The organism is Janthinobacterium sp. HH104 (assembly GCF_001758715.1).
Taxonomy (GTDB): Bacteria; Pseudomonadota; Gammaproteobacteria; order Burkholderiales; family Burkholderiaceae_D; genus Janthinobacterium; species Janthinobacterium aestuarii.
In genome coordinates this window covers 57,672-107,824 of the sequence record NZ_LRIB01000014.1, presented here as the reverse complement: position 1 = coordinate 107,824, position 50,153 = coordinate 57,672, and the positions used below count along the sequence as shown (strand labels likewise).

General features: G+C 62.6%; 45 protein-coding genes (1 of these 45 only partly in view). 29 read left to right on the top strand and 16 right to left on the bottom strand.

Annotated features, from left to right (window positions below):
- Positions 1–129 precede the first annotated feature (129 nt).
- The 6 genes from JAB6_RS04575 to JAB6_RS04550 all read right to left on the bottom strand — a co-directional run bounded on the left by JAB6_RS04575 (position 130) and on the right by JAB6_RS04550 (position 6,401).
- A complete protein-coding gene (locus JAB6_RS04575; RefSeq protein ID WP_070301554.1) occupies positions 130–1,158 on the bottom strand; it encodes an acyl-CoA dehydrogenase in 1,029 nt (342 codons plus the stop codon).
- Between the two features lie 128 nt (positions 1,159–1,286).
- Positions 1,287–1,898 carry a hypothetical protein gene (locus JAB6_RS04570; RefSeq protein WP_070301553.1) on the bottom strand — a complete coding sequence of 204 codons (612 nt, stop codon included), beginning with the start codon at positions 1,896–1,898 and terminating at the stop codon, positions 1,287–1,289.
- 141 nt (positions 1,899–2,039) lie between these two features.
- Positions 2,040–4,103 (bottom strand): methyl-accepting chemotaxis protein, encoded by a 2,064-nt coding sequence (locus JAB6_RS04565; RefSeq protein WP_070301552.1) that lies wholly within the window; start codon positions 4,101–4,103, stop codon positions 2,040–2,042.
- A gap of 57 nt (positions 4,104–4,160) precedes the next feature.
- On the bottom strand, positions 4,161–4,952 hold the full coding sequence (locus JAB6_RS04560; protein ID WP_254671466.1) for a TorF family putative porin: 792 nt from the start codon (positions 4,950–4,952) through the stop codon (positions 4,161–4,163).
- 240 nt (positions 4,953–5,192) lie between these two features.
- Complete coding sequence (locus JAB6_RS04555) at positions 5,193–5,606, bottom strand: hypothetical protein (protein WP_070301551.1); 414 nt, start codon at positions 5,604–5,606, stop codon at positions 5,193–5,195.
- Between the two features lie 93 nt (positions 5,607–5,699).
- On the bottom strand, positions 5,700–6,401 hold the full coding sequence (locus tag JAB6_RS04550; protein ID WP_235194231.1) for a FadR/GntR family transcriptional regulator: 702 nt from the start codon (positions 6,399–6,401) through the stop codon (positions 5,700–5,702).
- Positions 6,402–6,552: 151 nt separating this feature from the next.
- Between JAB6_RS04550 and JAB6_RS04545 the strand changes: the two genes are divergently transcribed.
- From JAB6_RS04545 to JAB6_RS04530, 4 genes are all read left to right on the top strand, one after another.
- The gene (locus JAB6_RS04545; protein WP_070301550.1) at positions 6,553–7,344 is read left to right on the top strand and encodes a (Fe-S)-binding protein; all 792 of its coding nucleotides are present in this window, start codon (positions 6,553–6,555) and stop codon (positions 7,342–7,344) included.
- Positions 7,341–8,057: an LUD domain-containing protein gene (locus JAB6_RS04540; RefSeq protein ID WP_070301549.1), complete on the top strand. Its 717-nt coding sequence runs from the start codon at positions 7,341–7,343 to the stop codon at positions 8,055–8,057. Before JAB6_RS04545 ends, JAB6_RS04540 begins: the two co-directional genes overlap by 4 nt.
- The gene (locus JAB6_RS04535; RefSeq protein WP_070301548.1) at positions 8,054–9,499 is read left to right on the top strand and encodes a LutB/LldF family L-lactate oxidation iron-sulfur protein; all 1,446 of its coding nucleotides are present in this window, start codon (positions 8,054–8,056) and stop codon (positions 9,497–9,499) included. Before JAB6_RS04540 ends, JAB6_RS04535 begins: the two co-directional genes overlap by 4 nt.
- Positions 9,500–9,586: 87 nt before the next feature.
- A complete protein-coding gene (locus tag JAB6_RS04530) occupies positions 9,587–11,293 on the top strand; it encodes a lactate permease LctP family transporter (protein WP_070301547.1) in 1,707 nt (568 codons plus the stop codon).
- Positions 11,294–11,351: 58 nt separating this feature from the next.
- Here JAB6_RS04530 and JAB6_RS04525 read toward each other — a convergent pair whose 3' ends face one another.
- Positions 11,352–11,879, bottom strand: coding sequence for an NADPH-dependent FMN reductase (locus JAB6_RS04525; RefSeq protein WP_070301563.1), 528 nt, complete (start codon positions 11,877–11,879; stop codon positions 11,352–11,354).
- 98 nt (positions 11,880–11,977) lie between these two features.
- Positions 11,978–12,211 carry a DUF3563 family protein gene (locus JAB6_RS04520; RefSeq protein WP_080698581.1) on the bottom strand — a complete coding sequence of 78 codons (234 nt, stop codon included), beginning with the start codon at positions 12,209–12,211 and terminating at the stop codon, positions 11,978–11,980.
- Between the two features lie 436 nt (positions 12,212–12,647).
- Here JAB6_RS04520 and fucP point away from each other — a divergent pair, with 436 nt between their 5' ends.
- Positions 12,648–13,949: an L-fucose:H+ symporter permease gene (gene fucP / locus JAB6_RS04515; RefSeq protein ID WP_070301562.1), complete on the top strand. Its 1,302-nt coding sequence runs from the start codon at positions 12,648–12,650 to the stop codon at positions 13,947–13,949.
- Between the two features lie 51 nt (positions 13,950–14,000).
- On the opposite strand, the gene JAB6_RS04510 is transcribed toward fucP, so the two are convergent.
- The gene (locus JAB6_RS04510) at positions 14,001–14,894 is read right to left on the bottom strand and encodes a LysR substrate-binding domain-containing protein (protein ID WP_083292533.1); all 894 of its coding nucleotides are present in this window, start codon (positions 14,892–14,894) and stop codon (positions 14,001–14,003) included.
- A gap of 159 nt (positions 14,895–15,053) precedes the next feature.
- Between JAB6_RS04510 and JAB6_RS04505 the strand changes: the two genes are divergently transcribed.
- A complete protein-coding gene (locus JAB6_RS04505) occupies positions 15,054–16,550 on the top strand; it encodes a succinate CoA transferase (RefSeq protein ID WP_070301545.1) in 1,497 nt (498 codons plus the stop codon).
- A 60-nt stretch (positions 16,551–16,610) separates the two neighbouring features.
- On the opposite strand, the gene JAB6_RS04500 is transcribed toward JAB6_RS04505, so the two are convergent.
- Positions 16,611–16,982: a hypothetical protein gene (locus tag JAB6_RS04500; protein ID WP_034752097.1), complete on the bottom strand. Its 372-nt coding sequence runs from the start codon at positions 16,980–16,982 to the stop codon at positions 16,611–16,613.
- 96 nt (positions 16,983–17,078) lie between these two features.
- Positions 17,079–17,741 carry a TetR/AcrR family transcriptional regulator gene (locus JAB6_RS04495; protein WP_070301544.1) on the bottom strand — a complete coding sequence of 221 codons (663 nt, stop codon included), beginning with the start codon at positions 17,739–17,741 and terminating at the stop codon, positions 17,079–17,081.
- Positions 17,742–18,043: 302 nt separating this feature from the next.
- On the opposite strand from JAB6_RS04495, the gene JAB6_RS04490 reads away from it, so the two are divergent.
- Together JAB6_RS04490 and JAB6_RS04485 are read left to right on the top strand one after the other, a co-directional pair.
- Positions 18,044–19,165, top strand: coding sequence for a M14-type cytosolic carboxypeptidase (locus tag JAB6_RS04490; protein ID WP_070301543.1), 1,122 nt, complete (start codon positions 18,044–18,046; stop codon positions 19,163–19,165).
- Positions 19,166–19,177: 12 nt separating this feature from the next.
- Positions 19,178–19,642 (top strand): CYTH domain-containing protein, encoded by a 465-nt coding sequence (locus JAB6_RS04485; RefSeq protein ID WP_070301561.1) that lies wholly within the window; start codon positions 19,178–19,180, stop codon positions 19,640–19,642.
- A 171-nt stretch (positions 19,643–19,813) separates the two neighbouring features.
- On the opposite strand, the gene JAB6_RS04480 is transcribed toward JAB6_RS04485, so the two are convergent.
- From JAB6_RS04480 to JAB6_RS04460, 5 genes are all read right to left on the bottom strand, one after another.
- On the bottom strand, positions 19,814–21,067 hold the full coding sequence (locus JAB6_RS04480) for a DUF2863 family protein (RefSeq protein ID WP_070301542.1): 1,254 nt from the start codon (positions 21,065–21,067) through the stop codon (positions 19,814–19,816).
- Positions 21,068–21,280: 213 nt separating this feature from the next.
- Positions 21,281–24,001, bottom strand: coding sequence for an aconitate hydratase AcnA (gene acnA / locus JAB6_RS04475; protein WP_034752089.1), 2,721 nt, complete (start codon positions 23,999–24,001; stop codon positions 21,281–21,283).
- Positions 24,002–24,089: 88 nt separating this feature from the next.
- Positions 24,090–24,644 carry a hypothetical protein gene (locus tag JAB6_RS04470; RefSeq protein WP_070301541.1) on the bottom strand — a complete coding sequence of 185 codons (555 nt, stop codon included), beginning with the start codon at positions 24,642–24,644 and terminating at the stop codon, positions 24,090–24,092.
- A 13-nt stretch (positions 24,645–24,657) separates the two neighbouring features.
- Entirely contained in the window at positions 24,658–25,656 is a 999-nt protein-coding gene (locus JAB6_RS04465; protein ID WP_034752086.1) for a CoA ester lyase, read from the bottom strand.
- Between the two features lie 111 nt (positions 25,657–25,767).
- A complete protein-coding gene (locus JAB6_RS04460; protein ID WP_034752084.1) occupies positions 25,768–26,757 on the bottom strand; it encodes a malate dehydrogenase in 990 nt (329 codons plus the stop codon).
- A gap of 305 nt (positions 26,758–27,062) precedes the next feature.
- Between JAB6_RS04460 and JAB6_RS04455 the strand changes: the two genes are divergently transcribed.
- The 21 genes from JAB6_RS04455 to surE form a co-directional block, all read left to right on the top strand.
- Positions 27,063–27,953 (top strand): GntR family transcriptional regulator, encoded by an 891-nt coding sequence (locus tag JAB6_RS04455; protein ID WP_083292531.1) that lies wholly within the window; start codon positions 27,063–27,065, stop codon positions 27,951–27,953.
- Between the two features lie 306 nt (positions 27,954–28,259).
- Entirely contained in the window at positions 28,260–28,682 is a 423-nt protein-coding gene (gene sdhC / locus JAB6_RS04450) for a succinate dehydrogenase, cytochrome b556 subunit (RefSeq protein WP_070301540.1), read from the top strand.
- 2 nt (positions 28,683–28,684) lie between these two features.
- Positions 28,685–29,050 carry a succinate dehydrogenase, hydrophobic membrane anchor protein gene (gene sdhD / locus JAB6_RS04445; RefSeq protein WP_034752078.1) on the top strand — a complete coding sequence of 122 codons (366 nt, stop codon included), beginning with the start codon at positions 28,685–28,687 and terminating at the stop codon, positions 29,048–29,050.
- A 2-nt stretch (positions 29,051–29,052) separates the two neighbouring features.
- The gene (gene sdhA, locus JAB6_RS04440) at positions 29,053–30,834 is read left to right on the top strand and encodes a succinate dehydrogenase flavoprotein subunit (RefSeq protein ID WP_034752077.1); all 1,782 of its coding nucleotides are present in this window, start codon (positions 29,053–29,055) and stop codon (positions 30,832–30,834) included.
- 9 nt (positions 30,835–30,843) lie between these two features.
- Positions 30,844–31,554 carry a succinate dehydrogenase iron-sulfur subunit gene (locus JAB6_RS04435; RefSeq protein WP_034752075.1) on the top strand — a complete coding sequence of 237 codons (711 nt, stop codon included), beginning with the start codon at positions 30,844–30,846 and terminating at the stop codon, positions 31,552–31,554.
- 117 nt (positions 31,555–31,671) lie between these two features.
- On the top strand, positions 31,672–31,953 hold the full coding sequence (locus tag JAB6_RS04430; protein ID WP_034752073.1) for a succinate dehydrogenase assembly factor 2: 282 nt from the start codon (positions 31,672–31,674) through the stop codon (positions 31,951–31,953).
- Between the two features lie 122 nt (positions 31,954–32,075).
- Positions 32,076–33,377, top strand: coding sequence for a citrate synthase (gltA, locus tag JAB6_RS04425; RefSeq protein WP_034752071.1), 1,302 nt, complete (start codon positions 32,076–32,078; stop codon positions 33,375–33,377).
- Positions 33,378–33,476: 99 nt separating this feature from the next.
- Positions 33,477–33,818, top strand: a complete 342-nt coding sequence (locus JAB6_RS04420) for a helix-turn-helix domain-containing protein (RefSeq protein WP_070301539.1) — start codon at positions 33,477–33,479, stop codon at positions 33,816–33,818.
- Between the two features lie 216 nt (positions 33,819–34,034).
- Positions 34,035–34,577, top strand: coding sequence for an NAD(P)H-dependent oxidoreductase (locus tag JAB6_RS04415; protein ID WP_034752067.1), 543 nt, complete (start codon positions 34,035–34,037; stop codon positions 34,575–34,577).
- 229 nt (positions 34,578–34,806) lie between these two features.
- A complete protein-coding gene (locus tag JAB6_RS04410; RefSeq protein WP_070301538.1) occupies positions 34,807–35,781 on the top strand; it encodes a LysR family transcriptional regulator in 975 nt (324 codons plus the stop codon).
- 257 nt (positions 35,782–36,038) lie between these two features.
- Positions 36,039–38,891 carry a 2-oxoglutarate dehydrogenase E1 component gene (locus tag JAB6_RS04405; protein WP_034752063.1) on the top strand — a complete coding sequence of 951 codons (2,853 nt, stop codon included), beginning with the start codon at positions 36,039–36,041 and terminating at the stop codon, positions 38,889–38,891.
- A 117-nt stretch (positions 38,892–39,008) separates the two neighbouring features.
- The gene (gene odhB / locus JAB6_RS04400; protein ID WP_070301537.1) at positions 39,009–40,265 is read left to right on the top strand and encodes a 2-oxoglutarate dehydrogenase complex dihydrolipoyllysine-residue succinyltransferase; all 1,257 of its coding nucleotides are present in this window, start codon (positions 39,009–39,011) and stop codon (positions 40,263–40,265) included.
- Positions 40,266–40,359: 94 nt separating this feature from the next.
- Positions 40,360–40,749, top strand: coding sequence for a PspC domain-containing protein (locus tag JAB6_RS04395; RefSeq protein ID WP_034752060.1), 390 nt, complete (start codon positions 40,360–40,362; stop codon positions 40,747–40,749).
- Positions 40,739–42,169, top strand: a complete 1,431-nt coding sequence (lpdA, locus tag JAB6_RS04390) for a dihydrolipoyl dehydrogenase (protein ID WP_070301536.1) — start codon at positions 40,739–40,741, stop codon at positions 42,167–42,169. The genes JAB6_RS04395 and lpdA overlap by 11 nt, the downstream gene beginning before the upstream one ends.
- Before the next feature lie 70 nt (positions 42,170–42,239).
- A complete protein-coding gene (zapE, locus tag JAB6_RS04385; protein WP_034752052.1) occupies positions 42,240–43,337 on the top strand; it encodes a cell division protein ZapE in 1,098 nt (365 codons plus the stop codon).
- A 16-nt stretch (positions 43,338–43,353) separates the two neighbouring features.
- Complete coding sequence (locus tag JAB6_RS04380) at positions 43,354–44,073, top strand: hypothetical protein (protein WP_070301560.1); 720 nt, start codon at positions 43,354–43,356, stop codon at positions 44,071–44,073.
- Between the two features lie 128 nt (positions 44,074–44,201).
- Positions 44,202–44,402 (top strand): YdcH family protein, encoded by a 201-nt coding sequence (locus JAB6_RS04375; protein ID WP_034752051.1) that lies wholly within the window; start codon positions 44,202–44,204, stop codon positions 44,400–44,402.
- Between the two features lie 94 nt (positions 44,403–44,496).
- The gene (locus JAB6_RS04370; protein ID WP_139143282.1) at positions 44,497–46,500 is read left to right on the top strand and encodes an ATP-dependent DNA helicase; all 2,004 of its coding nucleotides are present in this window, start codon (positions 44,497–44,499) and stop codon (positions 46,498–46,500) included.
- Between the two features lie 270 nt (positions 46,501–46,770).
- The gene (locus JAB6_RS04365; protein WP_034752049.1) at positions 46,771–47,376 is read left to right on the top strand and encodes a toll/interleukin-1 receptor domain-containing protein; all 606 of its coding nucleotides are present in this window, start codon (positions 46,771–46,773) and stop codon (positions 47,374–47,376) included.
- Positions 47,377–47,395: 19 nt separating this feature from the next.
- Positions 47,396–49,861, top strand: coding sequence for a tetratricopeptide repeat protein (locus JAB6_RS04360; RefSeq protein ID WP_083292530.1), 2,466 nt, complete (start codon positions 47,396–47,398; stop codon positions 49,859–49,861).
- Positions 49,862–49,956: 95 nt separating this feature from the next.
- Positions 49,957–50,153: the start of a 5'/3'-nucleotidase SurE gene (surE, locus tag JAB6_RS04355; RefSeq protein WP_034752048.1), read on the top strand. The gene runs 541 nt beyond the window's last position; 197 of the gene's 738 nt are visible here — the first part of the coding sequence; it begins with the start codon at positions 49,957–49,959; its stop codon lies beyond the right edge, outside the window.

Sequence of the window (50,153 nt, the reverse complement as noted above, 5' to 3'; positions counted from 1 at the left end):
ACGATAGCGGACGTACCCAGTCCGTGATGTTCGGTATCGCGATGCCGCTCAAGTAATCATCCAGTCAGACTAGTCCTGATCGCCGGCCCGGAGTCCATCCGGTCCGGCGATTTTTTTGTCTGCGCGCCCTCACAGCGTCCACGGATGTTCTTGCGCGCCGGCGACGATGCCGCCCAGCACGGCCTGGTCGCGTTCCGCATGGCTCTGGCGCAGGAAGACTGGCAGGTCGGCCGCCAGGCGCGCGAAATGGGCATCGCGGCACAGGGGACCGGCACCCAGCGCGCGCGTGGCCAGGTGCAGCACCAGGGTGGCCGCGTCTTCCACGGCCAGGCGCAGGCGCAGCGCCAGGGCCATCGCATCGCGTTGCGGATGTCGGTCGATTTCCGCCGCGCCTTCGCGCAGCAGAGCGCCGGCCGCGCGCAGGGCGCAGTCGATCTGGCCCAATTGCGCCAGGCGTACGGGATCGGGGGCGGCGTGCTGCGCGCGTGCATGCAGATGGCTGGCGATGGCGCAGGCGGCGCCATACCAGGCGGCCGCGATGCCGGCGCTGCCATGCCAGTAGCCGGGACGCTCAAGATAGGCGCCTGGCGCACCGACAGGAAAGGCGCGCGCGGCGGAGAACGTCACGTCGACGCTGGCGCAGGTGCGCATGCCGATGGCTTGCCAGCCTTCGTCCGTGACGCGCACGCCGGGCTGCGACAGGTCTACGGTGGCCAGGCAAGCCTGGTGAGCGTCGTTCCAGCAGCTGATCAAGGCATGGCTGAGGCCATGTGCGCCTGCACACCAGGCCTTGCGTCCGTCGAGCACATGGCGGCCATCGGCCACCTGCCGCAAGCGCACGCGCGCGTCCGGCATGTCCGCGCTCCAGACGCCCCAGCTGCTGCCGGCCGGCGCGCCGGGGCCGCCGAGTTCCGCTAGGATGGCCAGCGCATCCGTATGGCCTTCGTACAGCTTGAGCAGGGAGAGGTCGATGGCGGCGATGGCGGCCAGCATTTGCCAGCGCCGCAGGGTGGCACCGTGGCCGGGCAGGGGCAGCTGGTCCAGGCCCGCGTCGCGCAGGCGCCGCAAGCCGTCGATGGAGGGGAAGGCGCTGTCCTGCGGCGGCAAGAGGGTGGCCAGTGCGGCGTCGGACGGCACGGAGAAAGCGTTGGTCGACATGGCAAGCTCCTTTTTTTACAGGATAGCTTTCTGCTGTTGCAATGTCTGTTCGATTCTACACCTACCCTCGCTGACGGGCTCGAGGCCATGAAGCAGCATGGCCGTGGGCCCCGCAGCCAGTCACGCGCTTATTTTTTCACGTACAGCATGTCGGGCTCATAACTGCTGCCGTTATGCGAGAAGGTGTAGAGCTTGTTGTCGCGCAAGAGAATGCCGCCTTTGATGGTTTGCGCCGGGCGCATGCCTTCGTCGAGCAGGCAAGTGGAGCCGCCTTCATATTCGATGCACCATTGCTGTTTGCCATCTTTCTTCACGTATTGCACGCCAGGTCCCGTGACGTTGAAGGTATAGGCGGGCATGGACAGATTCAGCTTGTCGATGCGCACATTGCTCGCTGCCCCGTTCTCCGTCAGTTTGACGAGAACGTCGGCCACGCCATCCGGTGTCGCGCTCATCTTTGCGGTCATGGTTTCCGTGCCCAGCAAGGTGCCGCTGCAGCCGGTCTTGAGATAGGTTTCGATGGTGGAGGTCAGTTCCATCGCGCCGCTGCCATCGGCCTTGGCTGCGACCACCATGGTCTGGCGTTCATGTTCGTCGCACGGCGCTTGCCAGGTGCCGACGTAGGGAGCCAGCGTCGAGCCGGCATCGGAATTGCTTGCATCACTGCTGCCGCCGCCACCGCCGCAGCCGGCCAGCAGTGCGGTGCTTGATGCCAGGAATACTGCCACGAATTTTTTCATGCCCCATCCTTTTATTCCGGCAAGCATGCGTGCCGTAGACGCGGCAACAGTATAAAAGGATGGATCAGGGGCAATTCTCACCGAATGTATTCGTGACTTGATATAGATCAAGGGCACTCGCAGCCGCCTGGCAAGACAGGCTTAAAACTCTTCCCAATCATCGCCGGCCGGCGCCTTGGCCTGCGCTCTTTCCGCGGGCGCCGGCTTGGCCTGGGCGAGGCGCTTGGCTGGCGGCGGCGCTGATTTTTTCACCGCCGGCATTGCCTGCGGCGTCGTTTGCTGCTGTGCACCCAGCTTGAAAACGCTGACCACCTCGGCCAGATGGCTGGCCTGGTCTTGCAGGCTTTCGGCGGCGGCTGCCGCTTCCTCGACCAGGGCCGCGTTCTGCTGCGTCACGCCATCCATCTGCGCCAGCGCCTGGTTGACCTGGGCGATGCCGTCGCTTTGCTCGGTGGTGGCGACGCTGATGTCGGCCATGATGGCGGTGACCTTGCGCACGCTGTCGACCACCTGTTCCATGGTGGCGCCCGCTTCGTCGACGAGCTTGCTACCGGCCGCCACCTTGCCGACGGAATCGTCGATCAGCAGCTTGATTTCCTTGGCGGCCGCCGCCGAGCGTTGCGCCAGGTTGCGCACTTCCGTGGCGACGACAGCGAAACCGCGGCCCTGTTCGCCCGCGCGCGCCGCTTCCACGGCCGCGTTCAAGGCCAGGATGTTCGTCTGGAAAGCGATTCCGTCGATGACGGAAATGATATCGACGATCTTGTTCGACGAGTCGTTAATCGAGGTCATCGTTTCAATCACCTTGCCGACCACTTCGCCGCTCTTTTGCGCCACGCTGGAGGCGGATGCGGCCAGTTGATTCGCCTGGCGCGCATGGTCGGCGTTTTCCTTGACCGTGCCCGTCAGCTCTTCCACCGAAGCGGCCGTTTCTTCCAGTGAACTGGCTTGCTGTTCCGTGCGGGCCGACAGGTCGTTATTGCCTTGCGCAATTTCCGCACTGGCGCGGGCCACGTTGTCGGCACTGGCCTGCACTTGCAGCAGCACGGCGTGGATCTTTTCCACGAAGGCGTTGAAACCCTTGCCGATCACGGCCAGCTCGTCCGTGCCCTTGACTTCCAGCTTGACGCGCAGGTCGGCGTCGCCGCTCGACAGGTCCGTCATGGTGCGGCCCAGGGTACGCAGGGGGCGCGTCAGCTGGTTGACGACGAGAATCAAAATACCGGCCGTGGCCGCCGCGCACAGCAGGGCGACGATCAGGGTGTAGATCATCAGGTCGCGCGCCGAGGCCGTGGCCACGCTTTTCGGGAAATTCAGCTCCACGCTCCAGGGCGCGATATCGGGGTGTATCTGCAGCGGCTGCAGCAAATGGATGTAACCCTTGTCGTCCTCATATTCATACGGCTGGCCCTGGCGTACCTTTTCCAGGCCGGCGGCCGGCACGTCGTCGGCCTTCTTGCCCAGCCGCTCGGGCACGGGGTGGCTCGCGTACAGGCCGCCGTTCGAGATCAGGGCCAGCTTGCCGCCCTCGATCACTTTCAGGTCGGCGAGGATTTTCGCCAGGCGCGTAAGCATGAAGTCGGCGCTGGCCACGCCCTTGAAGCTGCCGTCGATCATGATGGGCGCCACCAGCGAGGCCATCAGTACATTCTTGCCATCGACGGGGTAGATGTACGGTTCCGTAAAGTAAGTCTTGCCTGTGCGCTTGGGCACGTCATACCAGTCGTTGGCGCCCGGTTTCGGGTCGAAGACGATGGGTTCGACTTGCAGCTTGCCGCCGGCGCCCCGCGTCCAGTAGGGCATGAAGCGGCCGCTGGCGTCGTAGTACGGCTTCTGGTTGGCGAAATCCGCATCCTTGCCGTCGAGCGCGTTCGGCTCCCACGTCACGGCCGAGCCCAGCAAGTCTTCCGAACTGGTCAACGTCGCCTTGGTCAGTTCATTGATCTGCTCGCGCTGCAGGGGCAGGCTGGCGCTCTTGGTGCCGCGCATGGCGCCGGCCAGGCTGGACACGCTGGACAGGTTGCTGGCGATGCGCGCCTGCAAGGCGCCGGCCACTTCGCGCGCCGATGTGCGCGCCAGGTCCAGCGCGGCCGCTTCGGCGCTCGCGCTGCTCTTGTAGCCGATCACGGCCGCCGTGACGCCGAGGCTGAGGATGGCGAGCGCGGTGGCGGCGACGCAGATTTTACTGTTCAGTGAGAGTTGCATGATGCTGTTCCTTGATGGGGAGGGGTATTGGTGTCATGGGCGTCGCGGGTGGCGCGCCTAGAACGTCTTGCTGATGGCCACGACCAGGGTGGTCGCGGCGGGGTTCGACGTGTCGAACTGGCCGGCCGCATTCGGGATACCGAGGGTGTAATGGTCGTAGGCATCGGTGGCGCCCCAGGCCCGCGTGACGGCGGCGCTGGCGCTCCAGCCGCCGTCGAAGGTCCGGGTGACACCGATCTTGGCGTCGCGCCAGTTCCACATGGCGTTGCCTGTGCCCGCCACCCGGCCATTGCCGGCGTGCAGGTTCAAGGTCCAGGCATTGCCCAGGTCGACATTCGCGCCCACGTCCAGATAACCCGTGCCGCGCGCATTGGTGATGCCGAAGAAGTCCGGCGTGACCGTGCGGTTGTACTTGGCGTACAGCATCTTGTAGCTGAGGCCCAGCGACAGTTCGCCATAGTCGTACTTCACGCCCGTGGCGCGGTAGACGGCGCCCGGATACTTGTAATAGTAGGCCAGCACGCTGTAGCCGAGTTCACCGACCGTGCCGCTGTAGCCGCCGTACACGTCCCATTCGATGGTCGCATCCTCGATATAGCGGTCGCTGACGGTGGACGCCCACGTGCCCAGCGACCAGCCGCTCGGGTGCGCGTAGTCGGCCCCCGCCTGCAGCGCCGGCTTGCCCCAGGTCTGGCGAAAGCCGCGCGAAATGTATTGCGACGTGAGACTGGCATTGGCGGTAAAGGTGGCGGCCGGGATGTCCGTGGTTTGCGCCTGCACGGGCAGGGTGGCCAGCAGGAACAGACAGCCGAGCAAGGGTGTGGCAGGAAAATGGTGGTGCGATGGCATGGCAGTCAGCTCCGTATTTGCTGGCAGCGGCCGTTCAGGCGCGTTGCCCTGATGGTTGCAATAAAAATGCGGAATGGACTTTTTGGGAGGCAAGGCGATGCCGCCTGCATGCTCGCATGAACACGCACACATTCTCACCAAACGTAACTGAAAGGATAGGGGCTGGGGCTAGTGGAAGTCAATAAAGTTGCGTAGAGGAAAGCGTAAGTTGTTGTTTCCTGGCACTTTTTCATGCACCTGTCATCTTGCTGGTGCGCCCCGGCTGGCTGCCTGTTGCAAGCCGGCCAGCAAGCCGGGCAGGGCGGCATGCAGGGTTGGCAAGTCATCTGCCTGCAGTTCGGCCTGCATTTCCACCTGGCCCGATGGCTGGCCCCAAACGACCTGGGCGCTGAGCCGGGCGCCGGCATCGAGGCCCGTGACGCCGACCAGCAGGGCGACTTCTTCCGGGGCATCGTCGGGCACGTCTGCGAGCAGGCAGGAAATGCCGAAGTGATAATCCTGGAAGGCGCTGGCCGTGCCGCTGGAAAAGGCGAAGACAGAGGCGAGCGCCCGTGGCGCGGCGGCCGCTAGTGGTGGCAGGGCGGCGCGAAACAGGGGCAGCAAGTCGTTTTCCAGCTGGAGCACCAGCGGATGAGTGTGGACGAGGACGGTCATGGCAGGAGGGATCAGTGGGCGGCGCGCGATGTTAGCAGTTTTTGCGGCCGCTGTGCGCAGGTACTGGTCCTAGTACTGGTCCTACCAGTGGCCTCAATCGTCATCGCTGGTGACGCGCGTGCGCACGAAATCGATGTGGCTTTGCATGGCCGTGCGCGCTTCCTCGGGCTGGCTGGCGCAGATCGCTACGCACAGGGTGCGGTGCTGCGACAGCAGCTGCAGCGAGGTGGCGTCGTCCTGCTGGCGCAAGCCCGTGCCATTGATGGTGATGTGTTCGCGCAGCATGCCGATGATGCTGGTGTGCAAGTGTAAAAACATGGTGTTGTGCGACGCCTGGGCGATGACTTCATGCAGCCGCGCATCGGCCTGCGCCTCGCCGTGCTTGTCGTCGCTGGCGCGCGCCTGTTCCAGCTCGCCCAGCAGCGCCATGATCTGCGCGCGCTCGTCCCCGCTGGCCCGCTGCGCGGCAAAGTAGGCGGTCGCCCCTTCCAGCACGCGGCGAAATTCCAGGATGTCGTCGCGCAGGGCGGGGTGGTCGGCCACCAGCTGGCTCCACGGCGACGCCATGCCGGTGCGCAATTGATCTGTCACGAACACGCCGGCGCCGCGCCGGCTGCGCACGAGGCCCCGCGCCGCCAGCCGCTGCACGGCTTCGCGCACGGTGTTGCGCGAAACTGCATATTGCTGCGCCAGCAGGCGTTCGGCCGGCAACTGCGCCCCCGCCGGCAAGCTGCCGTCCAGCAGGGCCGTTTCCAGTCTGCGCATCACCATCTCGACCCTGCCCCGCGTTTGCATGCCTGTCGCCATCGATGTCTTCCGGTGTTGTTTTAAAGTGGTCCGAGCAATTTGAAGTGGCTTACGGAAGCTGGAATTATGCGTGAACCGGTCATTCTTAACAACACACAGCGGCGCCGCAGCAACACACAGAGCGCCGGGGAGACAACGCATGCAGCCAGACCCGCGCCAGCCACGCCACTATCCATCGCCACCGCCGCAGGTGTACCTGTTCGCCACCTGCCTGGTCGACCTGTTCGTGCCACAGGCGGGGCTCGATGCCGTACGCCTGCTGGAGCGGGAAGGCTTGCTCGTGCATTATCCGCGCGGCCAGAGCTGCTGCGGCCAGCCCGCTTACAGCAGCGGCAATCCGGAACAGGCGCGCGCCGTGGCCCGCGCCCAACTCGATCTGTTCGCGCAGCCGTGGCCCGTGATCGTGCCGTCCGGTTCCTGCGCCGGCATGATGCGCCACCATTGGCCGCAGCTGTTCCAGGACGACCCGGTGGCCGGCCCCAAGGCCCTGGAGCTGGCCGAGCGCGTGTATGAACTGAGCGAATTTCTCGTCTGCGTGCTGCAGCTCGACCTGGCCGGCATGGCTGCCGTAGAGCAGGCCGATGAAAACGTGGTGCTGCATACCTCGTGCGGCGCGCGCCGTGAAATGGGCACGCGTCTGCACGGCGTGGCCCTGGTCGACGCCTTGCCCGGCGTGACCCGCATCGAACACCAGCGCGAATCGGAATGCTGCGGCTTTGGCGGCACGTTTTCATTGAAGCACCCCGATATTTCCGGCGCCATGGTCAGCGACAAGATCGCCTCGGCCTGCGCCACGGGCTGCGACCGGCTCGTCTCGGCCGACTGCGGCTGCCTGCTCAATATCGGCCACGCCGCGCAGCACCAGGGCGCGCCGCTACCCGTCGAGCATATGGCCAGCTTTTTGTGGCGCCGCACGGGAGGCGCGGCATGAGCGCGATCCTGACCGCCCGCGAACGCATGCTGGGACGCCTGCGCGCCGCCGCGCCCTCCGCACCGGAAGCGGTGGATGCCATCGATACGGCCATCGACGAGCACTACCTGGCACGCCGGGCGCAAGCGCCGCTGCCGGCACGGAACAGGATCGCCGCCATGCAGGCCGCCTTGTGCGCTTCGCATGCGCAAGTCGACTGTGTGAGCATGGACACCTGGCCCGCCTTGCTGGCGCAGCGCCTCGGTGAACACGGCGTGCGCCGTTTGCTGCTCGATACCGGCAGCGCCGAAGGGCGGGCCTTGCGCGCCGCCTTGCCGGCCGAGGTGGAGACGCTGTCATTCACGCGTCCGCTGGCGCAGTGGAAAAGTGAACTGTTCGACACCGTCGATGCGGGTTTCACCATCGCGCGCTCCGGCATCGCCGCCACGGGCACCCTGGTCATCGCACCCGATGCGGCCACGCCGCGCACGGTGTCCCTGGCGCCCCCTTTGCATATCTGTCTTGTGTATGCGAGCACCCTGCATGTGGACTTGCACGCGGCGGCGCGCGCCGAGCGCTGGGCGGACGGCATGCCGGCCAACCTGGTGCTGGTGTCCGGCCCCTCGAAAACGTCCGATATCCAGCAGACGCTGGCCTATGGCGCGCACGGCCCACGCTGGCTGTGGGTGTTGATCATCGATGATTTGTCTGCCCATGAAGGAGGCCAGCCATGAACGCCAAGCCCCTGCAATTCGTCAAGCCGGCCGACTTCCATGCGCGCGCCCGCGCCGCGCTGGACGACCCGAAACTGCGCCAGAGCTTTCGCGGCGCCATGGATTTTTTACAGGACAAGCGCAAGACGCAATTCCCCGACGGCGACGAACTGGAACGCCTGCGCGACATCGGCGAAGCCGTGCGCCAGCACGCGCTGGCGCGCCTGCCCGATTTGCTGGTGCAGCTGGAAGACAAGCTGACGGCCGCCGGCGTGCAGGTGCACTGGGCCGAAGATGGCGAGCAGGCCAACGCCATCATCCACGCCATCGCGCAGCGTAATCAGGCGACGCGCTTCATCAAGGGCAAGTCGATGGCCAGCGAGGAAATCGAGCTCAATCACTATCTGGAAGCGCGCGGCATGACGTGCCTGGAATCGGACATGGGCGAGTACATCGTGCAGCTGGCCGGCGAAAAGCCGTCGCACATCGTCATGCCGGCCATTCACAAGACGAAGGCCGACATCGCCGGCCTGTTCGCCGAGCATATCCCCGGCGCGCCCTACACGGAAGACGTTGACAGCCTGATCCAGACGGGGCGGCGCGCCCTGCGCCAGGCCTTCGTCGACGCCGATATCGGCCTGTCGGGCGTGAACTTCGCGGCGGCCGACACAGGCACCTTGTGGCTGGTGGAAAACGAGGGCAATGGCCGCTTGACGACGTCTGTGCCGGACGTGCACATCGCCATCATGGGCATGGAAAAAGTGGTGGCCAAGCTCGAACATATCGTGCCGCTGGCCAGCCTCTTGACGCGCTCGGCCACGGGCCAGGCCATCACCACGTATTTCAACCTGATTTCCGGCCCGCGCCGCGCCGGTGAAAAAGATGGGCCGCGCGAAGTGCACCTGGTCTTGCTCGACAACGGCCGCAGCCAGGCTTATGCCGACGAGCAGCTGCGCGCCACCCTGCAATGCATACGCTGCGGCGCCTGCATGAACCACTGTCCTGTCTACACGCGCATCGGCGGCCACGCCTACGGCACCACGTATCCGGGGCCGATCGGCAAGATCATCTCGCCGCATTTGCTGGGACTCGACGCGACGGCGGATCTGGCCACCGCATCAAGCCTGTGCGGCGCCTGCGGCGAAGTGTGCCCCGTGCGTATTCCGATTCCGCAGCTGCTGGTGCGCCTGCGCACGGAAGCGAACCGCAATCCGAACGAGGAAGTCAGCCATCCGCTGCGCGGGCAGGGCGCCAAGTTCAGCCGCGGCGAAAGCCTGATCTGGCGCTTCTGGAGCGGCGCCTTCGCGCGCCCCGCCAGCTACCGGCTGTTCCGCTGGGCCGCCACGCGGCTGCGCATGCTGACGCCGCGCGCGCAGCTGGGCTGGACGCAACACCGCAAGCCCTTGACGCCGGCGCCGCGCAGCCTGGCCGACCTGCTGAACGCGCGGGGCCAGGAAGAGTAGCGCCGGCCCCCACAGAAAAATACGCCGCAAAAAAATACAGCAAAGCCGTTTTTTCACTTAACCCGCATCCACCGGAGGAGACCCGACATGCAAACCTGGACCCAACTTTATACACCGCTCGGCAGCTTGTGGCTGTCGTCGCTGGCGGCAGCCATTCCCATTATTTTCTTCTTCATCGCGCTGGCGGCGCTGCGCATCAAGGGACATGTGGCGGCCGCCGTCACCCTGGCGCTGGCGCTGGCCGTGGCGATTTTTGCGTATGGCATGCCCGTGCCGCAGGCGCTGGCGGCGGCCGGCTACGGTTTTGCGTACGGCTTGTGGCCGATCGCCTGGATCATCGTCACGGCCGTCTTCCTGTATAAAATCGTCGTCAAGACGGGGCAGATCGACATTATCCGCGCCTCCGTGCTGTCCGTCACGGACGACCAGCGCCTGCAGGTGCTGTTGATCGGCTTTGCCTTCGGCGCTTTTCTGGAAGGGGCGGCCGGTTTCGGCGCGCCCGTGGCGATCACCTCGGCGCTGCTGGTGGGCCTGGGCTTCAACCCGCTGTATGCGGCGGGCCTGTGCCTGATCGCCAACACGGCGCCCGTGGCCTTTGGCGCCATGGGCATCCCCATTATCGTGGCGGGGCAGGTGACGGGCATCGACCCCTTCCTGATCGGCGCCATGGCGGGCCGCCAGTTGCCGCTGCTGTCGCTGCTGGTGCCGTTCTGGCTGGTCTTCATGATGGATGGTTTCCGCGGCGTGCGCGAAGTGTGGCCGGCCGCGCTGGTGACGGGTTTGAGCTTTGCCGTCACCCAGTACTTCACATCGAATCATATCGGCCCTGAACTGCCGGACATCACCTCGGCCCTCGTCAGCCTGGTGTCGCTGACCCTGTTCCTGAAAGTGTGGCAGCCGAAGAATGCGAAAGTGGCGCATGCCGTCGGCGGCGGCACGGCTGCGCTGTCCGGCTTTGGTGGCGCAGGCGGTGCTGCGGCCGTGCGTGGCGGTGGCAACCGCGCCGCCTCGCCCTACACGATGGCGCAGACCATGCGCGCCTGGGCGCCGTTCGGCCTGTTGACGGCCATCGTCACCGTGTGGAGCTTGCCCGGCTTCAAGGCGCTGTTTGCCGCAGGCGGTGCCTTGTCCAGCCTGGTCATCAAGATCCACGTGCCTTACCTCGACAAGCTGGTGATGAAGACGATGCCCATCGTGGCCGAGCCGAAGGCGTATGACGCCGTGTTCAAGCTCGATCTGCTGTCGGCCGTGGGTACGGCGATCTTGCTGACGGCCGTGCTGTCGATGCTGATGCTGCGCATGAAGCCGCGCGATGGTCTGAAGGCGTTCGTGGAAACAGTCGTGGAATTGCGCCGTCCCGTGCTATCGATCGGGCTGGTGCTGGCGTTTGCCTTCGTTGCCAATTACTCGGGCATGTCGTCCACCCTGGCCCTGCTGCTGGCCGGCAGCGGCGCCGCCTTCCCGTTCTTCTCGCCGTTCCTGGGCTGGCTGGGCGTCTTCCTGACGGGGTCCGACACCTCGTCGAACGCCTTGTTCTGCTCCCTGCAAAACACGACGGCGCACCAGATCGGCGTGTCCGACACCTTGATGGTGGCGGCCAATACGACGGGCGGCGTGACGGCGAAGATGATCTCGCCCCAGTCGATCGCCGTCGCCTGCGCGGCGACCGGCCTGGTGGGCAAGGAATCGGACCTGTTCCGCTTTACCTTGAAGCACAGTCTGTTGTTTGCCGTCATCATCGGCATCATCACCATGCTGCAGGCGTACGTGTTCACGGGCATGATTCCGCATTGAGCGGTCCGTAGAAGTACGTAGTAAAACTAGATGAATTGATAGTAAAACGTGCAGAAGGTCATGAAAATGACCTGATGCACTGCAACATATCGAGGATAGCCCGGCGCAATGCCGGGTCCGCGGCGATGCCCTCGGCATTGAGACCCGACCCCAGCAGGGGCAAGCTGATGCAGGCGTCGTCGATCAGGCGCGCCGACATGGTGACTACCGTTTCGCGCAGGGCCGCCTGCGCATGCGTGGCGCGCGGCGAGGCGTTCAGCAGCACCAGCGGCTTGTCGATGAACGATTCATTTCCCACCATCCAGTCCAGCGCGTTTTTCATGGGGCCGCTCACGCCGTGCGCGTATTCGGGGCTGGCCAGCATCAGCACGTCGGCCGCCAGGATGGCGTCGCGCAGACCGGTCACGGCCGGCAGACTGTCGGCATCGAGGTCGGGATTGAACAGCGGTAACTCACCGAGTCCCGAATAGATGCGGATGTCGAATGGCGGTGGCGCAAGCCCGGCGATGGCGCGCAGCAAGGCGGTGTTCAGCGAGGCGGCGCGCAGGCTGCCGGCGATGGCGAGAATGGTAATGGGCGTGTGCATCCCGCCTGTATAGCCCATCCTGTGCTCAAGCGCAAGGCGAGCAGGATGGCGCTATCGATGTTGCAACAGCCGGTGAGCGACTGGGTACTGCGTCACTCTTAACGGCTCAGGCCGCTCATCCAGCTTGGCTGCGGGTTGGCACGGGCCAGTTCGCGCATGCGGTATTCCAGGTCGTAACGATCCGTCGATTCGGCCAGGTAGGCTTCTTCGTAAGCGCGTTCGCGGCGGTCGCTGCTTTGGTTCAGCCAGGCGCCAACACGTTTGGCGGCGTGGACCAGGGTGGCGACGATATTGCTGTTTTGCGTGGTGTGGTAAGTAAATGCGGTAGACATGGCAGACTCCTTATGTGGCGTGCCGCGTTGTGCTGCACTGCAATATAAGTATAGCGATTCCAAGTTATAAGGCTACTTTTGATTTCAAATGTCGGCTATTCATTTTTAGAATAACAGGCGGGAAAGCTGCGCAATACGGGGCTTTAAGGCATAATGCGGGCGCTGTATCGTAGTTTTACTACAAGACTGTTTTGTCCTGAATGTTGTTTTCTGACGCAGCCCGCAGGCGTGCCGCGCCCACAAGACATCATTTTGGCGAGAAACGGTCGGCCGTGCGCCTGCCGCGTGCAAGTAGCGCCATGCCTGCCCCTGTTTTGCTGATGGCAGTCATGGCCCACGCTGATATCTGCGTGGCGCTTGCGCGTCCTGGTGCTGCCCGGGTGGAAACGCTTCCATGCCTGGCAAGATCAACTTGGAATTGAAAAATGGAGAAGGTATGGAATACGTAAAGCAAGGCCAGGGCGTACCGTCCGCGCAGGCCGGCACGCAAAACAATACAGGCGCCCTGATCATTGTCACGGTGCTGTTTTTTATGTGGGGACTGCTGACATCGCTCAATGATGTGCTGATTCCCCATCTGCGCTCGATCTACACCCTGACGTATGTGCAGGCGATGCTGGTGCAGTTCTGCTTCTTTGGCGCCTACGCCATCGTTTCGCTGCCCGCCGGCATGCTGATCAAGAAGATCGGCTACCAGCGCGGCGTCGTCGCCGGCCTGCTGATCGCGGCCGCCGGCTGCGCCATGTTCTACCCGGCGTCGACCGGCAGCTATGCGCTGTTCCTGTTGTCCTTCTTCATCCTGGCGGCCGGCATCACCGTGCTGCAGGTGGCGGCCAACCCGTACGTGACGGAACTGGGCGACCCGCAGACGGCGTCGAGCCGTTTGACCCTGACGCAAGCGTTCAACGCGCTGGGCACCACGGTGGCGCCTGCGCTGGGCGGCATGCTGATCTTGTCGGGCACCGTGCTGACGGTGCAGCAGTTCGACCTGCTGCCGGCGGCCGAGCAACTGGCTTACCGCGCCAAGGAAGCGGCCTCCGTGCAAGGCCCGTACCTGGTGCTGGCCGCTACTCTGGTAATCCTGGCCGTGCTGTTCGCGCTGGCAAAATTGCCGAAGATTTCGCATGCCGACGATGCGGCCGCCCTGGCGCACGATGGCCACAAGGTCTCGATCTGGTCGCACCGCCACCTGGTGCTGGGCGCGCTGGCCATCTTCCTGTACGTGGGCGGTGAAGTCAGCATCGGCAGCTTCCTGATCAACTTCCTGGGCGAGAGCCATATCGCTGGCCTCAGCCACGCCGATGCCGCCTATTTCGTCAGCTATTACTGGGGTGGCGCCATGCTGGGCCGCTTCGTCGGCTTCGCCGTGATGCGCTATGTCAGCCCGGGCAAGACCCTGGCCTTCAACGCCGCCGTCGTCATCGCGCTGATCCTCGTTGCCGTGTTCTCCAGCGGTCACACAGCCATGTGGGCCTTGATCGCCGTCGGCCTGTTCAACTCCATCATGTTCCCGACCATCTTCAGCATGGCCCTGAACAAGCTGGGCGCGCAAACGGGACAAGGTTCGGGCATCCTCTGCATGGCTATCGTCGGCGGCGCCATCGTGCCGTTCATCCAGGGCTTCCTGGCCGACCACATCAACCTGCAACTGTCCTTCCTCGTGCCGGCCCTGTGCTACACCTTCATTCTGTACTTCGGCTGGAAGTACGCCAGCATGTACAACGACAGCGCCAAGTAAGCAAGGTGGCGTGATCAAGCAAAAGGGTGGCCTCGGCCACCCTTTTTTACGTCAATGCGCGAACGGCGTGCCCAGCACGTCCTGGCATACCTCGAGCCAGGCGCGCGCCGCGTGCGACAGATAGCGCCCGCTCCAGATATGCGCCACCTGCCACGCCACCTCCGGCTCGACGATGCGCACGGCCTCCAGCGGTTCGCCAGCCAGGCGGTGGATGAACGGCTCGGGCAGCAGGGCCACGCCCAGGCCCGCCGAGGCCATCGCCACCAGCCAGTCCCATTGCCCGCTCTGGGCCGCGATGGTCGGCGCGAAGCCCGCTTGCGCGAAATGCTGGCGCAGGCTGCGCGTGAGGGCGAAATCATCCTTTAACAGCACCAGCGGCAAATCGGCCAGCGCCTTGAAGGGCAGGGTCGTGCGGTTTTTCTGGAACGTGCCCGGCTCGGCCAGGGCCCAGATCGGATAGTTGGCCACTTCCACGGCCACGAGATCGAGTTCCGGGTCGGCCGGCAGCACCGTCATGCCGATTTCCAGCTCGCCGGCCGCCACCTGGCGTTCGATCTGCTGGCCCGTGTCTTCCTGCAGCGTCAGGCTGATGTGCGGGTGACGCGCACGGAAGGCCTTTAATACAGGTGTGAACAGCACATTGATCATGGGCGGGATACCGACCGTCAGGCTGCCGCGCTGCAAGGCCTGGGTGTCGCGCACTTCCAGGGTCAGCTGGCGCATGTTCGCCAGCATTTCCTGGCCATGCTGGTAGACGATGCGGCCCGTGTCCGTCAGGGTCAGCTTGCGCCCGTCGCGCACCAGCAGCTGGGCGCCCACTTCATCTTCCAGCTGGCGCACCATCTTGCTGATGGTCGACTGGGTCAGATGCAGCGATTCGGCCGCCTGCGTAAAGCTCGACAGACGCACGGTTTCGACGAAATAGCGCAGGGAACGGATATCCACGAGGGTGCTCGGCATTGGCAAGGCATGAAAATATCGACTGGATGTGGCGAAATTAATTCATGCCATGCATGTGACCGCGATTTTATACTGATTCCACTTATGGGGCTGGTGTATGACAGCCATCCAGTTTGAGAATAGTAAGAAGATCAGGAGCATCAGATGTACGAGGACCGTATCCGCCACCCAGGCTTGCTCGGCAAAATCATGAGCGCCGATGAGGCAGCCAAATTGTTCCACAACGGAATGCGTGTCGGCATGAGCGGTTTTACCCGTGCCGGCGACGCCAAAGCCCTGCCGCGCGCGCTGGCCGAGCGCGCCCTGCAAGATCCATTAAGCCTGACCCTGATCACGGGCGCTTCGCTGGGCAATGGCAGCGACGGCTTGATGGCCGAGGCGGGCGTGCTGGCGCGCCGCATGCCGTTCCAGGTCGACCCGGTCTTGCGCGGCAAGATCAACAACGGCGAAGTCATGTTCATCGACCAGCATCTGTCGGAAACGGCCGAGCAGTTGCGCTCCGGCAACCTGGCCGCCGTCGATATCGCCGTCATCGAAGCCACGGCCATCACGGCGGCCGGCGCCATCATTCCGACCATGTCGGTGGGTAACTCCGCCGCCTTTGCCCAGCAAGCCACGCAAGTGATCATCGAGATCAACCTGTCTACGCCGCTGGCGCTGGAAGGCTTGCACGACATCTATATACCGCACACCTTGCCGGGCCGCGAGCCGATTCCCCTCACGCGCGTGGACCAGCGCCTGGGCAGCACGGCCATCGCCATCGACCCGGCCCGCATTGCCGCCATCGTCATCACGGACAGCCCCGACAGCCCGTCGAACGCCTTGCCGCCCGATGCGGAAACGCAGGCGATCGCCGGCCACGTGATCGCCTTCCTGCAGGGCGAAGTGGCGGCCGGGCGCATGGGGCCGGAATTGCTGCCGCTGCAGGCGGGCATCGGCACCATCGCCAACGCCGTGCTGCATGGCCTGATCGGCTCGCCTTTCCGCAACATGACGATGTATTCGGAAGTGCTGCAGGACAGCGCCATCGAGCTGCTCGATTCGGGCCAGCTGGCGTTTGCCTCGGCCTCGTCGATCACCCTGTCGGCCGCCGTGCACCAAAAGCTGATGGACAATATCGACCATTACCGCTCGAAGATCGTGCTGCGCCCGCAAGAGATCAGCAACCATCCCGAGATCGTGCGCCGCCTGGGCATCATCGCGCTGAACACGGCGCTCGAGTTCGATATCTACGGCAACGTCAATTCCACGCACGTGTGCGGCACGCACATGATGAACGGCATCGGCGGCTCGGGCGACTTCGCGCGCAACGGGCAAGTGTCGATGTTCGTGTCGAAATCGGCGGCCAAGGGCGGGCGCATTTCCAGCGTCGTGCCGATGGTCTCGCATGTGGACCACACGGAACATGACGTCGACGTGCTGGTGACGGAATGGGGTTTTGCGGACTTGCGCGGCCTGGCGCCGCGTGAACGGGCGCCGTTGATCATCGATCGCTGCACGCATCCCGATTACCGCGCGCAGCTGCGTGCCTATTACGACGCGGCATGCCAGCGTGGCGGCCACACGCCGCACATCCTGCAAGAGGCCCTGGCCTGGCACGTGCGCTACCAGGAAACGCAGAGCATGCTGGCAGCGCAGTAAGCTTCGCCAGCATCAAGACAGGGCAGGGCGGTGCGGCACCGCGCTGCCTTTTTACTTTCCTCAGTACATATGCAGCGCCTTGGCGCCCAAGCCCAGCAGGGCAAACGTGGTGGTGGCCTGTATGCCCATGAACCACAGGAAGTGGGTGTGCATGTGCTTGCGGATGTCGCCCAGTTCCGTGCGCAGGGCGTGGCAGTCGCCGCGCAAGTCGCCGCGAAATTGCGTCAGGTCGGCACGCAGCAGCTGTGATTCGTTGTGCAATTCCGTGCGTACCTTATCGAGGCCTTCGCCAAGACGCTGTTCCAGGGTCTTGAACCATAGCCGGTCATGTTCCCGGTCCGTTTCCAGTTTTGTCAGGCGCGCTTCCATGCGTACAGCATTGTTCGCGCTTTGCTGTTTGTCAAGCCGGTCCGTGGAATAGGCTTCGTTCATCTCGCACTCCTTCGCGCAAGCCGCGCTGCATCGGCGCAGGCGGCTTCACTCGACTGTCCGCCTTTTCCGTCCGCCTGGTTTGCGCTGGATCAAACGTCAGGAGGGCGGTGCGAAGCGCAGGCGGATGCCTGTCGTGACGACGGCGAGCAAGTCGTCGATATGCGCGTTCATTTCCGGGTGCGGCGTCCATGGGTCGCCCGCATCCATGACGATGCGCAGCGACACGAGGCCGTGCAGCGATTGCCAGAAGATTTGCGTCATCGTGTGCAGCGCCGGCTCGTCCTGGCGCACCTGGCCCGCCTGCGCCAGCTCGCCGAACAGGTGCAGCGCGTAGGCATACGGATCTTGCTCGATATTGCCGTGTTCCACGTCGACGGCGTCGACTTCCGCGTGCGGGCGCAGCTCCATGAAGATCAGCGAGTATTCGTCGGGATGCTGGAAGCCGTATTCGATGTAGGCGCGGCCGACCAGGCTGATGCGTTCCCATGGGTCAGTGCTGGTGTCGCAGGCCGTGCGCATGGCGCGCACCAGTTCCAGCAAGTCCTTGTCCATGGCCTGGGCGATCAGGGTGGCCTTGTCGCGGAACAGGGCGTACACGACGGTGGTGGAAAAGCCGGCCGCCTCGGCCACCTTGCGGATGGAGACGGCGCGCGCGCCGCCCTTCTTGATGAGGTCTTTGACGACGTCGATGATGTGCTCGCGCCGCGCCTGCGCCTCGCGTAATTTTCTTTCCTGAATATTGGTCAGCTTCTTGTCCACGACTCTTTCCCGGCGACTCTATGAAAGCAGGAATTATAGGGGGACGAGGGGCTGCCAATGTTTCCGGCATTGTTACAATTCAGTTTTTTGTCCGGTAGATGCGACAGTGGACCGATTTTTCGCGCTTTTGCCCGGCGCTTTTCCATCGATGCCCCGGAATGGTGCATAAATCACCGGAGCAGGCTTTGCGAACGGGGCCAAAGGGCGGAAAATAGCGGGATAGCTTACACTGCGTTTTTTAGCGCGACGGCGGTGGCCCACGAGGCGGCGCCGGAACACTTACATTCGGACGGGATCATTACATGACCATTAAAATCAGCCAGAACTTCGACTCGGGCGCCATCGACGTGGTGAGCGCCACCAGCGCGGGCGCCATCGACCTGAACTTGCGCAAGGATAGCCACGCCGACATCCACCAGTGGTTCCACTTCCGCCTGCAGGGCGCGCGCGGCCAGGCATGCACGATGCGCTTCCTGAACGCGGGCCAGGCCACCTATCCGGCCGGCTATGAAGACTACCAGGCCGTGGCCAGCTACGACAGCGAAAACTGGTTCCGCGTGCCGACGGCGTTCGACGGCCAGGTCATGACGATCTCGCACACGCCTGAACTCGACAGCGTGTACTACGCCTACTTCGAGCCGTATTCGTGGGAGCGCCATCTGCGCCTGCTGGGCGAAGTGGCCGAGCATCCGCTGGCGCGCGTGTCCGACCTGGGCAGCACGGTCGACGGCCGCGACATGAACATGGTCACCATCGGCAATCCGCAGGCGGAAAAGAAAATCTGGGTCATCGCGCGCCAGCATCCGGGCGAATCGATGGCCGAATGGTTCGTCGAAGGCTTGATCGACTCGCTGCTTGACGACGCCAACCCGATCGCGCGCAAACTGCTGCAGCGCGCCGTGTTCCACATCGTGCCGAACATGAACCCGGACGGCTCCATCCGCGGCAACCTGCGCACTAATGCGGCCGGTGCCAACCTGAACCGCGAATGGATGACGCCTTCGCTGGAATCGAGCCCGGAAGTGCTGTGCGTGAAAAACAAGATCCACGAAACGGGCGTCGACATGTTCTTCGACATCCACGGCGATGAAGCGCTGCCGTACAACTTTGTGGCCGGCAATGAAATGCTGGAAAACTTCACGCCCGCCCAGGCGGCGCACCAGAAGGCCTTCATCGAGCGCTACAAGCAGGCCAGCCCGGACTTCCAGGACAAGTTCGGCTATGCCGCCAGCAAGTACAAGTCCGACATGCTGACCCTGGCGTCGAAATACATCGGCCACCACTTCGGCTGCCTGGCGCTGACCCTGGAAATGCCGTTCAAGGAAAACGCCGACTTGCCGGACCCAAGCGTGGGCTGGAATGGCGCGCGCAGCGCGGCACTGGGCGCGGCCATGCTGCAGCCTATCCTGCTGTCGCTCGATTGAACGGCGTTGATCATGGGCGTCGAGATCGAGCGTAAATTCCTGCTGGCCGGCGATGCCTGGCGCGGCCTGGGGCAGGCGGTGCTGCTGCGTCAGGGCTATCTGTCGTCCGCGCGCGAGCGCGTGGTGCGTGTGCGCATCGAGGGCGAACAGGCGATGCTGACCATCAAGGGCGCCAACGTGGGCGCCACGCGCGGCGAGTGGGAATATCCGATTCCGCTGGCCGAAGCGGCCGAACTGCTCGACGGCCTGTGCGAACAGCCGCTGATCGAAAAGGTTCGCCACCGCATCGAACACGCGGGCATGGTATGGGAAGTCGACGAGTTCCTCGGCGCCAATGCCGGCCTGCTGGTGGCCGAGATCGAGCTGGCATCGGAAGACCAGCCCTTCGACAAGCCGGACTGGATCGGCGCGGAAGTGTCGGGCGACGCGCGCTATTACAACGCGAATCTGATCCGCCACCCGTTTTCACAGTGGTGATGGTGTTGTAAATGACGTTGCAATGAAAAAGGCGGAACCGAGGTTCCGCCTTTTTTATGCGCCAACGCTGTTGTCGGATTACGCCGTGCCGGCTAATCCGACCTACGGCCCATACCGGCAGCGCAGGTCGGATTAGCGCGCAGCGCGTAATCCGACAACACCGTTACAGCATCAGTGGAAATGCTCTGTACCTTGTGGGGTATCTTCCGGCATCTCCGCATGCGCCAGCTCGCCGACCGGATCGGCAAACAGGGGCGCGCCGCAATCGTCGCAGTATTCACCGACAAAACGTTCCGCGTGGCGCTTGATCTGCGTCACGCCGGCGGCGTTCAGGTGCTCGATGATTTCATCGACCGGCGTCTTTTGCTTGTCCAGCGCGGCGATGCCGACCTGGATCAGGCCTTCGATCGGCGTGCCATCCTCGTCTTCCTGGCCGTACAAAGGCCAGACGATGCCGTAGATGACGTCCGGCGCCTGGCGCAGGGTGAAGGCGATGCGGTACTCGTCCACCTGGCCGTCGGCCGCTTCCTCGCCGAAGCCGGCGATGACGGCGCGCAGTTCCGATGGCTCGATGGCCAAGGTATGCGTCAGGTAGTGCACGGCGGCGCGCACGGAGACGGGGCGTATCAGCTTGTCCGCTTCGCGGCAGGCCACGTAATACGCTTCCGGCAGCAGCAATTCCAGGCCGCAGCCGGGCAGCAGGCGGGCGAACGTCGGCGTCGCCTGCGTGCGCCATTGTTCCAGGGCGGCGCTGCGTTCGGCGATGAAGTCGAGCTGGCTAGCTGGCGTCTGCCAGCGGAACAGCGGTGCGCCGGCGGGCGCCACCACGGCCACCAGCAGGTAGCGCGTGTCGGCCAGGAAGGGCGCCGTTTCCGCTTCTTTGCCCGAGGGCTTGACGGCCGTGCCTTTCAGCGCGGCCAGGGCCAGCTTTTGCGTCTTGGCATAGGTTTCGACATGGCTGCGCGGCAACTGGTCGATCGAGTAGAGCGTTGGCGCCATGGCCATCTTGGTGCCGTCGGCCAGCAGGTGGGCGGCGAAATGCGCCGACAGCACACCGTGCGCGTCGCCGGCCATGGGGCCGGAAGCGATGGAAAAGCGCGTCCACGCGAGGATGGGCACGGCGACGAGCAGGGCGTCGTAGCGCACGTCTTCATGCGTGATGACGGTCGATTCGCTGACGGCTTCAACGCAGTCCATCAGCACGTCATAGGCGTTCAAGTCATCCTTGAACAGGCTGCCCAGGGTGTTGTCGATGGTGTCCTGGTGGCCGGTTTTGAGTAATTTCTGGAGCTGCGTATCCAGGCTGTGTTCCCAGGACCGCTCTTCGAGACGGCTGGCTGCCTGTACGATCGCCTGGGCAAAGGTGACCAGGCGCTGGCTGTCGGCAGTCAGTTTATGGGATGAATCTTTGGAAGGACGACGCATAGCGGGATAAGAGTCTCGGAAAGTGAAAAAAATGGATCAGTCAAACAATGATAAACCCTTATAACCGTATTGTAGAGGATTCAGCCGCACGCAATACGTAAGCTGTCCTTAGATCATGCCAATAGTCGAAATTTCAAGTCGGAACGGGATGCAGGGACGAAAAAAAGCGCCGGTCGAAACCGGCGCTTTAATCTTGCATCACAGCTGGGCTGATTACTCGGCCAGCAGTTGACGCAGCACGAATGGCAGGATACCGCCATGCTTGTAGTAATCGACTTCGATCGGCGTATCGATGCGCAGCAGGACTTTGACTTCCTGGCTGGAGCCGTCGGCGCGGTGGATCACCAGGGTAGCCAGTTGCTGTGGCTTGATTTCGCCTTCGAGGCCTTTCAGGTCGAAGGTTTCCTTGCCGGTGATGCCCAGGGTTTGCACGCTGTCGTCGCCGATGAATTGCAGCGGCAGCACGCCCATGCCCACCAGGTTCGAGCGGTGGATACGCTCGAACGAGCGGGTGATCACGGCTTTCACGCCCAGCAGTTGCGTACCTTTGGCTGCCCAGTCGCGCGACGAGCCCGTACCGTACTCTTCGCCGCCGAAGACCATGGTTGGCGTCCCTTCAGCAACGTATTTCATCGCTGCGTCGTAGATCGACATTTCTTCGCCGGAAGGCTGGTGGATCGTGATGCCGCCTTCGACCGCCGAACCGTCTGCCTTGGCAGGGATCATGCGGTTTTTGATACGCACGTTGGCGAACGTGCCGCGCATCATGATTTCATGGTTGCCGCGACGCGAGCCGTAGGAGTTGAAGTCCGCTTTCAGGACGCCGTTTTCCTTCAGCCATTTGCCTGCAGGACCGTTTTCCTGGATCGAGCCGGCTGGCGAGATGTGGTCGGTGGTGATGGAATCGCCGAACACGCCCAGTGCGCGCGCGCCTTCGATGCCGGTGGCCACTGCCGCTGGCGTCATCGAGAAGTTGTCGAAGAACGGAGGTTCCGCGATGTAGGTCGATTTCGGCCAGTTGTAGACTTGACCGGACACGGTCGTGACTTTTTCCCACAGCTTGCCTGGCGCGCCCTTGACGTCAGCGTAGTTGTCCTTGAACACCTTGGCGTTCATGGCGAACTTCATCATGGCCGATACTTCAGCCGAGGTCGGCCAGATGTCGCCCAGGTAGACGTCCTTGCCGCCCTTGCCTTTGCCGACAGGTTCCGTCATCAGGTCGCGCGTCATGTTGCCGGCGATGGCGTAAGCGACGACCAGCGGTGGCGAAGCGAGGAAGTTCGAGCGGATGTTCGGGTGAATACGCGCTTCGAAGTTGCGGTTGCCCGACAGCACGGCCGACGCGACGATGTCGTGCGTGGCAATCGCTGCGTTCAGCTCGGGCGTCAGGTCGCCCGCATTGCCGATACAGGTGGTGCAGCCGTAGGCGGTCACGCCGAAGCCCAGTTTTTCCAGGTATGGCAGCAGGCCGGCAGCGGTCAGGTACTCGGTCACGACGCGCGAGCCAGGAGCCAACGAAGTCTTGATGTGCGGCGCGACTTTCAGGCCGGCTTCGACGGCTTTCTTGGCCAGCAGGCCGGCAGCCAGCATCACGCTCGGGTTCGAGGTGTTGGTGCACGAGGTGATCGCGGCGATCAGCACGTCGCCGTTCGACACTTTCACGCCGTTCGTCGTTTCGTACACGGCAGCCAGGTCGGCCGGGTTCTTGTTGAAGCCGTTTTCCGTGGTTGGCTTGGCGAACAGCTCGGCGAAGTTCGCCTTGACGTTGCCGATTTCGATACGGTCTTGCGGGCGTTTCGGGCCAGCCAGCGACGGAGCGACCGATGCCAGGTCCAGTTCCACAACGCGGGTGTAGTCGATCTCGCCGGCTTTTGGCACGCCGAACAGGTTTTGGGCCTTGAAGTAGCCTTCGAACGCGGCGATTTCAGCCTTGCTGCGGCCGGTGCCCTTGAAATAATCGATGGTCGCTTCGTCGACCGGGAAGAAGCCCATGGTCGCGCCGTATTCCGGTGCCATGTTGGCGATCGTCGCGCGGTCGGTCAGGGTCAGCGACTCGGTGCCTTCGCCGAAGAATTCGACGAACTTGCCGACGACTTTTTCTTTGCGCAGCAGTTCGGTGATGGTCAGTACCAGGTCGGTGGCGGTGCAGCCTTCGCGCAGCGCGCCCGACAGGTTCACGCCGATGACGTCTGGCGTCAGGAAGTAGACCGGCTGGCCCAGCATGCCGGCTTCCGCCTCGATGCCGCCCACGCCCCAGCCGACCACACCGATGCCGTTGATCATGGTGGTGTGCGAGTCGGTGCCGACCAGGGTGTCAGGGTAGTACACGTCGCCGGCTTTCTTGCCTGCGTGGTGCACGCCGCGCGCCAGGTATTCCAAGTTGACCTGGTGGACGATGCCGAAGCCTGGTGGCACGACGCCGAAGGTGTCGAATGCCTGCATGCCCCATTTCATGAACTGGTAACGCTCGTTGTTACGCGAGAATTCCAGTTTCATGTTCAGGTCCAGCGCTTTCTTTTCGCGGTAGTGATCGATGGTCACCGAGTGGTCGACCACCAGGTCGACCGGTACCAGCGGTTCGATCTTCTTGGCGTTGATGCCCATCTTGGCGGCCACGTTGCGCATTGCTGCCAGGTCGGCCAGCAGCGGTACGCCGGTGAAGTCTTGCAGCACGACGCGCGCCACTACGAACGGGATCTCGTCGGTGCGCTCGGCGGTCGGGCCCCAGCTCGCCAATTGCTTGACGTGTTCTTCGGTGACTTTTTTGCCGTCGCAGTTGCGCAATACCGATTCGAGCACGATACGAATCGACACTGGCAGGCGGGAGACATTGATGCCCAGGCTTTTTTCCAGCGCAGGCAGGGAGTACAGCTTGCCCTTCTTGCTATCCGAAATATTAAAGTCCTTGAGCGTGTTCAGAGTGTTGCGGGACATGACCTCTCCTTGTTGGGTATCTTCTATTTATTGATTATTCAAATTACAAAACATGACTGAGCCCCCGAAGAGGCCCTTGCTACGCACATCAGCCGCCGGCGGCCGGCAGCACGCCCAGCGATGGCGCGGCTTCCACCACTGCCGCCGGCTTGGCTTGCTCCGCATCCTTGCATTCATTGGCCAGCTGGCGGCCCTGCTTGGAATCGAGCAGCATGCCTTTGGCCGGGATGCCGATCCACACGAGGCCGTACAGACGGTTCTCGAAGCGGTTGGCGCCGGTGGTGGTGCCAACGCGGCTCAGGCGGTGCAGGCGCTTCTTCCAGCGCAGGGCGATGTGTTTGTCGTCAGTAGCATTGGTGTAGATGGTAATTTTGTTACCAAGTTCACAATTGAAATCGGTGGAAGCCGAGCCTGCGGTGTCCGGCTCATCGGATTCTTCCTTGTCGGCGACCGACATGGCGAGCGGATGGGCTTCCTTGGCGGCTGCCTTGGCCTTGCTGGTCTTGGCCTTTGGCTTGGCCTTGACAGCCTTGACGGCCTTGGGATTTGCCTCTGCCGTGGCGGCGAAGCTGGCTGGCGCCAGCGTGAGGGTCATGGCGCCCAGCGCGACGCTGCAGGCAATTGCTAATTTGGAGAGGGACATCGTGTAATTCCTGTCAGTTTTCAGTGGTGCTGGAAGAGGGGGTGTTGAGTAATGCGGCGGCCGCCTCGGGCAGGCCGAGGCCTGCCAGTTTGGCGCGTTGCAAAACGGTCCAATAATATCGGTAGCTGGCGCGGTCGTGCAAGCGGCCATTTTGTGCAATCGGTCCCCAGTTGGCGCGCAGCGCCTCATTGAGGATGTTGCTCGCTTCGTTGACTTCGGACAGGCGCGGCGTAAAGGCCTTGATGATGGGCTTGATCTGGTCCGGGTGGATGCTCCACATGCGCGTGTAGCCGAACTCGGCTGTCGCGCGCTGGGCGTCGTTGGCCACCACGGCCGAATCGCGCACGTCCGTCGTCACGTTGTGCGACGCCACCTTGCCGTGCGCGTGGCAGGCGGCCGCCACTTCCAGCTTGGCGCGCACCACCAGCGGGTGCGTGAACTGGCCCGGCGTGCGCATGGCGGCGGCGGGAATGGCGCCGTAGTGGGCCGACACGAAATCCATGATGCCGAAGGACAGGCATTCGACCTGGGGCAGGGCTGCGATCGCGTAGGCGTCGCGCAGCGCGCCATGCGTTTCGATCAGGATGTGCACGGGCAGGTTGTCGCGGCCGGCGCGGCGCGCGTGCAGGTTGATCAGGTCGATGGCCAGCATGGCATCCTGCACGCCAGCCACCTTGGGCACGGCGATATAGGCCAGGCGGGACGCGGCGCTGCAGATGATTTCCACGTCGCGCGCGAAAAACGGGCTGTCGACGTCGTGCACGCGCACGCCGATACGGTTGAACTGGTTTTCGCCGCTGGCCAGCAGGCCGGCGATCATCAGCGCGTGGGCTTCTTCGTTGCCGGCGCTGGCGCCGTCTTCGCAGTCGAACGTGATGTCGAACAGGGGGCCAAGCTCTTGTTGCAAAGCAATCGATTTACGCATCAGCTTTTCAGAGCCGGCGTAGTGGTCGCAAGCGGCGAGCAACAGCGGCTGGCGTTTGCCTTGGAATAAAACCTCGGAAGGGTGCATGCTTAAGGCATTTCTGCAGGTAAAGACTACTTGATAAAACAGCCGCGCCGCGACATGCGCGGGGCGGCCTTCTTTGGCGGGCGGCGCATTGCCGCGCCGCCAAAACTGGACTTAGGCCAGCAGGTGTTTCACGCCTTCGCGCTCTTCGGTCAGTTCCTTCAGGGTCAGGTTGATGCGCTCTTGCGAGAATGCATCGATTTCCAGACCTTGAACGATGGTGTACTCACCGTTGTCGGTGGTGACCGGGAAGCCGAACACGGTGCCTTCAGGGATGCCATACGAGCCATCCGAAGGAACGCCCATGGTGGTCCACTTGCCGGCCGTGCCCAGCATCCAGTCATGGATGTGGTCGATGGCGGCGTTCGCTGCCGACGCTGCCGACGACAGGCCGCGCGCTTCGATGATGGCCGCGCCGCGCTTGCCGACGGTAGGCAGGAACACGTTGGCGTTCCATTCCTGGTCGTTGATCAGGTCTTTGACAGCCTTACCGTTCACGGTGGCGAAGCGGTAGTCGGCGTACATCGTTGGCGAGTGGTTGCCCCAGACGGTCAGCTTCTCGATGTCTTTCACGGCGGTGCCGGTCTTGGCAGCGACTTGCGACAGCGCGCGGTTGTGGTCCAGGCGCAGCATGGCGGTGAAGTTTTTCGCTGGCAGCGATGGTGCCGATTTCATGGCGATGTAGGCGTTGGTGTTGGCAGGGTTGCCGACCACCAGTACTTTGACATTGCGCGAAGCGACGGCGTCGAGCGCCTTGCCTTGTACCGTGAAGATCTGGGCGTTCGCTTCCAGCAGGTCCTTGCGTTCCATGCCTGGGCCGCGTGGACGCGCGCCAACCAGTACGGCCACGTCGACATCCTTGAATGCGGTCAGCGGATCGGAGTGGGCGGTCATTTCCGTCAGCAGCGGGAAGGCGCAGTCGTCGATTTCCATCATCACGCCCTTGAGCGCCTTCTGGGCTTTTTCGTCCGGGATTTCAAGCAGTTGCAAGATGACAGGCTGGTCTTTGCCGAGCATGTCGCCATTGGCGATGCGGAACAACAGGGCGTAGCCGATCTGGCCGGCGGCGCCGGTCACTGCAACACGCATTGGGGTTTTAGCCATGATGAATCTCCAAAAATGGGAAAGAAAACGGGCTTGAAGCTGGGCTTACGCTTATCCGGAAAAACTGTAATGATACCAAAACCGGCCCGCGCCACCGAATTGCTGGTGTACGCTGCCGTCACGCTTGTGCTGCACGAGGCCAGAGTGGCTGGCCGACAACATAAAACGCTGGCTCACAAGTTTTATCGAGGGCAGTTTAGGCCTCTGATCCCTATCTGTCAATCATATCTTATGTCTTATATAAGACAGATAACTACGTCTGTTTTACTGGACGCGGGCAGTGATTTGTGTTGAAATGTCGGACTATGAATTCCGCCTCGTCCAATCTGACCAACAATGCCACTGCTGCAAGCGGGGCGGTCAGTCCGACCGCGGGCACCACGGCCACGCCTGTCGCCACTGCGGCTAGCAGCGCCGCCACCCCTGTCGCCAGCGTCAATGCCACTACCGCCGCCGTGTCCGCGCCTGCCGCGACCGCTTCTCCCACCTTCAGTCCCCTGTACCAGCAGATCAAGGCGCTCATCACGCAGAGCCTGCAATCGGGCGAATGGAAGCCGGGCGAGCTGATTCCCAGCGAAGTCGAACTGGCAGGCCGCTTCAAGGTCAGCCAGGGCACGGTGCGCAAGGCCATCGATGAACTGGCCGCCGAGAATCTCGTCATGCGCCGCCAGGGCAAGGGTACTTTCGTTTCCACCCACCATGAGGCGCGCGCGCATTTCCGCTTCCTGCGCCTGGTGCCGGACGAAGGCGTGCCGCATTATCCCGAAAGCAAGTTTATCGAAGTCAAGCGCGTGCGCGCGCCGGCCGACGTGGCGCGCCTGATGGACCTGAAGTCCGGCGACGCCGTCATCTTCATCAAGCGCGTGCAGTATTTCGACGGCGTGCCGACCATCGTCGAGGAGCTGTGGCTGCCCGGCCTGATCTTCAAGGGCCTGACGGCCGAGCGCCTGGTGGAATACAAGGGCCCCATGTACGGCCTGTTCGAAACGGAATTTGGCACGCGCATGATACGCGCGTCCGAACAGATCCGCGCCGTGTGCGCCGACGCGGGCGCCGCGCAATTGTTAAATATCGACCTCGGCACGCCCTTGCTCAGTTCCGAGCGCGTGTCGTTTACCTACGGCGACAAGCCGGTCGAACTGCGCCGGGGCTTGTACCTGACCAGTCGCCATCATTATCAGAATGAACTCAGCTGAAGCGGCGGGGCGCCTGCGGGCGTCCGAACAAGCAGCAAGGCTGAAGTGCATCGCTTGCAAGATGCCTGCCGCAAGGCGGGCAACGGAGACAACGGAAAGCGCAGCGACAGCATGGCCCGCCCCGGCGGGCCGTGTTTTGCCGGCGATTCTGTAATTAAATTACGTGAACTACGGAAAGTAGCGCGGTATTTTGTAGTAAAAAACCATTTTGGTTATATGTAACAATAGATATTGGTATGGGTTGCGAAAATCGGCGAAAATCGCGGCTTCAATATTTAGTTGAAATTCAAAGGGGAGGTTTTTGTTATGTCTGAAGCCGTAAGAGAAGTACCAAAAAAAGAACGGCCGCAATTCCGTAACATTCATGTTACCGAATTGTCGAACTACCGCATGGCTGTCGGCGCCATCGTCTCGATCCTGCATCGCATCAGCGGTTTCATCATTTTCGCCTTGCTGCCATGTATCCTGTGCATGCTGGAACTGAGCCTGCGTTCCGAAATGTCCTACGCCTACTTCCAGGGCATCGCCTCGCACTGGTTCGTCAAGCTGATCACCCTGGGCCTCGTCTGGGCCTTCCTGCACCACTTCTGCGCCGGTATCCGTCACCTGTTCATGGACGTGCACGTTGCCATCGAAAAAGATTCGGCACGCAAGACCGCGTCGTCCGTGCTGGTCGTGAGCCTGGTGTTGACGGCCTTGGTCGCTTTGAAACTGTTTGGAGTATTTTAAACATGGCAGACAATAATATCGGACCGAAACGCCTCGTCGTCGGTGCCCATTACGGCTTGCGCGATTGGCTGGCGCAACGCGTTACCGCCATCGTCATGGTGGCCTATGTGGCCATCCTGCTTATTTCTTTCCTGACCGGCAGCAACTTCAGCTATGAAGGCTGGGCTGGTCTGTTCGCACAGCAGTGGTTTAAATTGTTCAGCCTGGTGACCTTCGTCGCCCTGTTCTACCACGCATGGGTCGGCGTACGCGACATCTGGATGGACTACGTGAAAAGCGCTGGCCTCCGTCTGACCCTGCAAATTGCCACCATGCTGTGGTTGATCGCTTGTGCCGGCTGGACGGTACAGATACTCTGGAGTGTGTAATCGTGGCAGCATATAAATCTGCAATCCCTACCCGCCGCTTTGATGCGGTTATCGTTGGCGCCGGCGGTTCCGGCATGCGCGCGTCGTTGCAGCTGGCTGAAGCCGGCCTGAACGTCGCTGTTCTGTCGAAAGTTTTCCCGACCCGCTCGCACACCGTTGCGGCGCAGGGCGGTATCGGCGCGTCGCTCGGCAACATGGCCGAAGACAACTGGTTCTGGCACATGTTCGACACCGTCAAGGGTGGCGACTATCTGGGCGACCAGGATGCCATCGAATTCATGTGCCGCGAAGCACCGAAGGTCGTGTACGAACTGGAACACTTCGGCATGCCATTCGACCGCAACCCTGACGGCACCATCTATCAGCGTCCATTCGGCGGCCACACGGCCCACTTCGGCGAAAAGCCGGTGCAGCGCGCTTGCGCGGCAGCCGACCGTACCGGTCACGCGCTGTTGCACACGCTGTACCAGCGCAACGTCCGTGCGCGTACGCACTTCTTCGTCGAATGGATGGCACTCGACCTGATCCGTGACGCCGAAGGCGACGTGATCGGTGTTGTTGCGCTGGAAATGGAAACCGGCGAATGCATGATCCTGGAAGCAAAAACGACGGTCATGGCAACGGGCGGCGCAGGCCGTATCTTCGCCGCGTCGACGAATGCGTTCATTAATACCGGCGACGGCATGGGCATGGCGGCACGCGCCGGCCTGCCGCTGCAGGACATGGAATTCTGGCAGTTCCACCCGACCGGCGTGGCCGGCGCGGGCGTATTGATCACCGAAGGCGTGCGCGGCGAAGGCGGCATCCTGATCAATAGCGAAGGCGAACGCTTCATGGAGCGCTATGCGCCGACCCTGAAAGATCTGGCGCCGCGCGACTTCGTCTCGCGTTCGATGGACCAGGAAATCAAGGAAGGCCGCGGCTGCGGTCCGAACAAGGACCACGTGATGCTGGACTTGCGCCATATCGGCGCCGACACCATCGCCAAGCGCCTGCCGTCGATCCTGGAAATCGGCCACAAGTTCGCCAACGTTGACGCCACCAAGGAACCGATTCCTGTCGTGCCGACGATTCACTACCAGATGGGCGGCATTCCGACGAACATCCACGGCCAGGTCGTCACCCCGACCGGTCCGGATAATTCGGCCAAGGTTGTCAACGGCCTGTACGCGATCGGCGAATGCGCCTGCGTGTCCGTGCACGGCGCCAACCGCCTGGGCACGAACTCGCTGCTCGACCTCGTGGTCTTCGGCCGCGCGGCCGGTAACCACATCGTCAACAGCGGCCTGAAAGCCAAGGAAAACAAGCCTTTGCCAGCCGACGCAGCCGATTTTGCCATGGGCCGCCTGGCGCGCCTGGAAAATTCGACCGGCTCGGAAACCGTGCAGGGCGTGGCGAATGACATCCGCGCAACGATGCAGAAATACTGCGGCGTGTTCCGTACCGACGAGATGCTGAACAAGGGCGTCGAAGAAATCATGAAGCTCGACGAGCGCCGCAAGCACGTCTCCTTCAAGGATAAATCGATGGTCTTCAACACGGCCCGCGTGGAAGCGCTGGAGCTGGACAACCTGATCGAAACGGCGAAAGCGACCATCGTTTCGGCGGCAGCGCGCAAGGAATCGCGCGGCGCCCACGCCCAGGACGACCATCCGCAACGTGACGACGACAACTGGATGAAGCACACTCTGTGGTATTCGGAAGGCAACCGACTGGAATACAAGCCAGTCGTGACCAAGCCGCTGACGGTTGATACCTTCAAACCGAAACCACGTACTTTCTAAGGCTATACCATGGCACGCACTCTTAAATTCAAAATCTACCGCTACGATCCTGACCAGGATGCCAAGCCGTACATGCAAGACCTGACGGTCGAACTGAAAGACACCGACAAGATGCTGCTCGACGCACTGCAGCGCATCAAGGCGGACGTCGATGACTCGCTGGCCCTGCGCCGCTCGTGCCGCGAAGGCGTGTGCGGTTCGGACGCGATGAACATCAACGGCAAGAACGGCCTGGCATGCACGACCAACCTGAACGAACTGTCGGAGCCTATCGTGCTGCGTCCGTTGCCAGGTTTGCCGGTCATCCGCGACCTGATCGTCGACATGACGCAATTTTTCAAGCAGTACGATTCGATCAAGCCTTTCCTGATCAACGATTCGATCCCGCCTGAAAAAGAACGCCTGCAATCGCCGGAACAGCGCGAAGAACTCGATGGGCTGTACGAGTGCATCCTGTGCGCATGCTGCTCCACGTCGTGCCCGTCGTTCTGGTGGAATCCGGACAAATTCGTCGGCCCGGCCGGCCTGCTGCAAGCCTACCGCTTCATCGCCGATTCGCGCGACGAAGCCACCGGCGCGCGTCTGGACAACCTGGAAGACCCTTACCGCCTGTTCCGCTGCCATTCGATCATGAACTGCGTCGACGTCTGCCCGAAAGGGTTGAACCCGAACAAGGCGATCGGCAAGATCAAGGAATTGATGGTCCGCCGCGCGATCTGATCCCCCTGATCGCATCCGCCGGGCGCCGTTTGCGGGAAGAGGGTATCCTCTCTTGCCTGCAGGCGGCGCCTGCAAAGCAGCACCGTGCCGCAAGGCACACGTAAAGTGGTAAACCAAATGACAGAATCAATTTTGTCCTCGCATCAGGCCGACCCGGCCAACCGCGCCCGCCTGCGCTGGCGTTCACGCCGTGGCCTGCTGGAAAACGATATTATCCTGACCCGTTTTCTCGATGCGTATGAAACCGAATTGACCGATGAAGAAGTTGACGCGCTGACGCGTTTGCTGGATTTATCGGACAATGCGTTAATGGATCTGGTACTGGCCCGTAAAGAGCCGGAAGGCGAAGTCGATCTGCCGCATGTGCGCGCACTGCTGCAACGACTGCGCATTGCCTAGACGCCTGGGCGATATATTGCAAACGGTGCGAGTGGCGCGCTGTAGCACTGCCGAATTGCGGTGCGAATTGCAGCCAGAATTTTTGATTTTAATTTCGACTCACTCCCGAGAAGGAAGAGCCCATGAATATCTCTGACACAAAAGCTACCCTGTCGTTCTCCGATGGCAGCCCATCGCTTGAATTTCCAATCTACAAAGGCACGGTTGGCCCGGACGTCATCGACATCCGCAAACTGTACGCCGGTAGCGGCAAGTTCACCTACGACCCAGGCTTTATGTCGACGGCCGCCTGTAACTCGTCGATCACCTACATCGACGGCGACAAGGGCGAGCTGCTGTACCGTGGTTACCCGATCGAACAGTTGGCCGTCAACGCCGACTTCATGGAATCGTGCTACCTGCTGCTGAACGGCGAACTGCCGAACGCGGCGCAAAAAGCCAAGTTCGTCGACACCGTCACCAAGCACACGATGGTGCACGAACAGATGCAATTCTTCTTCCGTGGCTTCCGCCGCGACGCGCATCCGATGTCGGTCCTGGTGGGCACCGTCGGCGCGCTGGCATCGTTCTACCATGACTCGCTGGACATCAACGACCCGCGTCACCGCGAAGTGTCGGCCATCCGCCTGATCGCCAAGATGCCAACCCTGGTCGCCATGACCTACAAGTACTCGGTCGGCCAGCCGTTCGTGTACCCACGCAACGACCTGTCGTACAGCGCTAACTTCATGCACATGATGTTCGCCAACCCGTGCGAAGAGTACAAGGTCAACGACGTGCTGGTGCGCGCCCTGGACCGTATCCTGATCCTGCACGCGGACCACGAGCAAAACGCATCGACATCGACCGTCCGTCTGGCCGGTTCGTCGGGCGCCAACCCGTTCGCCTGTATCGCTGCCGGTATCGCCTGCCTGTGGGGCCCTGCCCACGGCGGCGCCAACGAAGCGGCACTGAACATGCTGAAAGAAATCGGCACCGTCGAGAACATTCCTGCCTTCATCGCGCAAGTCAAGGACAAGAACTCCGGCGTCAAGCTGATGGGCTTTGGCCACCGCGTGTACAAGAACTTCGACCCACGCGCCAAGCTGATGCGTGAGACGTGCTACGAAGTGCTGCAGGAACTGGGTCTGCAAGACGACCCGCTGTTCAAGCTGGCGATGGAACTGGAAAAGATTGCACTGAACGACGAGTACTTCGTGTCGCGCAAACTGTACCCGAACGTCGACTTCTACTCGGGCATCGTGCAATCGGCGCTGGGCATCCCTGTGTCGCTGTTCACCGGTATCTTCGCCATGGCCCGTACGATCGGCTGGATCGCCCAATGGAACGAAATGATCGCCGACCCAGAGCAAAAAATCGGCCGTCCGCGCCAGCTGTTCGTCGGTTCGACCACGCGCGAAGTACTGCCACTGGACAAGCGTTAATCCAGAGCGGTATCTAGCGAACAAAAAAACGGGCTTCGGCCCGTTTTTTTATGCCGGACTGTTATGCTCGGGCCCTGGTTCAACAGGAAACACAACGCGATGAATGAAGAAACCTGCGCCCCCGGCGGCGTGGCCCTTGGCGATACGGCCTTCGGCTATACCTTGTCGCTGATCGGCGGCAAATACAAGATGCTGATCCTGTATGCGCTGGCGGAAAACACGGTGCTGCGGCATAACGAACTCAAGCGCCATCTCGGCGGCATCGCCTTCAAGACCCTCAGCGTCGTGCTGAAGGAACTGGAGGCAGATGCGCTGATCGTGCGCAAGGAATATCCACAAGTGCCGCCCAAGGTGGAATATTCGCTCTCAAGCAAGGGCGCCTCGCTGATCCCCGTGCTGCATACCTTGTGCGAGTGGGGCGAGCGGCACCAGCCAATCTGATCCTGATACGCATGGCAAAGCGCCATTCTATAATCAAGTAGCTTACTTTTTGTATGGTATAAGTAGTAAATGTGCGTACTTGTATAAAGTACTCGCCATGGTTATGCTGTTTTTGCCTCTGCGGGCGCAACCACGCGCCACGGGGCAGGGTACCGGCTTGCCTGCTTTTCTGTGAACGCGGGGCCGGTGCATCCATCCCATTTCAGGAAAAACAGCATGTTGAAAACCCTCGTTATCGTCTTCCATCCCTCCATCGGCACGTCGGTCGCCAACAAGCGCTGGCTGCAGGAGCTGGCGCAGTATCCCGACCGCTACACCATCCACGATGTGCACCAGGCTTACCCCGACGGCATCATCGACGTGGCACGCGAGCAGGCGCTGGTGGAAGCGCACGCCAATGTGGTCTTGCAGTTCCCCGTGTACTGGTTCAACTGTCCGCCCTTGCTCAAGCAATGGCTCGACGAGGTGCTGGCGTATGGCTGGGCCTACGGCACGGGCGGCGATGCCTTCAAGGGGAGAAAAGTGGCGCTGGCCGTGACGGCAGGCATCCGCCAGGAAGACTTCACGCCGGAAGGCAAGTGGAACGTCACCCTGGCGCAGCTGCTGGCGCCGTTCGATGTCACCCTGGCGTATATCGGCGCCGACAACCGCCGCTTCTTTGCCTTCTATGGCGCGGAAGACGGGCCGAAGGAGCCGGACTATGCCGGGCGGCTGGCACGCAGTGCGCAAGAGTATGTAGGTTTCCTGGCCGCGCTGTAAGGCAGCGGGGCCAGCCTCAGTGCAATGCCGCTCGCCGCTGGCGGCGATGGTGTGCGCTAACTGCGCCGCATCGGAACGGCTCCCAAAGTGCGGAAGAGGCGGGCGGCGTGGGCAAACATATTCTTCTTTCCGTATTGAATGCTCTCCCGCTTTTCGACCAGGCGCGCCAAATAGGGTAGATTGCGATATATAGTTGCATGGATCGGATGAATCAAGGGAGTATCACCGCATGGACCGTATCACCGCCGCACAAGTATTCGTCGCCATCGCCGATCGGGGCAGTATGGTGGCCGCCAGCGAGACGCTCGACATGTCGCGCGCCATGGTGACGCGCTACCTGGCCGAGATGGAAGAGTGGGCGGGGGCGCGCCTGTTGCATCGCACCACGCGCCGATTGAGTCTGACGGATGCGGGCGAGGCCACTCTGGCGCGCTGCCGGCAAATGCTGGAGGTGGCCGGCGCCATGGCCGTCACCTCGCCCGAGGGCATCGACACGCCGCACGGTTTGCTGCGCATCACCTGCTCGCAATCGCTGGCGCAGACTGCGCTCGCTGGCGCAGTAACCGCTTACCTGCGACGCTACCCGCGCGCGGCCGTCGACCTGCAGATGGAGAACCGCGCCGTCAACCTGGTGGAGCAGCGCATCGATCTGGCGATCCGTATCACCAACGCGCTCGAGCCGAACCTGATCGCGCGCCAGCTGGCCAGCTGCGCCTCGGTGGTGTGCGCCGCACCATCGTACCTGGCCGCGCACGGCACGCCGCGCCGGGCGCAAGACCTGGCCCTGCACAACTGCCTGACGTACACGTATTTCGGCAAGAGCCTGTGGCAATTTACGCACGACGGGGAAGCGCTCACTGTCCCCGTCAGCGGCCGCCTGTCGGCGAATGAGTCGCTGGTGTTGCTGGTGGCCACGGTGGCGGGGGCGGGCATCGCCATGCAGCCGCGCTTTTCGGCCGCGCCGCTGATCGCCAGCGGGCAACTGGTGGAGCTGCTGTCCGCATACCAGCCGCAGGACATGGGCATCTATGGCGTCTACACCTCGCGCCAGCACATGTCGCCGCTGCTGCGCACCATGCTCGACTTCCTGGTGGAATGGTTTGCCTGCGACCCCGATTGGCTGGCGGCCATCGCGGCGCCGCTGTTGCCGGGCAGACCAGTTGGGCGCAAGCGGCATGCCGGCAGGGCCACCGATGTGCTGTAAGCACAACAGTGACAGGCTTGCAAGCCCGGGAAAATCAACAACACAGCTTACATTTGCTTGCCAAATAAAATTCAACTTGCCGTTGTTGCGTTACAATACCGCGTGCTATTCTAAATGACGGTATGCAGAATGCTGGTGCAATAAAAAAGCCCTTCCCCACAACTTGATGTGCAATCCGCTAACCGGTCAGGCCGTGTCGCGGAAGGTTAGATTAACCCGCTAATTCCTCGCGAAGCGCGAAGAAAGGTGAGCAATATATGCAGCAATTAACGACCAACTCCTACCTGTTCGGTGGGAATGCTCCGTACGTGGAAGACCTGTACGAGGCATATTTGAACAACCCAGGCTCGGTACCCGATAACTGGCGTTCCTACTTCGACGCAATGCAGCACGTGCCTGCCGTCGATGGCACCAACAAGCCTGACGTGGCGCATGCCTCCGTCGTCGCCTCGTTCGCCGAGCGCGCAAAAGCTGGTCCGATCCGCACAGTGACCGCTTCCTTCGATGCTGAAATGGGCCGCAAGCGCGTCGCCGCCACGCAGCTGATCGCCGCTTACCGCTACCTCGGTTCGCACTGGGCGAACTTGGATCCGCTGCAACGCCAGGAACGTCCGATGATCCCTGAGCTCGAGCCGAGCTTCTACGGTTTCACCGACGCTGACATGGACACCGTGTTCAACATCAGCAATACCTATTTTGGCCCCGAGACCGCCACCCTGCGCGATCTGCTCAACTATCTGCGCGATACCTACACGCGTTCGATCGGCGCCGAATTCATGTACATCTCCGACCCGGCCGAAAAGCGCTGGCTGCAAGAGAAACTGGAATCGATCCGCTCCACCCCGAATTTCACCCCAGAGAAAAAAATCCACATCCTCGACCGCCTAACCGCGGCTGAAGGCCTGGAACGCTATCTGCACACCCGCTACGTGGGCCAGAAGCGCTTCTCCCTGGAAGGCGGCGAAACCTTCATCGCCTCGATGGATGAAACCATCCAGCGCGCCGGCGAAAAAGGCGTGCAGGAAATCGTCATCGGCATGGCCCACCGGGGTCGCCTGAACGTGCTGGTCAACACCCTGGGCAAAGCGCCGCAGGAACTGTTCGAAGAATTCGAAGGCAAGCATGGCGACGACCTGCCTGCCGGCGACGTGAAATACCATCAAGGCTTCTCGTCGGACATCTCCACCGCAGGCGGCCCGGTCCACCTGTCGCTGGCGTTCAACCCGTCGCATCTGGAAATCGTCAACCCTGTGGTCGAAGGTTCCGTCAAGGCCCGCATGGATCGCCGCGGCGACGCGCAGGGCGCGCAAGTGCTGCCTATCCTGGTGCACGGCGATGCCGCTTTCGCCGGCCAGGGCGTGGTCATGGAAACGCTGAATCTGGCGCAAACCCGCGGCTACCATACCGGCGGCACGGTGCATATCGTGATCAACAACCAGATCGGTTTCACCACCTCGGATCCGCGCGATGCCCGCTCGACCCTGTACTGCTCGGACGTCGTCAAGATGATCGAAGCACCGGTCCTGCACATCAACGCCGATGATCCGGAAGCCGTGGTGCTGGCGACGCAGATCGCGCTCGACTACCGCATGGAATTCAAGAAGGACATCGTCCTCGACATCATCTGCTACCGCAAGCTTGGCCACAACGAGCAAGATACGCCGGCACTGACGCAGCCACTGATGTACAAGAAGATCGGCCAGCATCCAGGCACCCGCAAGCTGTACGCGGACAAGCTGGTAGCGCAAGGCGTGATCCCTGCCGATGGCGGCGACAAGATGGTGGCCGCATTCCGCGACGCCATGGACGCCGGCAAGCATACCGTCGATCCAGTCATCTCGAACTTCAAGAACAAGTACGCCGTCGACTGGCTGCCGTTCCTGAACAAGAAATGGACCGATTCGGCTGACACCGCCGTGCCGATGACGGAACTGAAACGCCTGGCCACCCGCATCACCACCGTGCCGGAAGACTTCAAGGTCCACTCGCTGGTTGAAAAAGTACTGGGCGACCGTGGCACCATGGGCCGTGGCGAAATGAACCTGGACTGGGGCATGGGCGAACACCTGGCCTACGCTTCGCTGGTATCGTCCGGCTATGCCATCCGCCTGACCGGACAGGATGCCGGCCGCGGCACCTTCGTGCACCGCCACGCCGTGCTGCATGACCAGAACCGCGAGCGTTGGGATGCAGGTACCTACATTCCGCTGCAAAACGTGTCGGACAACCAGGCGCCGTTTACCGTCATCGACTCGGTGCTGTCCGAAGAAGCCGTACTGGCCTTCGAATACGGCTACTCGACCGCTGAACCGAACACGCTGACGATCTGGGAAGCCCAGTTCGGCGACTTCGCCAACGGCGCGCAAGTGGTGATCGACCAATTCATCAGCTCCGGCGAAGTGAAGTGGGGCCGCGCTTCGGGCCTGGTCATGATGCTGCCGCACGGTTACGAAGGCCAGGGTCCTGAGCACTCGTCCGCACGTCCTGAACGTTTCCTGCAGCTGTGCGCAGACAACAACATGCAAGTGGTGCAGCCGACGACGGCTTCGCAGATCTTCCATTTGCTGCGCCGCCAGATGGTGCGCCAGTTCCGCAAGCCGCTGGTCATCCTGACGCCGAAGTCGCTGTTGCGCAACAAGGATGCCGGTTCGCCGCTGACCGACCTGGCCAAGGGCGGTTTCCAGACCGTCATCGGCGAAGTCGACGACAAAATCGACGCCAAGAAAGTCAAGCGCGTGGTCGCCTGCTCGGGTAAGGTCTATTACGACCTGGTCAACGCACGCAAGACCCGCGGCCAGACCGACACGGCCATCGTGCGGCTGGAACAGCTGTATCCGTTCCCGCACAAGTCGTTCGCTGCTGAACTGAAGAAGTTCCCGAACCTGGTCGAAGTCGTCTGGGCACAGGACGAGCCGCAAAACCAGGGCGCCTGGTTCCAGATCCAGCACAACATCTTCGAAGGCCTGGAATCGGGTCAGCGTCTGGCCTACGCCGGCCGTCCTGCTTCGGCGTCGCCTGCTGTCGGTTACTATGACAAGCACTACGCCCAGCAAAAAGATCTGCTGGAAACGGCATTCTCGAAGCTGAAGGGTTTTATCCTGACCAAGTAAGTGGCAGGATAAGGGGCGCCATGCGATTGCATGGCGCCTGCTTGCATACATCATGACGGAGCGCCGTCCTTGCTACGCAGGGGCGGCGCCGCAATAACAAAATAAACGGAGTTTTACATGGCACAAATCGAAGTCAAAGTTCCCCAGTTGTCGGAATCGGTTGCAGAAGCGACCCTGCTGGCATGGCACAAGAAAGTCGGCGAAGCAGTTGCGCGCGACGAAAACATGATCGATATCGAAACCGATAAAGTCGTGCTGGAACTGCCGGCGCCAGCCGCTGGCGTGATCGTTCAAATCATCAAGGCTGACGGCGCTACCGTCGTCGCCGGCGAAGTCATCGCCATCATCGACACCGACGGCTCGGCCAAGGTCAGCCCGATGGAAGTGTCGGCCGTGCCTGCGCCAGCCCTGGCCGCCGCCGCGCAAGACGCTTCGAGCGCGTCCGCTCCAGCCGCTGCGACCAAAGGCGATGTCGCCATGCCTGCCGCTGCCAAGATCCTGTCCGAAAAAGGCCTGTCCGCTGGCGACGTCGCCGGTTCGGGCAAAGACGGCCGCGTGACCAAGGGCGACGCCCTGGCCGCTTCCGCCAAGCCAGCTGTCGCGCCGCTGGCGCCAGCCGCTGCCAAGCCAGCGCTGCAACAAGTTGCCACGCCATCGGCCGCCAACCTGGGTGACCGTCCGGAAGAGCGCGTGCCGATGAGCCGCCTGCGCGCACGTATCGCCGAGCGCCTGCTGCAATCGCAATCGACGAACGCCATCCTGACCACGTTCAATGAAGTGAACATGCAGCCGGTCATCGACCTGCGCAACAAGTACAAGGACAAGTTCGAGAAAGAGCACGGCGTCAAGCTGGGCTTCATGTCCTTCTTCGTCAAGGCCGCCGTCGCCGCCCTGAAAAAGTACCCGATCATCAATGCCTCCGTTGACGGCAACGACATCGTCTACCACGGCTACTTCGACATCGGTATCGCTGTCGGTTCGCCACGCGGCCTGGTCGTGCCTATCATCCGCAACGCGGACCAGCTGTCGATCGCCGACATCGAGAAAAAAATCGGTGAATTCGGCGCGAAAGCCAAGGAAGGCAAGCTGACCCTGGACGACCTGACGGGCGGCACGTTCTCGATCTCGAACGGCGGTACCTTCGGCTCCATGCTGTCGACCCCGATCATCAACCCGCCACAATCGGCCATCCTGGGCGTGCATGCGACCAAGGACCGCGCTGTTGTCGAAAACGGCCAGATCGTGGTACGTCCGATGAACTACCTGGCCATGTCCTACGACCACCGCATCATCGACGGCCGCGAAGCTGTCCTGGGCCTGGTGGCGATGAAAGAAGCGCTGGAAGATCCTGCACGCCTGCTGCTGGACCTGTAAGCACTGTAGTCCCCCGGCGTAGCCGCCGGGGCAATGTAGCTGATACCCCTTGCCAGAAGACGCAGCTGGCTGATCTCAATGAAAGAGGATTCCTATGAACATCTCTGAAGAAATCAAGCGTCTGCACGAGTTGCACCTGGCGGGCGCCCTGAGCGACGCGGAATTCGCGCAAGCGAAAGCCAAGCTCCTGAGCAATATCAACCTGGACAAGCCGGGCAGCACGTCCGGCGCCGGCGCCGATGCGGCTGCCGGCCCGGCGAACGACCTGGTGCAGGAATTCAACCGCCTGCGCCGTTCGCGCAACGACCGCTGGCTCGGCGGCGTCTGCGGCGGCCTGGGTCGCGCTTCCGGCATGGAAGCGTGGATCTGGCGTCTCGTCTTCGTCCTGTTTACATTGACCTTCGGCTTCGGCGTGGTGATTTACCTTCTATTGTGGATTTTCGTACCAGACGAAGAGATTGGAATAACAAAACATGAGTACTAAACAATTTGACGTAGTTGTCATCGGTGCGGGCCCTGGCGGCTACATCGCCGCCATCCGCGCAGCGCAGCTGGGCTTTTCCGTCGCTTGCGTCGACGAGTGGTCGAACGCCAAGGGCGGCGCCGCTCCTGGCGGTACCTGCACCAACGTCGGCTGCATTCCGTCGAAAGCGCTGCTGCAATCGTCCGAGCACTTCGAACACGCGGGCCACAGCTTCGCCGAGCACGGCATCGACGTCGCCGGCCTGAAGCTGAACCTGGGCCAGATGCTCAAGCGCAAAGACACCGTCGTCAAGCAAAACAACGACGGCATCCTGTACCTGTTCAAGAAGAACAAGATCGCCTTCTTCCACGGCCGCGCCGCTTTCGCCGCTGCCGCCACTGGCACGTATGACATCAGCGTGACGGGCGAAGCCAACGAAACCCTGAGCGCCAAGCACGTGGTTATCGCCACGGGTTCGAACGCACGCGAACTGCCGGGCGCACCATTCGACGAGAAACTGATCCTGTCGAACACGGGCGCACTGGCCATCGACGCCGTACCAGCCAAGCTGGGCGTCATCGGTGCCGGCGTGATCGGCCTGGAAATGGGCAGCGTCTGGCGCCGCCTGGGTTCCGACGTCACCGTGCTCGAAGGCCTGCCGGTCTTCCTGGGCGCCGTCGACGAGCAGATCGCCAAGGAGGCGTCGAAGCTGTTCACCAAGCAAGGCTTGAAGATCAACCTCGGTTGCAAGATTGGTGCGATCACGCCAGGCAAGAAAGACGTCACCGTGGAATTCGTGGACGCCAAGGGCGAAGCGCAAAAAGCCGTATTCGACAAGCTGATCATCTCGATCGGCCGTACGCCGAACACGAATGGCCTGGGCGCCGACAAAGTCGGCCTGCAGCTGGATGAACGCGGCTTCATCGCCGTCGACGGCGACTGCAAGACCAACCTGCCGAACGTCTGGGCTGTGGGCGACGTCGTGCGTGGCCCGATGCTGGCGCACAAGGCGGAAGAAGAAGGCGTTGCCGTGGCCGAGCGTATCGCCGGCCAGCATGGCCACACCAACTTCAACACGATTCCTTGGGTCATCTACACCTCGCCGGAAATCGCGTGGGTCGGCAAGACCGAGCAAACCCTGAAGGCGGAAGGCATCGCCTACAAGGCCGGTACCTTCCCGTTCATGGCCAACGGCCGTGCGCGCGCGCTGGGCGACACCTCGGGCATGGTGAAATTCCTGGCCGATGCGACCACCGATGAAATCCTCGGCGTGCACATCGTCGGCCCGATGGCGTCCGAACTGATTTCCGAAGCCGTCGTGGCGATGGAATTCAAGGCCTCGGCCGAAGACATCGCGCGCATCTGCCACGCTCACCCATCCCTGTCGGAAGCGACCAAGGAAGCGGCATTGGCTGTTGACAAGCGTACGTTGAACTTTTAATTGTAGTTAGTCCTGCAAGGGCGCTCGCGGATTTTTTCCGCCGGCGCCCTTGTGCGTTAAAGCGAATCCCATGAACGTAGAAGAGTTTTACCAGCACGCGTTGCAGAAGCGTGATTTCAAGGCCGATGCCGCCCAGCGGCGCGCGGTCGACCGCCTGCAGCTGTGCTATGACGAGTGGGTGGCCTACAAGGGCCAGCGCTCGAGCACCTTCAAGCGCCTGCTGAACCGTCCTGCCGTGCCGAAAGGCGTGTATATGTGGGGCGGAGTAGGACGCGGAAAATCGTTCCTGATGGACAGTTTTTACTCGGTCGTGCCCCTCGTGCGCAAGACGCGTTTGCACTTCCATGAATTCATGCGCGGCGTGCACCAGCAGCTCGATGAGTTGAAAGGCGTGGCCGACCCGCTCGACGAAGTGGCCAAGCGCATCGCCAAGAAATACCGTCTCATCTGTTTCGATGAATTCCACGTTTCCGACATCGCCGACGCGATGATCCTGTACAACCTGCTGTCGGCCCTGTTCGCCAATGGCGTGTCCTTCATCATGACGTCGAATTACGACCCGGACCTGCTTTATCCGGACGGCCTGCACCGCGACCGCATGCTGCCGACCATCGCGCTGCTCAAGGACAAGCTCGACGTGATGAACGTCGACGCCGGCGTCGATTACCGCGGCCGCGCGCTGGAGCAGGTGGAAAGCTACTATACGCCGCTGGGCGCGGAGACCGACAAGGCCCTGCGCGACGCCTACACGCGCATCGCCGAGACGGCCGACGAAGACGCGCGCATCCGCATCGAGAGCCGCGAAATCCACTGCCTGCGCCGCGCCGGCGGCATCATCTGGTTCGATTTCGCCACCTTGTGCGGCGGTCCCCGCTCGCAAAATGATTACCTGGAAATCGCCAGCCGCTTCCATACGGTGATATTGTCCGGCATACCGGCCATGTCGGCGGCGCAGTCGTCCGAGGCGCGCCGCTTCACGTGGTTGATCGACGTGTTTTATGACCAGAAGGTCAAGCTGATCATGTCGGCCGAAGTGCCGCCGGATGAGCTGTACACGAACGGTATGCTGGCCAACGAGTTTCACCGCACCGTTTCGCGTATCATCGAGATGCAATCGCGTGAATACATGGAAAAAGAACAGCGCGGCGCGGCCGACGCGATCGTTTGAGGCAGGGATAATGAACATGATGGCAAATACACTATACAAGCTGGGTGCGGCGCTGGGCCTGGTCCTGGCGTTGTCCGCCTGCGCGCACCAGGGTGCCGCGGCATTGGATGAGGTCGGCGCACCGCAGGTGCCCGCGACCCTGTCCGTGGAAGAAGCGGACGCCAAGCTGAAGCAGTCGGCCAGCGAGCGCGAGGCGGCGGAAAACGAGTTTGCCGCGCGCGAACTCGAGTGCTACGACAAGTTTTTCGTGAATAGCTGCCTCGACAAGGCCAAGGAAAAGCGCCGCCTGATCCTCGTGCGCCTGCGCGCCGTCGATGCGGAAGCGAACTATTTCAAGCGGGCCGAATCCGTGCGCCTGCGCGATATCGACCTGGCCAGGACGCAGGAAAGTGCGCGCCTCGATGCCGAGCAGCGAGCCGCGGCCGTGCCCAAGCCCGTGAAAGTGGTCACGCCCGAGCCGGCGCCGCCCAAGCCGCAAGGCAAGAGCCTTGCCGAACGCGAGGCCGAGCAAGCGGCGAAGGTGGCGAAACAGGCTGCCGACGATGCGGCCGAGGCGCCGCGCCGCGCGGCCCGTGAAGCCGCCTATGCGAAAAAACAGGCGGATGCCGTGGAGCGCCAGAAACGGGTGGCGCAACGCCTGGCCGAGCGCCAGGCCGAAGCGCAGGCCAAGGCTGCCAAGGCGGCGGCCGCCGCTGCCAGCGCGCCGGCCGTAGTGCCTGTGCCGCCGGCCAATTAAGACTGCCGTGCAAGGGGGCGCCGGAAATGGCGTGCCCTAAGGCGCGCGGCAGGTTAAACTACGCACCATGGCTGCCTGCGCGCGCCGGTTTCCCAACATTGTTACTAACACTGCCTGGAACGCAACACATGAGCGATGCACAGCAAATAGAGCGGCGCCTGATTGAACTCAACGTGGAACACCGCGACCTCGATGCCGTCATCGAGTTGCTGATACTCGATGGCCACCATGACGAGCTGCAGCTGCGCCGCCTGAAAAAGCGCAAATTGCAATTGAAGGATCACATCACCTTGCTGAAAATGCAGTTGGTGCCCGACGTTCCCGCCTGAGGGGCGCCAGTAGCGTCCAGTCCAGCCTTCACCTAAGTATATTTTGACCGATCACAATTCATTGCCAGTAAACCCAGATGGCCAGCCGGCCGATCTGCAAGCCAGTCTGCCAGCCGAACCGCAGGCGGCGCCTGGCAAGCACGATGCCGACATCGAGCGCCTGTTCGGCGCCGGCGGCCCGCTCGGTCCCGCCGTGGGCAGCTACAAGCCGCGCCGTTCGCAAACGGAAATGGCGAAAGCCATCGCCAGCGCCATCGACAGCCAGACGACCCTGATCGCCGAGGCGGGCACGGGCACCGGCAAAACCTTCGCTTATCTGGTGCCGGCCCTGATGTGGGGCGGCAAGACCATTGTATCCACGGGCACGAAGAACTTGCAGGATCAATTGTTCCTGCGCGATATCCCCACCGTGCGCGCCGCGCTGCAGGCGCCCGTTTCCGTTGCCTTGCTCAAGGGCCGCTCGAACTACGTCTGCCACTATCACCTAGAACGCACCCTGCAGAACGGGCGCATGACGTCGCGCGACGACGTGGGCCATCTGCGGGAAATCTCGCGCTTCATCAAGATGACCAGTTCCGGCGACAAGGCCGAGCTGGCCAAGGTGCCGGAAAACGCCATGATCTGGAACCTGGTGACGTCCACACGCGACACCTGCATGGGCGCCGAATGCCAGTACTACCAGGATTGCTTCGTCATGAAGGCCCGCAAGGAAGCACAGCAGGCCGACGTGGTGGTGGTCAACCATCACTTGTTCTTTGCCGACGTGGCCCTGAAAGACACGGGCGTGGCGGAGTTGCTGCCGTCGGCCAATACCATCATCTTCGATGAGGCGCACCAGCTGCCCGATACGGCCACTTTGTTCTTTGGCAATACGGTATCGACGTCGCAAATCCTCGAACTGTGCCGCGACGTGTTGGCCGAAGGCCTCGCGCACGCGCGTGGCATCGACTGGGCCAAGACCGTCACGGTGGTGGAAAAGGCGGCGCGCGACCTGCGTCTGACCTTCCCGCAAGACATCGTGCGCATGTCCTTGCCGCAGATCGCCCCGTCAAGCGACTTTTTCCCCGCGCTCGACACCCTTAAGGATGAGCTCGACGGCATGGTGGCCGTGCTGGAAACCCAGGCGGAACGGGCGGAAACGCTGGAGCAGTGCAGAGTGCGCGGCGTCGAGCTGGCGCAGCAGCTGAGCGGCTGGAAGTTCGATCCGAAAGCGAAAGTGGCGGCTGGCGAGGAAGCCGTGTTCTGGGTGGAAGCGTTTTCCAGCTCCTTGCAGTTGCATAAAACGCCATTGTCGATCGCGCCGATCTTCAACAACCAGCGCGAAGGCACGCCGCGCAGCTGGATTTTCACGTCCGCTACCCTGGCCGTGAAAAACGATTTCAAGCATTTTTCCGAACAGATGGGCTTGACGGGCGAGCCGTCGCATACGTGGCCGTCGCCGTTCGACTATGGCCAGCAGGGCTTGCTGTTCGTGCCGCAAAACCTGCCGCAACCGAACTCGCTCGGCTACACGGACGCCGTCATCGACTGCGCCTTGCCCATCATCGAGGCGGCGGGCGGGCGCACCTTCTTCCTGTGCACCACCTTGCGCGCCGTCAAGCGGGCCGCCGAGCGCCTGGCCGACGAATTCAGGCAGCGGGGCCTGAACTTCCCCCTGTTCGTGCAGGGAGAAAAGGGCCGCACGGAATTGCTCGACCAGTTCCGCGCGGCCGGCAATGGCGTGCTGATCGGTAGCCAGAGCTTCTGGGAAGGCGTCGACGTGCGTGGCGATGCGCTGTCCCTCGTTATCATCGATAAGCTGCCGTTCGCGCCGCCCGACGACCCCGTGCTGGCTGCGCGCATCGAAGTGATGGAAAAGCAGGGTAAGAACGGCTTCATGCACCATTCGCTGCCGGAAGCCATCATCAACCTGAAGCAGGGCGCGGGCCGCCTGATCCGCGACGAAGGCGACCGGGGCGTACTGATGATCTGCGATCCGCGCCTCATTTCCAAGCCGTATGGCAAGCGCATCTGGCAAAGCCTGCCGCCGTTCAAGCGCACGCGCGATACCGCCGAAGTGGTGGAGTTCTTCCGCAACCTGCCCGCCAAGGGCGCTTAAGCTCCGCTTGCCGGCGCCATCCGCGCGCCGGCTTATTTCCCTTTGTTATCAAGCGAGTAGCGTTTTCCGCGCGGCGCCCGCTTGCGCGCCTGGTATGCCAGAAAGCGGCGTGATCACGCCAGTTTCTGGCATTGTGACGCATGTCCAGGACGCCAGACACATCTTTGCGCCAGCGCAAAAAGGTTGTTGCTGAGCGGTCTACAGTGAGCCCATGCCTTACAGGGGCAATGCGCGGCGATGGCAGGGCCGCACGGGGAACAGGGGGATGCCATGGAGATCCGCTACGGCTGTTTCTTGAGTTATGCACACGGCCAATATGCGTTCATGAACAAGTTCAAGAATGACCTCATCGAGGCGCTGGCGTGCTATCTGGAGCCGCACCTGGACCGCGAGGAGGTCCTGTTCATCGACAGCGAGCAGCTGGGCGGCGGCGACGATATCGACCTGCGCGTGGCGCGCGCCATGTGCCAGAGCGTCTGCATGATCGTGCTGTACACGCCCAAATATGAAGCGCACGGCTATACGCGGCGTGAATTTGCCGCCATGCAGCTGATCGAGCAGGAGCGGCGCGCCTGGTATGAACTGCCCAGCCACCTGATCATCCCCATCATCATGACGCGCCATCCGGACGGCTTGCCGCCGCAAATCACCGAGTCGGGCCTGTACGTCGATTTTTCCGGCTACACGCTGGCCAGCGGCGACCTGAAGTCAAACCCTCAATATCTGCCCGACATCGAACGCATCGTGCAGCGCATCGCCACGCATTACCACTTGCTCAAGCGGTCAACACCGCCCGGCCACGATTGCAGCCGTTTCGTGTTGCCCGATATTCCACCGGAATGGCGCGCCATTCCGCCTCCCCACTTTCCACGTTAATCACGTAAAAGGTCCTGTCATGGAATGCCAACGCCTCTCCCTGCCGCCTTTGAGCGCCCCTGGCGAAGTCGTCACTTTCTATTCCTACAAGGGCGGTACCGGCCGCACCATGGCCTTGTCGAATATCGCCGTCCTGCTGGCGCGCCGTGAAAACGCCAGCGTGCCCGTGCTGATGCTGGACTGGGACATGGAAGCGCCGGGCCTGCACCATTATTTCGAGCAGCACGAGGAGCGGCCGGGCGTGCTCGAGTTCTTCGAAGCGTGCCGCCAGCAGCTCGAACGCATCAGCCTGGAAACGGCGGGCGGGCGCGCCGGCGGACAGGGCGGTGGGCGCGAGGACGCGGCGCTGGCCCAGCGCGTGCTCGACGCCATCGACTGGCAGCAGTACGTGGTGCGCGTCGACCAGGGCAGTCCGCTGTACCTGATGCGCGCGGGGCGCTTCGACGCCAGCTACAGCGAGCGACTGGCGCAGATGCGCTGGGATCAATTGTTCGACACGTGCCCGGCCCTGTTCCGCTGCTTCGCCGATACCCTGGCCCAGCATTTCCGCTATGTGCTCGTCGATTCGCGCACGGGCCGCACGGACAGCGCCGGCATCTGCACTACCTTGCTGCCGAAAAAGCTCGTGGTGGTCTTCACGCCGAACCGGCAAAGCCTGGAAGGCGTCGACGCGCTCGTCACGCGGGCCATCGAGTACCGCCGCAGCCATGAAGACGAACAGCGCCCGCTGCTCGTGTATCCCTTGCCCTCGCGCATAGAAATGGGCGATGGCGCGCAGCGCGCCGAGTGGCGCCGCGGCGACGCGCACAAGGGCATCGCCGGTTTCCAGCCCATGTTCGAGCGCCTGCTGCGCACTTCCTACGGCTTGCCGCAGATCGCCCTCGACAGCTATTTCGACGAAGTCCAGCTGCAGCAGACGAAAACCTTTGCCTATGGCGAGCAGCTGGCCGTGCGCATTGACCAGGGCGGCGACCGATTTTCCCTCACGCGCACCTTCGAAGCCTTTTTGCAGTGGCTGACGGGCGGCTACTTCCCCTGGCAGTCGAGCCGTGAAATCGCCTTGCTGGGCGCCATCAGCGAAGCGCGCCAGGCCTTGCTGGCCGAGCCGGGCCGCGCCGTGGCCCTGCCGCTGGCGCGCGACCTGGCCCGTTTGGGCGAGCTGTACCGCAAAGATGGGCGCAGCGCCCAGGCGCTCGACGCCTTCCGCCAGAGCGTCGAGATCCGCGTGCGCCTGCTGGGCGAGGAGCATCCCGACAGCCTGGCGTGCAAGAGCGGCATGGCGCGCCTGCTGCGCCAGCTGGGCAAGTTCGATGAAGCCCGCTTCCTGGAAGAAGACGTGCTCGACGTGCGCGAGCGCGTGCTGGGCAGCGAACATCCCGACACCCTGGCCGCCCGGGCCTGCCTGGCGCAAACCCTGTTGCTGCAGGGCGAACTGGCGGCGGCGCTGCTGCTGCAGGATACGGTGCTGGCCACCTATGCGCGCCAGCTGGGCGGCGAGCATCCGCTGACCCTCGATGCGATGGATGGCCGCGCCGCCACCTTGCTGCGCATGGGCCGGCTGGCGCAGGCGCAGCAAGTGCTGGGCACGGTGGTGGCGGCGCGCGAGCGCCTGTTTGGCGCCGAACATGGCGATACCTTGCGCAGCAAGCTGGCCCTGGCGCAGGCGCTGGGGCGCGAAGGCGACCTGGAGGGTGCGCGGCGCTTGCTCGCCGCCGTGCTGCAGGTGCAGGAGCGGCGCCTGGGCAGCGACCATGCGGCCACCTTGTCCACGCGCGACTTGCTGGCCGACGTCGTGGCCGGGCAGGGCGACTGGGCCGGCGCGCGCCAACTGCACGAAGACCAGGTGGCGGCGCGCGAGCGCACGCGCGGGCTCGACCATCCGGAAACCCTGATGAGCCAGCGCAAGCTGGCCGAGGCGCTGCTGCGGCGCGGCGAGCTCGATGCGGCGCGCAGCGTGCAGGAGCAGGTGCTGGAAGTGCATGCGCGCCTGCTGGGCGAAGACCACCTCGACACCTTGCACAGCAAGACGCAATTGGCCGGCACCCTGCAGCAGCAGGGCGACAGCGAGGCGGCGCGCCTGCTCGAAGATGCCGTGCTCAGCGGCAGCGACCGGCTGTTGAACGCCCCCGTCACCGGGCATGCGGACAGCGTGCTCGACGGCGCGCGGCATTTGCAGGAAACCATCCTGGCCGGCCGCGCCAACGGCCACGAAGGGGCCGAGCCGGACACCCTGGCCAGCATGATCTCGATGTTGCAAGGCATGATCGAGCGGGAACAGTATGCGCAGGCGGGCGAACTGGCCGAACATTTGAAGTCTTGCCTGCTGCGCCCAGGCGTGCCAGGCAAGCTGCGCAGGCGCGGCATGGCGCAGCTGAAAAGAATGTACAAGTTGCAAGGCGACCTGAATGCCTTGCTGGCCTTGCAGGAAGATGAAGTGCAGGCGCTGGAAGGGGCGTTGTCGGAAGCGCGCATCGAGCAGCGCTGACCTGGGTGCGCCATCTTCGCGCGGCGGCACAAAAAATGCTGCCTATCGGCGTGCGGCATGCGCAGTGTGGGCATTGCTTCAGGTAAAATCTCGTTATGAGAATTCTTATCAGTAACGACGACGGTTACCTGGCGCCCGGCCTGGCGGCATTGGCCGACGCGCTCGCACCCATCGCCGACATCGTCGTGGTGGCGCCCGACAGCAATCGTTCGGGCGCGTCCAATTCCTTGTCCCTGGACCGGCCCTTGTCCGTGCACAAGGCCGCCAACGGCTTTTACTTTGTCAACGGCAC

Bases quoted from the DNA above. Each gene is read 5' to 3' on its own strand.
- JAB6_RS04575 (WP_070301554.1), bottom strand. From the start codon at position 1,158: ATGTCGACCAACGCTTTCTCCGTGCCGTCCGACGCCGCACTGGCCACC.
- JAB6_RS04570 (WP_070301553.1), bottom strand. From the start codon at position 1,898: ATGAAAAAATTCGTGGCAGTATTCCTGGCATCAAGCACCGCACTGCTG.
- JAB6_RS04565 (WP_070301552.1), bottom strand. From the start codon at position 4,103: ATGCAACTCTCACTGAACAGTAAAATCTGCGTCGCCGCCACCGCGCTC.
- JAB6_RS04560 (WP_254671466.1), bottom strand. From the start codon at position 4,952: ATGCCATCGCACCACCATTTTCCTGCCACACCCTTGCTCGGCTGTCTG.
- JAB6_RS04555 (WP_070301551.1), bottom strand. From the start codon at position 5,606: ATGACCGTCCTCGTCCACACTCATCCGCTGGTGCTCCAGCTGGAAAAC.
- JAB6_RS04550 (WP_235194231.1), bottom strand. From the start codon at position 6,401: ATGCAAACGCGGGGCAGGGTCGAGATGGTGATGCGCAGACTGGAAACG.
- JAB6_RS04545 (WP_070301550.1), top strand. From the start codon at position 6,553: ATGCAGCCAGACCCGCGCCAGCCACGCCACTATCCATCGCCACCGCCG.
- JAB6_RS04540 (WP_070301549.1), top strand. From the start codon at position 7,341: ATGAGCGCGATCCTGACCGCCCGCGAACGCATGCTGGGACGCCTGCGC.
- JAB6_RS04535 (WP_070301548.1), top strand. From the start codon at position 8,054: ATGAACGCCAAGCCCCTGCAATTCGTCAAGCCGGCCGACTTCCATGCG.
- JAB6_RS04530 (WP_070301547.1), top strand. From the start codon at position 9,587: ATGCAAACCTGGACCCAACTTTATACACCGCTCGGCAGCTTGTGGCTG.
- JAB6_RS04525 (WP_070301563.1), bottom strand. From the start codon at position 11,879: ATGCACACGCCCATTACCATTCTCGCCATCGCCGGCAGCCTGCGCGCC.
- JAB6_RS04520 (WP_080698581.1), bottom strand. From the start codon at position 12,211: ATGTCTACCGCATTTACTTACCACACCACGCAAAACAGCAATATCGTC.
- fucP (WP_070301562.1), top strand. From the start codon at position 12,648: ATGGAATACGTAAAGCAAGGCCAGGGCGTACCGTCCGCGCAGGCCGGC.
- JAB6_RS04505 (WP_070301545.1), top strand. From the start codon at position 15,054: ATGTACGAGGACCGTATCCGCCACCCAGGCTTGCTCGGCAAAATCATG.
- JAB6_RS04500 (WP_034752097.1), bottom strand. From the start codon at position 16,982: ATGAACGAAGCCTATTCCACGGACCGGCTTGACAAACAGCAAAGCGCG.
- JAB6_RS04490 (WP_070301543.1), top strand. From the start codon at position 18,044: ATGACCATTAAAATCAGCCAGAACTTCGACTCGGGCGCCATCGACGTG.
- JAB6_RS04485 (WP_070301561.1), top strand. From the start codon at position 19,178: ATGGGCGTCGAGATCGAGCGTAAATTCCTGCTGGCCGGCGATGCCTGG.
- JAB6_RS04480 (WP_070301542.1), bottom strand. From the start codon at position 21,067: ATGCGTCGTCCTTCCAAAGATTCATCCCATAAACTGACTGCCGACAGC.
- acnA (WP_034752089.1), bottom strand. From the start codon at position 24,001: ATGTCCCGCAACACTCTGAACACGCTCAAGGACTTTAATATTTCGGAT.
- JAB6_RS04470 (WP_070301541.1), bottom strand. From the start codon at position 24,644: ATGTCCCTCTCCAAATTAGCAATTGCCTGCAGCGTCGCGCTGGGCGCC.
- JAB6_RS04465 (WP_034752086.1), bottom strand. From the start codon at position 25,656: ATGCACCCTTCCGAGGTTTTATTCCAAGGCAAACGCCAGCCGCTGTTG.
- JAB6_RS04460 (WP_034752084.1), bottom strand. From the start codon at position 26,757: ATGGCTAAAACCCCAATGCGTGTTGCAGTGACCGGCGCCGCCGGCCAG.
- JAB6_RS04455 (WP_083292531.1), top strand. From the start codon at position 27,063: ATGAATTCCGCCTCGTCCAATCTGACCAACAATGCCACTGCTGCAAGC.
- sdhC (WP_070301540.1), top strand. From the start codon at position 28,260: ATGTCTGAAGCCGTAAGAGAAGTACCAAAAAAAGAACGGCCGCAATTC.
- sdhD (WP_034752078.1), top strand. From the start codon at position 28,685: ATGGCAGACAATAATATCGGACCGAAACGCCTCGTCGTCGGTGCCCAT.
- JAB6_RS04435 (WP_034752075.1), top strand. From the start codon at position 30,844: ATGGCACGCACTCTTAAATTCAAAATCTACCGCTACGATCCTGACCAG.
- JAB6_RS04430 (WP_034752073.1), top strand. From the start codon at position 31,672: ATGACAGAATCAATTTTGTCCTCGCATCAGGCCGACCCGGCCAACCGC.
- gltA (WP_034752071.1), top strand. From the start codon at position 32,076: ATGAATATCTCTGACACAAAAGCTACCCTGTCGTTCTCCGATGGCAGC.
- JAB6_RS04420 (WP_070301539.1), top strand. From the start codon at position 33,477: ATGAATGAAGAAACCTGCGCCCCCGGCGGCGTGGCCCTTGGCGATACG.
- JAB6_RS04415 (WP_034752067.1), top strand. From the start codon at position 34,035: ATGTTGAAAACCCTCGTTATCGTCTTCCATCCCTCCATCGGCACGTCG.
- JAB6_RS04410 (WP_070301538.1), top strand. From the start codon at position 34,807: ATGGACCGTATCACCGCCGCACAAGTATTCGTCGCCATCGCCGATCGG.
- JAB6_RS04405 (WP_034752063.1), top strand. From the start codon at position 36,039: ATGCAGCAATTAACGACCAACTCCTACCTGTTCGGTGGGAATGCTCCG.
- odhB (WP_070301537.1), top strand. From the start codon at position 39,009: ATGGCACAAATCGAAGTCAAAGTTCCCCAGTTGTCGGAATCGGTTGCA.
- JAB6_RS04395 (WP_034752060.1), top strand. From the start codon at position 40,360: ATGAACATCTCTGAAGAAATCAAGCGTCTGCACGAGTTGCACCTGGCG.
- lpdA (WP_070301536.1), top strand. From the start codon at position 40,739: ATGAGTACTAAACAATTTGACGTAGTTGTCATCGGTGCGGGCCCTGGC.
- zapE (WP_034752052.1), top strand. From the start codon at position 42,240: ATGAACGTAGAAGAGTTTTACCAGCACGCGTTGCAGAAGCGTGATTTC.
- JAB6_RS04380 (WP_070301560.1), top strand. From the start codon at position 43,354: ATGATGGCAAATACACTATACAAGCTGGGTGCGGCGCTGGGCCTGGTC.
- JAB6_RS04375 (WP_034752051.1), top strand. From the start codon at position 44,202: ATGAGCGATGCACAGCAAATAGAGCGGCGCCTGATTGAACTCAACGTG.
- JAB6_RS04365 (WP_034752049.1), top strand. From the start codon at position 46,771: ATGGAGATCCGCTACGGCTGTTTCTTGAGTTATGCACACGGCCAATAT.
- JAB6_RS04360 (WP_083292530.1), top strand. From the start codon at position 47,396: ATGGAATGCCAACGCCTCTCCCTGCCGCCTTTGAGCGCCCCTGGCGAA.